Raw genomic sequence first — 56,989 nt, 5'->3', positions numbered from 1 at the left:
TGAAGATTTCTCGTCCTGCTGGCCAGCAGACCAGCTCAAGGCTAAGGGAGCGGTTTCTGAAGTACGCCGCGTTGTAAATGTTAAGGACTCTTTTACTCGCATGAAGCAGGAGCGTGATTCCGAGAAAGCTCACGTGCAGGCCGCGGTGCAAGCTGAGCGAGCAGCAGAGCATGCGAGGAAAAAGCAGATAAGTGACCTCAAAGATCAACTCTTTTCTCTATTTGCCCTTGAGGACAAACCACAGATTCGTGGGAAAAAACTGGAAGTAGTACTCAATGGTATATTCAGAGCTTACGGCATACTTGTGCATGAGGACTTCAAGCGACGAGACCCCGATTCAAACACCGTCCTCGAACAAGTTGATGGAGTGATTCTATTAGATGGAACCATTCATCTTGTCGAGATGAAATGGCTAAAGGATCCAGTAGGCATTGCTGACTTTTCACCACATTTGGTTCGGCTGTTCAGTCGCGCAAACGCGAACGGCATCTTTATTTCCAATAGCGAGTTCACTGAACCTGTTCTTAAAGAGTGTGCCAACGCACTCAATCAACGGACAATGTTTCTGTGCTCGCTCCAGGAACTGGTGATGCTCCTGCAGAACGAAACAGACCTTCTTAAGTTTCTACGAAAGAAGTCGCAGGCAGCTGTCGTAGCGAAGCAGCCGTTTCTGAAGGTTTTATAGTGAGCAGGCCTAACAAATCCTTGCAGTCGGACCAAATCATGTTGTCATGCCTTCTGCAAAAAACGCAAAAGTCACGCCATCATGCATTGGCCGCTGAAGAAAGGCGTTAGAGTGCCTTGCTCGTGGTGACGCCAGAGTTACTTACGGATCCTAAGGTCCTAACTATCATAGGCCTCATGGCAGACATTGTTGGCGTATGCCTAATCGGGTACGCAGTTTTTTTCCCGTACACCGGTGAACCAATAGAGCAGAGTAGAAAATTTGAGGATCTTGATTCGCCTAAGCCAGTCGTCACTGAGGGTTTTGCTCAATGGGGCAAACGGGAACGATGTGCCGCGAAGTGGGGCCTGCTTATTGTGGCCATCGGCTTCTCTCTTCAGGCAGTTGGGGTGTACCTCAGTTGATTTACAGGCACCCTAACAAGGCTAGGCACGCCGCTTCGCTGGACTCGCAACCTTCGGCTGCTCGCCCGTGCTGGCAGCGTTATGTGCCGCTTCATCCGACACCGTGCGCGAGGAATAGCACAATTAAACTTCTGATCATTGTTGTTTTGACGGTATCTCTTGCGGGTTTCGCGCCTTTTTCTTCAATCGCTCAAGAATCAGACTGCGACTGCGATCATGTGTTCAGCTTGATTGAGAAGATAATCGCCGAACCTTCCTTCGAAGATAAGGTTCGGAGTGGCGTTCTCCTTGAGCTACCCGACGCTGACCCGGTAGTGGTAGAAGCTTTCGTTCAGGCAGCTGCCGATCTATCGTGTACTGGTTTAGGCTTAGGTTTATCCGAGCTGTCGAAGAAATTGGAACGTAAGGTCTCGATCGACTACCCCGAGGGCGTAGTCGCCGTAACAACTAAAGCGATAGAAAAGGCATGTTCAAAAACACCAGAAATCGTCAAACAGAGCACATAACCAGTCAAGGCTGCAAGGGCGCTTCGCGCCGGGACGTCCGCTGCGCGGCCGCCCCAGCTTGAAGCGTTATGCAGCACAACACGCTCATGATTGATTCGTTGCGCTTCGAACCGCTGAAAGTTGAACATCTTGAAGAGCTATCCGCCGTTTTGCTTCACCCGGTGATCTATGAGCACATCGAGGATAAGCTTCCATCGGCACAGGATTTCAAGCTTGGCCTAGAGCGCGCCATCGCAGGGCCTGGGCCGTCCCATGCTGCGGAGCTATGGCTTAACTTCTTGGTTCGAGAGTCCTCGGGCTCAATGATCGGGCGGTTGGAAGCCACGGTCCACCACGGCCTGGCCGAGGTTGCATTCCTGTTCGGTCGGTACTGGTGGGGGCGCGGGCTCGCAAGTCGCGGGCTTCATTGGTTGCATGAGGAGCTTATCGCCTCCGTCGGCGTTACCGACTTCTGGGCTACAACTACCCCGGCCAACGTCCGGTGCCAGCGGCTGCTGCAACGCTCTGGCTACCATTTGGCTGCGCCTCCTGCTAGTCCGCTGTATAGCTACGATCCGGGCGACTTAGTGTTCCACAAGTGTTGTGCAGCATAACAAGAACCGGCAGTTCGGCCCTGCGGGCCCGGACGTTAAAACCGCTGTGCGGTTTCGCCGCCGCTGCGGCATGCGTTAATGGGCCTTGGAGAGGTTGCATGAAGTTCGGAGAGTTAGACCCATCAGAGCGCCCTAAAGTAAACGCGTTCTATCAGCTGACGACATATAAGCGACCAGTTTCCGAATCAGATAGAGTCTTTGTGGCCGAAGACGCTGGTATGATTTACGGAGCAGTTCGTATTGAAAGCATAGATGGGGTCCAAGTGCTCCGTGGAATGTACATGCATCCCGATTATTTGCGACAAGGAATTGGCAGGCGTCTACTGAAAGCAATTGAACCGCCTTTGTCCGAAACCGAGTCATTTTGTATTCCCAGGGATAATCTATTTAGTTTCTACGGTAGGGCTGGTTTCAACGTAATCGATCAGAATGAGGCACCGTCTTTCCTTTCCAAGCGCTTGGCTAGCTACGTCGAAGAGGGTTTGCCAGTCGCAATAATGCATCGGTCACAAGGAGAGGCCTATTAACAAGTACCGGCTGTGCGCCCCTTCGGGGCCGGACGCAAAAACCGCTACGCGGTTTCCGCGCCGCAGCGGTAGACGTTATGCGCCTGGCGCCGAGCACTCTTTTACGTGATGGAAGAAACCGCAACGATATTTAAATCTGTACCGGCGGAAGCATGGGTCGGGCTTGTTGGGGTTTGTATAGGTGCTTTATTGAGCGTGCTTGGGGTTTGGCTTTCAAACAGAAGCACTCTGCGACATCTCAAGTATCAACTTAGCCATGAGCGTGAGGCGAAGGAGAGAGAGCTGGCTCGCGAACGGTATGAAGAGCTGTACGTTCTAGTTGAGCATTGGCTCAACGGCTTAGCCGGCGTGTATCTAAATCTGAACTTAGTAATGCAGGAAAAGATCGATTACAACTCGCACTTGGAACACGTAATCGAAAACGCAGGCGCGAACGAGCATGATTTTCAGCGATTGGAGATGATAGTCAACATCCACGGTCTTCCTGTAAAACCCGAGTACGATTCGGTAATTGAAGCACGGACGCTGCTCAACGCGATTTCTGCGCAACACAAGCGTCAATTTAAGGCTGGAAATACAGGTGGTTCAAAATACTATGGCCCGTTTGTTGCGGCTCAGGAAACTATCGAGCAACGGGGTCAGGTCTTGCTCAAAGCTATTGCTAGTGCTGCACGTCGCGCATAACAAGGCCGTCAACTACCGCACTGCTTCGCAGTGCTCGGACCTCCAAACCGCTGCGCGGTTTTCCGGCCAGTTACGGCAGCGTTAGAAGTCTACGGTCATCAACGCTATGCGCATTTTCATATATCTTTTTCTTTTGATTATCGCTTCGAGTGGAAATACAACCGAACAAATCGACGATGTTTTCTTGGTCGGAGATGCGCATTATCTAATTGATGAGCGACCTCTCGAGCAGCGCATTTCACGAGACGATCTGATCGAGACTCTTGAGCCAGAAATGTGCACAGCTAGCTGGAGAGGTTATCGCGCTACATGGACGCTAAAAGATGAGTACCTATGGCTCTCCCACATTCAAATGAATCCATGCAGTAAACGATACGAATCAGTTGATGCTCAAGTGTTGTTTAGGCTGAAGAGCTATCCGATTAAGGCTGCATGGTTCACTGGAAGTTTAGTTCTTCCAGTAGGTGAGAAAAACTACATCTACAGAGAAGGTGTGGATCCGGAGCACTACTCAGTTGGAGATACGCTTGGGTATGATGTGGAGGCATTTGTATTTAACTTCGAGGCGGGGAAGCTCGTGTCGAAGGGATTGGAGCTCCTTGAAAAACGCTATGACTTCTAACAATGCAAGGTTGCCGCTTCGCTGGGACGTCAAAACCGCCGCTGCGCGTCGGTTCTGCCGCCCCAACTTGCAGCGTTAGGCGGCTCGGATAATCCGGAAGAGAATTCATGGCAAGATATTTACGTGATAAACAGATTCGAAACATCACGATTGACGCCAGCGCGCTTCGACAGATATTTCAAGCGTTCGCAGTTAACGGTTCTCGAATGCCAGAGTACTTAGCGTCCGATCCAGAAAATCGTGACGGGGCTTTGGCCGTCACGATCAGGTTTGACGAGAAAGGATATCGGACTTTTGATCTGGAAAGTCTGCTGCGCTATTTCAACGACGCCAAGGATGTAGAGCGAGTGATCTTCGAAGTTTTCACTGGCGATAGCCTTCGAACCAACCGTCAAACTGGCAGTTACGCTGATCTGAGGCTGGATCGTAGTGACAATGTATCTTGCTTTTTGACCGTATCTTCAGATGATGAGTCTTGGATGCAAGGCACGTTTGCAGCCATAGACGACGCCATATATCAGCATAAGAATCGCAATGTGGGGTCGGTCGGTTTTCGTAGAGTCCACCGGCTCAATATGCCACCTGACTGTGGCGGTGCTGCGTAGCGTACTGTACCGGGGATAGGTAACCGAGGCGCGCTTGTTTCCGAGTCCGGTTGTAGAAGATCTCAATATACTCCCGGATCGCTGCTCTCGCCTGCGCACGCGTCTCAAAGCGTTCATGGTGAATGAGCTCCGACTTCAGGATTCCCCAAACGCTCTCCATCGGCGCGTTGTCCCAACAGTTTCCTTTGCGGCTCATGGACGACAGCATCTGGTGCTGCCGTAGCAGCTGCTGATAGCTCCTCGCACAGTACTGACTGCCGCGATCGGAATGATGAAGAAGCCCAGGACCTGGTTGCCTGACATCGATCGCACGGCGCAGTGCCGTCTCCGTCAGGTTAACCGTCATCCGTTCCGACATCGCGTATCCGACAAGCTCCCCGTTGAACAGGTCTTTGATGCCTGCCAGGTACAGCCAGCCCTCGGCGGTGTCGACGTAGGTGAGATCCGTCAGCCACACCTTGTTCGGCACATCGACGGAGAACTGTCTGGCAAGCCGGTTCGGCGCCACAGGCAGCCTGTGCTTCGAGTCCGTGGTCACACGGAACCGCCGCTTCTGCTTGCAGCGAAGGCCCTGCTCGCGGCGAATACGCTTGATGCGGTGTACGCCGACACGAATACCGTTGTCGGCAAGATCGGACTGAAGTCGCTCGGGACCATACGTCCTGCGCGTGCGCTCGTGAGCCGCCTTGATCTCCAGCGTCAAACGCGCGTTCGCCTTCGACCGTGGTGACGGGCGGCCGCTTGCGCCAGGCGTAGTAGCCGCTCTCGGATACGTCCAGCAGACGGCACATCGCGGCGACAGAGTGCTCGTGCCGTAGCCGGTGAATCTGCGCGTACCTCACCGGGATTCCTTCGCGAAGTACGCCGCAAACTTTTTTAGCAGATCGCGCTCCTGCTTGACCTCAGCGAGCTCACGCCGGGCACGGGCCAGCTCCATCTCAAGCTCTGTGGGTGCGCGCTGATGCTCACCCACCTGCTTCAGCTTTCCTGCCCGGGCTGCACGCACCCAGTTACTGAGACTGCTCTTGGGGATCGACAGCCGCTCTGCCGCCTTCGCCACCGACATGCCGGTCGACTCAACCAGCTTCACGGCCTCAGCCCGGAACTCCGGCGTGTAAGATGCCTTGGGGATTCTTTCCATCGTTGTCCTCCAGATCGTAAAGATAAACGATCCGATGGACTCCACGAATTCCGACCGACCTCAATGCATGGCTTAAGAACCCATTCATTTACCTGCTCATTCAAATCACGGGCGTATTATCGGGCTTCGTATTGAGCCTCTGGGGTGGGTCTAAGATTGCACCTAAGCTGCAAATTGATAATGCTTTTCTTGTAAGTTTCCTACTTGTACTTCTCGTATTCTCCAATCTATGGACGCCTTTGAGTCAGGGGCTTCGCAATCTGGTCAAGTCGGCATTCCCGCAAGTACGCTTCTACCGGCCCGGTAAGGACAGAGTTGCTTGGCTTAAGCAGGCAGTTATAGGAGGTGTAGTTGTGGCGTTCGTGCTGTATTTTCTCGGGTTATTGTTCAACTATGCTGGAGATGCGTTGGGTGTATTTATCGCCGCCTAACAAGGCGAGGTTACGGACTCCAAAACCGCTGCGCGGTTGTCTCGCCCGCAACTCGCGGCGTTATGTGCACTGACTCATGAGAAGCGTCGCAGCTTTTCTATTGGTGTTGCTAGTGGCTCAGCACGGCAATGCTCATCACGGCGAGCAGTTGTATGTCGGGGTGTATCAGAGAACCGCAAAGTTAAGCGCATTTATCCCAAGCTGTGGCCATGATCGGTGGGACGTACCTAGAGGCTCTTTCTTCGTCATCGCCAATCCTGATGTGGTTGAGGTTTTGGAACACGGCTACTGGTCGGAAGAGGATACGATCCTTAAGCACGTCGCGGTGGATGGTGTGTTTCTTGATGAGGCTAAAGTGGGCTACGATGGGGTGATGTTCTTAACAAAAGCATCAGAGATTGATGTTGGGGGTAAATCCGCTCACGGAGTGAGCGTCCCGTGCACATAACAAGTCAAGGCTGCAAGGGCGCTTCGCGCCGGGACGCGCTAACGCGCGCTCCAGCTTGAAGCGTTATGTGGCCCAATTGCGATGCAACTAAATCAGAGGCTCTGCCTGTCATTCCTGATACTCGCATTTATGGGGTGCGCTAGCTCAGAATCGTTAGAAAGCGAATTTTGGTCTTTGTTACAGGAGGGGAATAGTTGCGTTGAGGATTTACAGTGCGTGCTAGTTGAGTCAGATTGCTGGCTACCTTGTGGCGATGCAGCTGTGAATCCAGAGAATATTCATCGGCTGGAGCACCTGGAGAAGCAATACATGAGATCTCGGGGTTTTTTAGATGGCAACACTTGCATCGCCGTACCAGCTTGTCGCACTGACAAGCGAGCAGAGTGTGTCTCTGGCCAATGCCAAGTCGTTTACTCAGATCAGGCCCTCTGAGTAGTGGCCGTGTCAATTTCGGGACGCCACATAACAAGTAGGGCAACCGGTCAGCAAAGCCGCCGGTTCCTTAGGCGTTACGTGTCCGGTTCTTAGCATGATAGAAATTCCCAAGAGTACGACTGATTTGCGACAAGCACTTTTGGGAGAAGATGTGCTCGGGGTAGTAGTTCGCGGTCATCTCTACTTGGAGGCAGCAATTCTCACGATTGTGGAATGCTTGCTGCCATATCCTAGCGAGATTAATTTGGATCGGGCGAGATTCGGCTTGAAGCTTGATTTGGCTCATGCGCTGGGCCTTTCGTCAGATCTTCGCGCTCCACTTCTGGCTGTGGACAAAATTCGGAATAAATTTGCTCACAACCCTTACGCGCAACTCGGCTCCGATTCAATCAACGCGTTATACGGTTCACTCTCGGCAAAGGACCGGGAGATGCTTTTACAGGCTTTCGAATCAACTGAACGGCAAGTGGAAAAGCCGCTCGAGGTGGAATTTCGGAAGCTTGGGGAGAAGGAACAATTTCTATTCATCGTGGTTACACTACACACATTGCTAGTGGTGGTAATTGATGAAGCTAAGAATCGTCAAAGAACACATAACAAGTCAGGGCTTGGGACGGCCTAACGGCCGCCCCAGCCTGAAGCGTTATGTGCTTGAGCGCGAGAGTTAACTCATGAGGAAAAAATTGACCTTTAAGGGTTCCTGTCACTGCCAAGCGATCAGATTTGAAATTGACTCAGACTTTCCGGAGCTCACCACCTGCGATTGCTCACTCTGCGTTCGTAAAAACGCGCTGATGGTAAAGGTACACGAATCATCAATGCGCATTACCTCCGGCCAAGATTGCCTGGGTACTTATCAATTTCACAGTCACACAGCGGAGCATTACTTCTGTAAAGTGTGTGGCATTTATCCGTTTCATCGAAAGCGCGTTACTCCTGATTATTTCGGGGTAAATGTGTTCTGCCTAGAGGACTTCGATTCCGCTGGTATTCCAGTACGTGCAACCGTTGGCGCAGGTATGAAGTAGTGTGTATTTGTCCGGCACATAACAAGAATGGGCAGTTCGCTTCCGTTGGTCGCCGGACGCGCTTACTGCGAGCCCGCTGCGGTCAGCGTTAATACTCTTATGAAAATACGTGCATACAACGAAAACGACAAAAATGAGGTCATTTCACTTTGGGGTGATTGTGGTCTTACAGTTGCACAAAATGATGCTGCTAAAGATATTGAGCGAAAGCTAAAAGTTGACCCAGACCTATTTCTAGTTGGTGTCAGCGAGAGCGAGATTGTCGCCTCAGTAATGGGTGGGTATGAAGGCCATCGCGGCTGGATTAACTATTTGGCTGTTAAACCCAGCGAACAACGCAAGGGTTATGGGCAAGCTATCATGCAAGCCGTTGAGATTCTCTTAAAAGGAAAAGGTTGTCCTAAAATCAACTTACAGGTTCGCAGCGCCAATGAGTCGGTCATAGCATTTTACTCTGCTATGGGTTACGAAAATGATAATGTCGTTGGCTTAGGTAAGCGGCTCGAATATGACTCGTAGCGAAGTATCAATAAGGCCAAGGAGTTCGCAGCCTCCGTCTGCCGGACTCGCTACACTACGTTTCACTCGTCGCAGTTGGCGGCGTTACGTGTCTATGAGCAAGTTTCGGAACTGCGCGGTTCTTCTTATAGCATTTTGGACTGCGGTAGCGATGGCGCAGAAACCCACTATTGTTGTAGACGAAGATGGTTTACTAAAGTTTGAAGGCCGTAACTGCGGTAACACGCCAATCCCGTACATGATCCATGAACTGAATCGTATGCAGCTAGAAGCAGAGGGGAAAAGTGAATTCGTTTCAATTCAGGAGCGCAATCTAGAACAAGGCGAGGAGGCTGCGAAGGAGCAGAATCGTGAGAACCTATCGGACCACGACACATAACAAGTACCGTCAGGTTGCCCCTTCTGGGGCCGGATACGCAAACCGCTGCGCGGTTGTTGTGCCGCTGCGTAAGGCGTTAGGCAGCTAATTCTATGCCAAAACTCGACGATGTGTGTGAGACCCTGAGGACGCATTCCAACATGCTTGCCCAGTCGCGTTCGGAAGTTTGGTCAGATACACCTTCTCCTATTGATGAGTCCGTCCGAGCTATATTGACTCGCGGAGTAGAGATTGTTTGGGGGGCTGTCGACTTAGGTATATCTGAAAATCCGACGGTTCTTGGGATAGTCTGCCGAAAGTTTCTAGAGTTATGCATTTCTCTCCATTGGGTGATCTCGAGCCCGGCTAGGGCTCAGCGGTATACCAACTTCGCGAAAGACGAGCTCGAACGGATAGCGTTGCTCCAAATGAAATCTGGGCTGCTGACTGTAAGATCAGCAAGTGACGATTCAGATCAGACAGAAGGCTTTTCCATGGCAGAGAGAAGCCTCCAAAGGGTGTCGCGATTGAGCAGCAAGCTAGAGAGTCAGGCATTTTCGACATATACACTGTTTTCTATCGAGCGGTGTCTCTAGATTTGCTTGGTAAATTGGAAACTGTAATTGAACCTGAAAAGAGGTCCCAGGTAGCGCTATTGCACTTGGAGGCAATAGGGGCGATTTCGCAGGTTTTTGCCCACACTGCGCTCTTGTGGCTAATGCACCGTAGCCGTACTTCCAATGAGTCGATTCGCGAGTTGCTGGGTCTGAATGAATCCGGCGCCTAGCAAGTCAAGGCGGCAAGGGCGCTTCACGCACGTACCGCTTTACAGCGGCCCCTGCTTGAAGCGTTAGCTGCCCTTGATCGAACTTGGAACCAAGGACGTGAACGTTGAATTTTCGGGTTCTAAGCTAGCACTGCTTTTTGGGAGTAAGGTCCTAGTCTACAAGCGCGATAATTTCGAACATATTCCGTTCCCGGGCTGCTGGGATTTCCCTGGAGGTGGTCGCGAAGGCCAAGAGTCACCAGAAGAGTGTGTTCTACGTGAATTGTATGAAGAGTTTGCGCTCTCTATCCCTGCTACTCGGCTTGCTTATAGGCGTAGGGTGACCAGCACAAGTGGCATAGGTAGCTCGTACTTCTTCGTAGCGAAAGGATTTCACTTCGAGATAGATGCCATCGTGTTTGGTGCAGAGGGGCAATACTGGGACTTGATGCAGATTGAAGACTTTCTCGCGCATCCACAAGCTGTTCCAGCGCTGGTTTCTCGGCTGAGGAGTTACCTTGAAGCAGTGTGCAGCTAACCAATGCGGGCTGGCGGGGCGTCAACCCGCTACTCGGCTCGCCGCCCCAGCCGCAAGCGTTAGGCATCTCACTGAACCTAGATGAGCTAGTAAACTCAGTGCGTGAAAGCGATTTGAGAGAGAGCCTCTCGTGCTGGGTCGAAGAATGGAAGCAAGATGATAAAGATATTGAGGCGCTTGTTAGTCTAATTGGCAAGTGGCACGGAAATGTTCGGTTCTAAGAAACGGATGCTTCAAACAAGTTCCACTCTGAATTTCAAAGTTTCAAACGTGCCGCAATAGATAATATTGGCGGCTTAACAGTAAACGAACGGTTGTACTGGTTTGGGTTTTTTAAGGCGTGGGAGAGCGGTAATGAAACTACACAAAATCGCTTGCGTAGCAAACTCCGTGCAAATGCCTAACAAGGCGCTGTTGTCGCAGCCTTCGGCTGGTGGGACGGCCTGCTGCGCAGCCCGATCTAAAGCTTGGCGTTATGTGTACTCGAAGACGGCTTTGGTGAATCGATGAGTGTTAGCGAAATGGAAAGTCTAACCAGTAGCGAATTTGTAGCGATAATTGAGTTTCTGCGGCGTTATGTTTCTGTCGACATGGATCCATTCGAGAACTGGAAGTTCGGTTCCAATAAAGGGAAAGTTTTCGTCGAATTCTCGTTGGCACCTCGCGGCCCCGAGAATGCTTACGACGATGTCGGTGGTTCACCATGAATATAGTCCGCAGTGTTTTCGCACACCTAACAAGTGGAGGCTGTAAAGGCGCCTCGCGACGGGATGTTGTAACCGCTGCGCGGTTCCGCCGCCCCAGCTTGAAGCGTTAGGTGACCCCCTCAAGCGAACAGATTAACGACGGGCATTACTTTGCTTGGGTCATTCTGTTGTGTGCCTTAGTAATTTTGGCAAAGGCATGGCTTATGTGGGACGAACGCAGGTGCCAGGAGAAATGTGAAGAATTGGGTCAGCGCTATTCGTACACGGCACCGATTTTGAAAAGAGCCTATAGAGGATTCAGTAGTTCTGGTAGATCCAGGAGCTGCGAATGTCATTAGCGATGGCAGAGGATTCGGTCACTTAACAAGTGAATCAACCACACGCCTTCGGCGCCTGACATGCTTGCAGCACGCCGGTTATTGAAGCGTATTGTGTACTCGAGGATATCGAAGGAGTATTTACCATGAAGAAAGCTTTTTGCTTATTGCTTTTAATTCTATTCCCGCTTCAGTCTTTAGCTGACGCGAAACTACATGTAGCGGCAAAGATTTACTCTGAAGGCGAGCTCATTGATGCGCCAAGCATCTCGATGAAGCGTGGTGCAGGGGCTGCCATATCGGTGGATGAGACGTACGATTTGTCGTTACAGGCGTCGCCCGAAGAGAGCGGTAAAATTTTACTTAGTGGCAGCCTAAGCCTATCAAGCGAGAATCACGCATTTTCTGTGCTAGTTGATCCTAATATTGAGTCCGAGTTAGAAATGGGTAGCACAAAAATCACGCTTCTCGTTATCGAGGCTTGAGCTTGGTCGCACACGTAACAAGTAAAGGCTGCAAGTGCGCTTCGCGCCGGGACGTCGTAACCGCTGCGCGGTCAAGCGGCCTCAGCTTGAAGCGTTAGGCGGGGGCATTGAATGTCGTGAGCAAGCTGTGGACGGCGGTCATGTTTTTCTCGCAAATTCTCGCGGCTCTCTGTGCTTTCTTGGCGTCCGCACCGTTCACTCCAGCCGTCGTGGCTGTAACCATTACACTGCCGCTTGGAGTCGTGGGGTGGGTGACAGGGAGGCGGCGCACTGGTTTTCTCGCCATATACTGGTCTCTTTGTTCCTCGGTCGCTTTCTTCACTCTGGGTCATTCATCCCGGGCGGGCGATAGCTTGTTGCTAACGTTCTTTGTGTTGGGTGTTGCTCTCAGCGTCGCACTATTAATTTCTTTTATAGCTGGACTTCGAAGCAATGTTGAGTTTTCGTAGTCATCTGTGTTCCCCGCCTCACAAGATGTGGCGTCAGCACACGGCGTTAACATTACAGGAAAGAAACGATAAGAGCTCAACGACGAAAATTTCGCTTTTGTATGCGCTACTAGGTCTAATTGTTTCTATTGCATTTGTCGCGTTTCTGGGGGCTATTCCAAGTATTAGAATATTTTCAAACGAAGCTGCTAGTTTTGGCGCTATGGCTGCTTTTGTGCATTTAGTAACAAAAAGTGTAGCGAGTTCTTCTGAGCAATTAGATACAAATGACGAGCAAAGTAATGCTAACCAGCAATCGAAGTGCACGGCTTAAAAACGCCGCCACTAGCTTGAAGCGTTAGCTAGCAAGAATGACTCCGCTGCATACTGACGACTTTTTGATCCGGCCGTTTGAGGCTAGAGACGTGAGTCGGTTTGTAGCCGCTGTTCACGAAACTGCCACTACTCTCGAACCAACCATGCCGTGGTGGAAGCCAGACTACTCAGCGAAAGATGCGAGCAAGTTTTTTGCATCCTGCGCAGAAGGCATCACGGCCCAAAAGGCTTATGATGTCGGAATTTTTCAGACCGATGGAAGCACGTTTATTGGCGGTATCTCCGTCAATCGCATCGACCCTGATTATCGAATCGGCTATGTCGGTTACTGGGTTCGGGAATCAATGCAGAATCGTGGCTTGTGCACAATGGCAACCGAGGCGATTATTGAGTTTGGCATGAATACCCTTGGCTTGGTGAGGTTGGAGATTGTCACTATGGTCGATAACTCATCAAGTCGTCGGGTTGCTGAGAAAGTCGGAGCAACTTTGGAATGCATTGCCAAGAATAGAATTATGCACAAGGGCGTGCCGCTGCCTGCTGCCGTTTATTCGATCGTTCCAGGATCAGGCTAGCTAACCAGTTCGAGCAAGCCGCGGCCTTCGGGGGCTGGACCCGCCGCTTCGCGCCCGACCCCTGTTGCAGACGTTAGAGGTCAGAGTATGGGTGATACTGAGCTAAAAGTTCCAACAACAGACTCGCGTGATCATGCTCACGCGGTAAATAGGGCAGCGCTCGCATCCGTGCCTATTGTCGGTGCAGCGGCATCGGAGCTGTTTACTTCGTTGGTGACGCCTCCAATCGAACGTCGGAAATCCGAATAGATGCAGGATGTGGCTGCAGAGCTTCAACGCCTTGCTCAGAGTGATCAAATATCCCTGCAATCCCTTCTGGAACACGAAGAATTTATCGATGTACTAATCGAAGCTACGCAGATCGTTCTTCGCACTTCAGTAACCGAGAAGAAAGCCGCGCTGAAGAATGCTGTGATTAACTCTGCTCTGCCCAATCCGCCGGAAGCCTCCTTACAGAATATCTATCTACGCTTTGTAGACGATCTAACGTCTTGGCATCTTCGAGTTCTTTCTCTCTTTCATGATCCGCGGCAATGGTTCATGGATCACGGCCGAAAGTCTCCCGAGTTTACGATGACCAGCAGCTTGGGCGCATTGCTTGAAAAAGCCTTCCCCGAGCTAGCTGGGCGAAGAGAATTCTATGACTTTATCTCAAAGGACCTATACCTGAAGGGATTACTATCCACTGATGGTCTACACACTATGATGACTGCGTCTGGTACTTATGAGTCTAGGTCTACAGATCTCGGAAAAGGGTTGATTCGTTTTATTTCAATTTCTGATTTATGACATCTACTAAGGCTAGGCAAGCCGCTTCGTTGGAAGTCAAACCTGCGGTTTGCCGCCGCACCTCGCGACGATAGGACGCTTCTATATGTCATTTCAGGTCGATAATTTTGCAGCTTTTTTTCTACATCTGGATGAACTCAAAACCGTGGAACGCCGAACTTACGTTAGAGGTGGTGAGCGCCGTGAAAATTCCGCGGAGCATTCATGGCATCTAGCGATGGCGTGCTGGTGTTATGCAGAATCTCTCCATGACGATTTCGACGTGGACCGTTTGATCAAACTCGCGCTTGTCCATGATCTTGGGGAGATTGGGGCTGGAGACACGTTTCTCTATGCGGACACCAGGGAAGTTGCACATGTTGCCAAGCGCGAGAGTGTCGGCAACACAGCGGCATTCGCTGGAAACGCGATTAGCGATTTGGTTCAGCTATGGGAAGAGCAAGAGACCGGCACTACTAAAGAAGCAGTCTTGCTGAAAGTAATGGATCGTTTGCTACCCTTTTTGCACAACATCACAAGCAACGGTCGTGCGTGGCAGGAGAACGGCATTTGCAAAAGCCAGGTGTTAAAAATGCATGGATTTATAGCTGATGAAAGTCCTGAAATTTGGTCCTGGCTAACATCGAAGGTTGAGGCTGCGGTGGAGCAGGGATGGTTGGATGCATCCTAAAAAATTAAGTTAATTGGACGCGCCCTCCGCGCGCCGCTGCTTAAAGTGTTAGGTGTCATTGAATCGCCACCAGTTCTCTAGACACTTTCCAGCTGTTTTTCGTGATGCTGTTCGTAGTCTACAGGTGACAGCAGGCTGTTCGAGCCATGCCGGCGTCTGACGTTGTAGAACATCTCGATATAGTCAAAGATATCGGCCCGGGCATCCTGCCGGGTCGGATATATCTTGCGCTTCACGCGCTCGCGTTTCAGTAGCTGGAAGAAGCTTTCAGCGACTGCGTTGTCATGGCAGTTGCCGCGTCTGCTCATACTGCCCTCAAGGCCGTTTGCGCGTAGAAACGCGCTCCAGTCATAGCTTGTGTATTGACTGCCCTGGTCCGAATGAACAAGTACCTTGCTCACCGGCTTGCGACGCCACACCGACATCAACAAGGCATCTAGAACCAGATCGCTCGTGATCCGTGATTGCATCGACCAGCCAATCACCCGGCGCGAGAATAAGTCGATGACCACGGCCAGGTACAACCAGCCTTCGTGGGTCCGAATATGGGTGATGTCGGTCGCCCATCGCTCGTTCGGCGCAGCCGGATTAAACTGTCTCTGCAGTACGTTAGGCGTCACATCATGCGCTTTGCCAACCTTATGCCGTGGCTTGCGATATCCAACCTGCGCCCTGATTCCAGCGTCTTTCATGAGACGGTGGACACGGTTGGGGCCGCAACACTCGCCTATTTCATGCAAATCACGATGGATCTTCCGATAGCCATACACAGCACCGGACTCGAGCCAGAACTGCTTGATCAGGCCAGAGAGCCGCTTGTCCTCACAACCGCGAGCCGATAGCGGCTGTCGACGCCACGCATAGAAACCGCTGGGGTGAACGTTAAGCAAAGAACACAGATGCCGCACCGGCAACTGGTGGCGATGGGATTGAATAAAAGCGTACCTCACTCGGATTGGCTCGCGAAGTACGCCGCGGCTTTTTTTAGAATGTCACGCTCCTCCGTGACACGCTTAAGCTCTTTTTGTAGCCGACGAATCTCGGCCTGATCATCAGCCTCCACTCGATGTTGCTCAGCAGCCGGCCCGTACTTCTTCACCCAGGCATACAGACTGTGCGTCGTCACGCCCAGCCGACTGGCCACGTCCGCCACGCTGTAGCCGCGATCCGTGATCTGGCGAACGGCTTCTCTCTTGAATTCTTCGGGGTAACGCTTGTTGCTCATAAACACCTCTCTGATAGCCATTTTGTATGGCTGAAAGGTGTCTAGCAAACTGGTGGCGATTCACATGGTAGACGCAAGATGATAGCTAAAGAACAATCGACTCGAATGGCAGATGCGATTGTTGACGCTGCAGCCGCGCCAATGAAGCATAAACGCCGAGAAAGACTGGAGCGGCGATATCGATGGGCCTTTGGCGATGCATATATAGATATATGCTTATATGGCTCCCATACGTCTGCTTTCGGCGTTAGGCCCGAAAAATGAAGGCTCGAGATTTTTTGGAAACGGTCTGTGAGCGTCTGAAAGCGCAATACGACGCCTACACGATCCTGCTTTACGGTTCATTGGCGGATGGATCGGCGAACGCCGATAGTGATCTCGATATCGCCGCTTTTAGCCCCGTAGATAGGGTGACCCGAGTAGCGGAGATTCAAGATGGCATCTTTATTGATGCATTCATCTACCCGGAGTCCGTACTTGATGCCCCTGAAGAAGAGCATCTAAGGTTTCGGGGTGCTGAGATTCTCTTTCAAAAGACCGAATCTGCGGCGGTGTTGTTCGAGCGTCTGGATGAACTCTACGTGTCAGGCCCAGCACCTTTGCCGGCGGACGAGATCACGGTTCGCAGAATCTGGGCAACGAAGATGGTGGCTCGCATGCAGCGCGCAGACGCCGAAGGCAACTATCGCCGTCACTGGTTACTTACAGCGTTGTTAGAAGATTACTTCCATCTTCGCGGCTTGTGGTTTGAAGGGCCGAAAAAGGCCCTGTCTTGGCTCCGCACCCACGATTCAGCGACGTTGAAGGCATTGGAGGCCGCGCTTGAGCCTGGCGCGCCGATCACCTCAATCGAGATTGCTGTAGACCGTGTCTTGAATGCGTCTGTTCCAGATCCAGAGGGTGCCAGCGGTTTCGATACCCCGCGTGGCACGGGTACCTAACAGGGTGCTGCGCTCCACCTTTGCCCTGGGGGACCCTTGTGCCGTTCCAAAGGTACGCATCGCCTCAAAAATGCCTGAGTACCGCCGTTAGATGCTTTCTTTTATTGAAGCCTACAACCACGTTAATCGGGCAATAGCGCTTGCTAGGTTGCAAAGAGACGATGCCTACACGCTGGGCACCGCAGAGTTTCGAGAGTTCTTTTCAGTGACCACATTACGCCTCGAAAGAGTGCGCTTACACAAAGATGCTCCGGAGCACGCGGTTGCCGTGTGGTCCGCAGAGTCTTGATCGAGTCCTAGGATGCTTCGAATCCTGAAAAACCTTGCACTGTACCTAACGATAGCGCTACTCCTTGCAATATTGACCGTTGGACTAATGAATACGTACTTGGGGGTAGACAGCCCGATACGGCCGACTGTGGAGCGGATAGTGTCCGCAATACCACCCCTTCTACGGTTGGCTAAAAAAATAGCCGGCCTGTCCTCGAAGCCGTCTGCGGAAGCTTCAGCCTCAACAATCAGCGGATCAACCGTGATACAGGCGGGCGGCGGCGCTTGGCACCAGTCCGTTGGAGAAAGCGCCAGTCTCTGCGGTGTGCCGGGCGTAGAAGAGGTGCCCCTCTGGTCCGAGCGAACAGCGTACACCTGGGTGAATGAGGACGGTGTACGTAGCTTTGGCGACAACGCGCCATCGTCGGCATCCGCCCAAACCTTCGGTATGGATGAAGGGGATCGGGACTTCACCCTCAGCTTGCGTTGGGAGGGTGTGTCGCCCAACCGAACGTTTGAAGGTCGGATCCGCGCCGGGGCCATGCGCATCTATGATCAATGGGGAGAGTGGATCGGCTATGACGCCTTGGTGCGAAGTCGGATTACTCTGCGTATCACGAGTAATCGTGACGCCTTTTTGCGTGATTGGGGAGGCGACCCCGGGGGCCCAATACCCAACGGATTTTACAGTCTGATACGCAATGAAGCCGTCATTTTTTACGATTCGGCCAGAACGAGTGAGGCAAAACTGCTTCAGGTCGCGTTTCATGAGCTCGCTCACTTGATCTCTACCTGGCAGGTGGGCTCGCTGCCGACATGGTACGGCGAGGGGATAGCCGAGTATTTCGAGACAATGGATGTGGAATGGCAGTCTGCCCAGTTTCGCTCAGCGGACGCCTGGCGCCAGCGGGTCGCTCGGGACGGCGCTATGGGGCTTAGCGAACTGCTCGCTTTAAACGCAGCTGAGTGGTTTTCTGGGAATATCGGTCAGCGCTACGCCACCGCCGGCGCCTTGGTGACGTTTATGACCACAACCGACGCAGGACGAGCCGCGTTGACCGATCTTGCACAGCAAGCTCATGCCGTACGCTGCAAAAAACGCTCTGCGAAGCAGGGCTTAACACCCTCCGAGTATCCCGGTGGCGTTGTCCGTCTCGAGCGCGATTTTCGGCGCTGGCTCGAGCAATCACCTAACCACTGAAGAGTTCTGATAGGTTAACCGCTTTAGGTTGTTAGGATCTGCGGACGAGCACTTACAAGCGTCACCCACTAACGCTATCTACGACAGGATTAAAGAGATGCAGTCTATTCACCGCACCTTGCTCTTGATTTGTCTGATAGCTGCGTCTCCCGTAAACGCCAAAAATGCACTCGACGAGTACAACGGTCTTCGAAAAGAAGCTGAGCACTCTTCGCTAGCGCAGCTGAAGTTAAAGCTCATTCTTGATGACTGTAAATCTTTGCTAGGTATCGCCGATTCGCAGGAATTTGAGGCGATGGTTGAAAGCGTAAAGGCAAACAACGATGACTTCTTTGATGAATGGGAAGTAGATGTTCGTCGGCAGTACGACAAGTGTGGCACGCTGATCACATCCTTCAAAAGCGAGGAGGGATACAGCGCGCAGAGGCGCAGGTGGCTTCAAAAATCCGTAAAAGGTGGGTCAGTGTTAGCCAAGCTCATCGCTTTGGATGAAGAGTCGAAACGATACACCTTCAACCGACAGCTCAGAAGCAAAGGGCTGACCGAAGAGGTTGTCGAAAAGCCATGTATGGACAATTTTGAAGAGCTGTTATGTGGGGCGCTTTCGGAAGCCTATGAACATGGGGATCAGCGGCTGAAGCAAGCGGCCATTTTTCAGGTACACAGGAAGTTTCGATATGACGAGTCTGCAGCTATCGGAGCGTCTGATTATGAAGTGATTTCTGCGGAACATGAACATGCTCTCAGGGCGCTTCGCAGCGAGACGGATGAACTCCCATGGGAGTACCTATCATGCAAATACAGCCAAGCTTGCACGATAAAGATGTTCGCTGACCACTTACTTGAGGGCTATGGCATTACCGAGATTGACGATGTTGTCGCTATTGCAGACTATTACGAGCGGTGTATCACGGCTAAGGACTGGGTTGCTCTAGGTCTGCATGAGTAAGGGGCAGGTTAGTTTCAGGTTGGTTTTGGCGTTTTTTGGGAAAAAGGCCAAGCCCGCTGCCTTACCCCTCGCTCGCTCTTACAGAACGAGCCCTAGAGCCGCCGGTTGCGGGCGTCATTGCAAGCGCAACTGATAATCACAAGAAGTATCTAGGGCCGTTGCCTAGGCAGCTGATACCACTTGAAAAATTCCCAATAACTGTTGTCTGCGATAAGCTCAATCCATTGTTAAGTCATGCAAGTCGGCAGACTGTCCCTGTCTATTTGCCTGCTGTGAGAACCGAGCATATGTATCCACTCCTTCGAGTAGCCGCGGCGTGTACGTTTTTGGCGCTTGTTGCCTGCGGTGGCGGCGGAGGTGGCGGAGCTAGCAACCCTGCCACTCCTCCCGCTTTTGCTCCTGCACCTTCGCCTAGCACTACCACCGATATTGATGACCTCTTGGCAGTCGTCAGTTTCTTCAGGACTAGTTCTATCGGGCAAAATTACGCGCTGCGTATCGAGCTAAAAAACCAAGGCCAGTCACAGTTTATTGGCAATCAAGATGCTGAGTGGGCGGTTTTTCTTGGTCCTCATATCAATGCGGTGCCTCGTCAAGACCTTTCGCCAATGCGAGTCGATACACGATCACCCGTGTTAATAGACACTCTCAGCAGTATCACGGTGGAAAGCAATGCCAGTACTCGCATCGATACCGACCTTCGATCTAGGGATCTGGACAATGGGACGTACATTCGAGTGTGCCTTACAATTGAGGGTGAGCCCATACTTGATACCTGTAGTGAAGTTTTCCAATATCGAGAAAATATCTCGGTGCCCTACGTCACGGGCTCAGAAGTAGCCTCGCGAGAAATTGGAGTGGACGGACGCTATGGCTCGGCGACGCTCGATGTTCTTGCTAGACGACTGGACCCGTTTCTCGTCGCCAATTTCTATCTGTCCGAAAATGCTCCTGACATTCAATTTGCGATTGCCGACGGCGTGTACCGTGCGTTCGTCTATGACGCAACGACGTCGGATTTCGCTCCCGGACTGCCGGGGGACATCATCAGCGATGTCGCGCTCACGGATCTTGATTCAGCTGACTTTTTTGGAGAGCCAGAGGGCGGCGTATGGCGTGCACTTCAAGCCGCGAAACCCGAAACCTACGACCCCAACAACACATCCCTAGCTCGATTTTTTGGTGAGAACGTCAGTGCCCCTTCAAGAATTGGAATTTGTCTGATAACTAATCCATCGAATGTCATTGTGGCGTGTTCGGAGGAACTGGAAGAGGGCTTTGTAGGGCCTCCGATTTGCAGTGAGGGCTTTATCCAGGTCGGTACGGAGACGGAGAATATGATGGCTTGCCAGAATGTCTCGCCTCCACAGGGGGGGTTGTGCTTAGCGCAGTTTCAGGGAGCGACATTATTCAGTGAGAGCGACACCGTACTCGAAATTGGTGCGACACTCTCGACGGTGGGCTGTTCGGGAGACACGACGATCAACGTCGCGGTGCCTTTTGCGCTGGCTGATGGCACGGTCACTATTACGGGAGTCGTTTGCGCAGAAGAGGACGCACCGTGGGCGTGTACCATCGTCTCACCCTCGGATGGAATGTATGACCTACGCATTGCCGCACCGCAGTGCGCGATAGGTTCGAGCGCCAGTACCCTCTTTGCAGAGACAGAGGGCAGAACATTAGATGCACTGGCGCTGTCAGGCTTTTGCTCTGGAACCACAACCCCTCCGTCTACCAGTCTTGAGATCGTTCCGCCTTGCGAACTCCCCTGCGCGTATACCGAGTTCGCTATCGATAATGAGCCCTCCTTCACGCGGCCGGATGGTGCGGTTTTTGATACGGACTCGCTGGATTTTTCTTTGGACGAGGCTTCTGGTTTAGTCCGTGCAAGCGTTGGCGTCTACTGGACCGGGCCGCGCTGTGGCGAGGGTTCACCTCCGCAGCCTACCGATACTTGCACTTTGAACATTACCCTGCTCGATGTAAGCAATGGCACCTCCGAGACACGGTTCGGCGTCGATAACACCGCTGACAAATGCGGTGATGCCCGATGCGTCCCTGTTGTTTTAACTGGGGCGCAAACAGTCTTCACGACTCGAGAGCTTAATTGTAGCTCGACATACGTGTTAGAGATGCAGCAAGCCCGCGCGGACGCACCGATGGCGGATGCGGAGCTGTTAGCGGCACTTCTCTTTGAAACACCTGCATGCGATAAGTTATGAGCGGCGTCTACCGCGGTAACGGTGCCTTCTGCAACACCCGCATGGCTATCTTAGTGTGTGGCGAGTTAGTGAGACAGTTATGAAAACACGGCTGGTTTATTTGGCATTATCGATGAGCATCACTGCATTGAGCGCGTGCAAACTTGAAGTTCAGGTGCCTTCGGGCGCCACCGTGACCGCCGCATCGGGGTTGGTGTGCAGATCGGGTGAAAATTGCGAAATCGACGTTGTAGATTTTCAGTTTGATGAGACCTTCGATGTGCAAGTAGCACAGGGGTACCGATTTCTACAATGGAGCCGACAGACTCATGGCCTTTGTTCAGCGCTGAGGGGTGCTTGCCGATTGTCCAATGCGGGCCTTGCTCAAAGTGAATCCGCTATTGCTTTTGTTGCCAGTAATAGAGTGTTGACGATCGCTCCTGTCGTTTGGGAAGTGCCTGACGGTGCCTTTGAGCTGGAGTTCAGGCCCATAGCAGGAGAGCCTGTTTTGAGGGATGCAAGCGGCGTGGCCATCGGCTCTATACAACCTGTTTTTAATGGTCGTCTGGGCTACTTCGTATCCGTGCATTTTAGGAATCGTCCCGAAACGTATACCCTGTATTTTGAAAACATAACGTTGATCGTAACGCCAGCACAACCTCGGGAAACACGTTTTGATATCTTCTACGGTTCAAGTGCCTGCGATGCGGATGATCCAGTGTTCGCGGCGCCTGTCGATGGGGGAGATCGCCCATCATTTGCGTACTTGGATTCGACCGGCAGGGTAATGATTCCCGATCCAGAAGGTACCCTGACAACATTAGCGCAGCCATTTTCGGCCCCCAACCAAAGAGGCGCAGAGTGTGGAATGTTGGAGGGGCCGCTAGACGTCTATCCGCTTGTGCCGACGGATTTAGTGCTTGCGTTTCCGCTTCGGATAGAGGGTGAGCGGCGACCAATCTTGAGTTCCGACGTCAGCTTTTAGTCGTTGCAGACAATTAATGCTGCCAGGCATTTTTACGATTGCTTTTCTATTGCCTAGTGGGTTGGCGGATGACTTGATGGCACTAGCACCCAGTACCGCGGCGAAGATTAAGTCAAACAGCTTGCTTCAAATCTAAAGCGCAGGTTCGAGCGGCGTTTGCGATGCCCCAGATGCAAGCACTGCATCTCATCGTGTTCATGTTGTTAATTATGAAGCGAATTTCGGTCCCAGCATGAGGCTTACTTGTCGGAGGCGGCAGTGTGTAACGTTATAGTAATAGTCAGCCTCCAGCGTCACGGTTTCGCCTTGACCCTCCGAGAATTTGGTCTTAATCACGATGTTTTGATAGTTTGGTTTATCAAGCGGGCTACGTATGAGTGCCAGAGTATGCGGCGAGAATGGCGGAATACCAAGGTCACTCCAGTAGTCATTCGAGGCACGCTGTGCTGCATCGCCTGGTTTGTTTTTTTAGCGGATGGATCAATGGCAGACTCGAAGCTTTCTGATGAGCTGATGTTTCATCCTATGGCCTCTGGGGGCGGCCGCAGTGCCGAGCCCCAATTGGAGCGAGCGATTGAGGCCGCTGCCTACCAAGCGTCGGTTGCGGGGGACATCACGTTAAGTGTCGAGCGGATAACTCAAAACCTACTATCTGATGATGATGTACGCGCCGAACTTGAACGTGCGAGCGTCGACGTGCCAGCAGTGTTACATCAACTCGAAATGTACTTGGATGCCCAGCCAAAGAGTGAGCAAGGTCGGCGTGCTGATCCAGATCCCAAGGTTCGCGAGCTGCTCCGAAACAAGACCATGAACCTTCGATCAGAAGAACAACGGCGTGTTATGTCTTGCCTCGATGTACTCGCTGCCATCATGGAGCAAAACGACAGCTTCGCCAGTGAAACTTTGCTTGACGCCGGCTACTCGCAGGAGCGCGCGCGGGAGGCCGCGATCGGGCACTTTGCTGCGCAACAAAAGAAGGCTGACACTGAGCTTCGTGACATACAAGCGAAGATCTCTGCCGTAGAGAGCGAAAAAAAGCCCCAGTGGGTGGCCGGATCACCAGGTAGTGAGTCACTGCAGGAGGACCCACGCTTGATGCAGCAGTATCGATTGGTCGTTACGAGTCGTAATGCCGAAAGTGAGGTGGCGTTCAAAGGAGCCGTAAGCCAGGATGGTCAGCTTACGTTACTTGTCGAGAACACCCCTTTCGAGTTGGAGCTGCTTGCCACGCGGTTCATTGCCTTACTCGAAGTGGCATCGGGCAAAGAAGGTATCTCGGCGGAGCTGTTTCTTCGCCAGGACGACGGCAACGAAAGGAAGGTCGGCGGTTTTGGCGGCATGTCTGGCGCGATTTTGGAAGATCGACGGGACAATGCAGCTTACTGGAAATCAGGGAATTTTTAGTGGAGGCAACCGGTCTAAGGTTGCGTGTCTCTAAGCCTAGGTAACAGCGCAGCTTCAGCTGATAAAGACCCAAGCTGTCGCGCATGGCTACGGCGATTGTGGTTGGCTTGCAGTGTTGGTTAGGTGTGACGTTTTGTATTTTACTGATTGTGACCCTTGTAGTAACGCTGTGAGTAACAGTGAAGGGCGTCGGTAGCGGAGGCTTCATGAACGGTGATGATAAGAAACTCATAAAGCATACGGATCACCTCGTAGCGTTCATGGTGAGCATTATTCGTAAGTGGCGAGTTACACAAGCGCTGAGGTTGGGGCAGTATCCTGCGATTCGGGAAAATGGTCTCGCAGCAACGGGTTTTGATGTCTGCACCGATACGCTTTTTTACAGTGTGATACACGACCTCGATGCGCTTATGTTCGATGAAGGTCGCAGGACACCTAGTTTGCGAACATCGCTACAAATTCTCGACCGGCCTGGTGTAGAAGCTCGTTTCAGAGCCCGTTTTTTATCCAGCGCGGCGTGTGACGGAGGCTCTCAGACTCAGGATGGCAGCGAATTTGATAATACAATGCAAAGGCTGCGAGCCGAGATTCCTGCCGTAATTGACGGCGGTGACGCAACTGCGTGCCGCCGAGCAAGAGATCGGTACACAGCTCACTTTTGGCTCCAAGATGATGGCTGCGACTATAAGCGTCTAGATCTTCAACACTTTGGCTTAAGCTTGGATACGCCAAACCGATTGATAAAACGGCTTCGCCCCCGAATCGATGACTTGTGCCTTGTTACACAGCGTGACGCTCACGCGTGGGATACGTATGCCCAGCAGAGTGAACAGATATCGGATGAGCTTGCCACGGAGCTTGGGGGGCAGGCAGGCTTTATGCCGGATATCGAAGAGATGAAGCCCCAAATTGAAGCGATTGTCCGGGAACTAGCAAATAGGGGAAGGGAGCCGGGCGTCTCACAGCAAGGCAACAAGGCTGGAATAAATATTGTGAGGGCGGATGACTAAGTTGAGCCTGCTCACCTTTGAATCTTTGGGGCATCGCGAGCATTGCACCGGTTGTTCTGGTTGCCATGTCGATAACAGTGGAGTTGGTCTGTGTTGAGTTGTTGGTCTTTCAATGCTTAGGCAAAGCAATGCGCGGCACACTGACCACGGAAGAAAGTGAACGATGTAGACACGACTGAGGGGCGGCTTTATGGTTTCTGTCATGATGTTCGAGTGAGTTTCCATGGATTGCGGAGCGTATTGGTATGCGACGACCTATTTTTTTGGCTTCTCTACCATTACTTGTTGGGGGCCTTAGCTGCTTTGGTGAGGAGTACATTAGTCCAAGTCCTGTTAGTGAGGCGGACTATCTGGCGATAAAGACCATCGTCGTCGGCCGACACCCGGAACTTGCCGCTAGTCCCGGTATAAAGTATTCGCATTTCATGCCTAGCGTGGGCACGCCCGGTTGTGAAGAGACGGATGAAGACAAGTCGGGCGGGAAAACAGTATGGGCCGCCGTGACGGGAAGCTCCATGGAAGAAATCCAAAAACAGCTTGAGTCCCTTAGTCCGCAGGTAAGCTGTCAACGCCCTCAAGCCGATATCTATTTTGAACCCTTTAGAGAACACGCCGGTCGTGGTGATGGCGCTTTTGTTAGATGCAAAGCTCCCGTTCAAGGTCCAGCAGCGGCTGAGCCAACGTTGGGTTGGTCCTGCGATCCCGTAGTGTTTAGGCAGTATGTGGAGCTAGACGATCAGGAATGCAAGGTCACTGTGGTTGGAGAGATCTCGGACGCAGGATTACACGTTATCAAGAATATAGGCCTTGCTGTAGAAAGCGAGGTGCCGCTAGAGGAAAGGAATGTCTTGATTAAGTTTCAGCGGATGAGGAACGATCAGGCCTTTGCAATATTCGGCTCCGAATCTTGTCTGGCCGGCGAGGGGTCCTTTTTTTTCAGACACGAGCCTGATGCGAATCTCGACCTTGCCGAAAGCTGGGAGCTCACGAACGACCTGCGCTGACAATACCGTGGCCCTCCAGTACTAGGGTAGGGTATTGGCGCTTTATCCCTCGGCCAGCATTGAGCTTGAGTTGGCTGTCGGCCAGGGCGATTTGTTGCCCTTTTCGGCCACTCCCCTAGTGATAATACTTTGACCCAGGTGTAGCTACGCCTTATGACTAGAAGGTGTTGGGCGCAAGCGACGGTCTCGTCTTTTTATCGATGGATCGATGGCGGCAAACTGGTAGATGTAGACTTTTTTCGAAAGCGGTTCACTCAGACTGATCTTCCTGGAGTTGGTTGTGGCACTCATAGTTTGCGTCGTGAATATCCGGCATGCTGTACCCGTTAGACAACGAGGCGAGGAGCGGTCATACGTATGCTAGTTCGACAAGCTTTAGTGTCTGTGGCTTGTTATCGTCGTCATTGTGAGTTGATCCTAGTTGTATTCTTGGCAATGACACTATCGCAGGCGAGTGCCGGGTCGACTCTTGCTGAGGGCTATTCCGCTTCAGTAGTGGATGGTTCTATCGAGACGGGTTTTCGGATGTTTACCATCTACTCGCTTGAAAAGGCATGCTCTCAGCCTCATATGCCGGTGTCACTCGTTGCCAAAGATCTGGAACTCGATGTCGGTGATACGTTCACCCTAAGTAAACTGTTGGTGAATGCGCTGGATGATAACGGTGAGTTTATCCCGTCGGTGCCGATTGTTATCACCGGAGAAGTCGATTCAAACGTGATCTATCATGACCCAGCGTTCGATCAAGAGAGCTACGTCGCACGCCATGCGGGCAGCGTATCGTTTGCTGTTGTCTACCTTTGCCCGAGTGCGCAGCCGGTGAAGACGGAGTTTCGTATTCACGTGCGATCGAAGTCCGGTTTGCTTCCGCCGAGGTCTTCATTCCAAGAAGGTCAATCATGAGCGCTTCACGTGCTCCGTTAAGTGTGTTCTGTGTAAGACAAGGCGGGCTTGCGGAGTGCGTCTAACGTTGCTTGCCGGTGCGCTCTTGGTTTTTGCAGCTTTCATTCAGTTTCATTTGTTTTACGGCATGTCCGCTTATGACCTGCCTCCCAAAATGCAGGAGCAGCTTTTGGTCTGTCTAGATGCGCCTCTCGCTGGCCTCGTTCCAAAACGGTATGTTGTGCATAACCGTCGAAATACGTCAGTTATCGACGCCAAGGTGTTTTACGGCGTTGTGCTTTTTCGCATCACTGGACGCACACCAGGAGGAGTCCTCCAGGAATGCTCTGTTGATTACCTGCCTGGTGGACCCATCTCGCACGCTGACGACTTGTGATGCGCTCAGATGAGTGCTCATGCGACCTTACGAAGGCTTTGGTGAAAATTAGCGCTTGGGAAGTTGCCGCGTGAGCTCTGCTCAAAGGGCAGCGGTGTCATCCGTTATCGCAGTTGTGCTATGCATCGGATGGATGGCGTGGTCGACCGAGCCATTTGGCGTTAGCTCCGTAGAAGTCTCCCAAGACTCAACAAATACAGGGTCGCCAGAACAACGCTTCTTACCTTATCTAGCTCCGGACGTCGCGCGTCTTCTGTTACCGTCGATTAGCTCTGATGACGAATTGAGTAAGGACAGTATGGACTGCAACGAAGCTATCAATGCCCTGCTTGATGTCCAAACTGAGGAGGAATTTGCAGGATGGCAGGCTGATATGACGAGTGTGCTCTCTCAGTCTGCGTCTGCAGAACACTTGCATGTGGCAGCGCTCCTCGAGGACGATCCAGTAAAAAGCGTGGCGTTGATCAATCGCGCTCTAGCCATTACGCCGACCGATCCTATGATGCTGTGGAGTGCGGTACAGATATGCTCCAAGGTAGACGGTGATATCGGCTGCAATACTGATGCATGGGAGTCTCAGTTATTGGCCGCCGATAGCCAGAACAGCGAGGTGTGGGCTCGTGCGGCCGTCAGTCGCCATGCGTCTGGCGACACTGTCGGTGCCTTACAGGCATTGGAGCAGGCGGCGTCAGTGTCCCAGTCCACCGTTTATTGGCCTGAATACATCGCTGCAATCGAGCGTGGTTTGGCGGCAGGTACCAACCAATCGTTTCTGCAACGAGCATCCTATGCGTTTGGAATAGCACCGTTACCGGCTTATGGGCCAGTTGTGTCGCTGTGCAGAGAACAGTCGGCTGCCGACAAATCTTGGGGGTACGCCTGCCTCGCGTATGGCGAGCTTCTGGAGCGCCAAGGGAAAAACGATTTGTCACTTGCGATAGCGAGACGTCTACAACAGATCATGCTGGCTGCCTTGGGTGAAGTCGAGCGAGCAGCAGCCATGGAAGCGGGGATTCAGCGCGAACGGGAGTTAATGAAGAGTCGCCCCTACAGCCCAGTGCATGAACTCGTGATGCTCAGCACGCCGGAACTGTTTGCCGAGTATTTGGCCGCGCTGAGAAGTGTTGGCGAGGCGGGGGCGAGAGCACAGATGGGGGTCGCGGCCGACAAAATTCTTGAGCGTCGACCGGAGTTACGATGTGTCGTCGACAATGAGTGACGCAGGGCGACCTATCGAAACAACGGCAAGCATAGTCGTTTGCCAGTCCTTCACTCGAGGTTTTGTCACATGAGCTGCCTGACGCGTCGTAAATAGTTGTCGCATCGCTCCATAGACTTATGATGCCACTACGATCTGTATTCACGCCCTCTCTTTTATACTGCGACTCATCAGGCGGTGAAAGGCATCAATTCTCGTGTGCGTCCGACGATGCAGCTCGAGGGTGAAGTATTGATTGCCTAGGATGAGCATGAACATGGCCATGAACACGATGTTGTTATCCGAGGAACTTCCTACTCCCTGTGAGTTGATGAACCACATAAACAGCGCGATGCACATCACTTGGGCAACGGCCGATACGATAGGATTGTAGGTGGGGCGGAGAGATTCGAACTCTTGTAAAGCTGATTCCTTCCGCCTCGCATCTTCGTAAACCAGTTGCGCTTGTACGTTATCCACTTTTCGTTCTCCTCGAGATCTAAGCTGAGTAAGCTCGTCACAGTATTCGCGGCTTTTAAAAGTCCACGGTATCGCTCATGTATTGCGCTAAAACCTCTTCGCCCGCATTTCCAGTCTAGAGGAAAATACAAGAAAATCACGCTTGTGGTGGGGGTTATCACTAAATGGGTCAATAATTGCCGTATCAAGGCTGTCACATAGATAGAGTAAAACGATGAAGAAGTTTCAATGGTACCGACTTCTATCTGCTGCCATGAGCAGGACGGTCCCGCTCTACTTTGAGGTTGCCATTATGAAGCGGAATACGGAAGGTCTGTCTGTTGTTTCCAGACCCCGCTACTTTCGAATCCTTTTGACAGTCACTGCCGCTGGACTCTTAAGCGCAGGCGCAGTGGGCGCTGATCAGTGTTCGTCTAATCATGGCAATCCGGACGGAGGTTTTCGTGAGGCGCGGTACGACGCCATGTGGAGCCTTGATTATCGCGCTCACGGCGGGGTGGTCCGAGCCGAACTCTCGCCTGATTCGACGCCCACACCACCGGCAGTCCTAATGCCAGCCTTCTCGATCGATCCCACGCTGCTCGTAAAAGATCCAGATGCGGCTGGGAGAGAGCTTCTTTCCGACTTGAGGTTGCACGGAGAGTGTGTAACCGCTCCGATAGCTGGCGACTTAAGTTGTAGGGTCCAGCGCTTCCCAATGGAAAACGACATTGAGCATTTCGGACTGAGCTGCGAGCAGACAATTGCAGGGGTCACGACCCGTAACACGCATGTCAGCATACGACTAAGTATCTCAGGCGTTCTTGAAGAAGCTGGCGTGAGTCTGCTGGAAAGCCAATCCCCTGGGTTGGAGGCGTCGCACTGGCCGACCGACGAGGAGGCACTGCGCGTAGCAGACGCCGCCTTTCTAAAGTCGGGGGGTGATCGCAGTAGTCCAAGACGTGAGGTGTTTCGAATTGATCGCTACTATGATGCAAGCGGACCAACAGTGTTGCTGTCGCATAGAGAATGCGGTGTTACAACGGTTAATGCACGTACACGCGAAGCAGCCTACGCATGCGTTTCTCCTCCGCATATTCCCTTCTTTGAGCCGCATGGCGCAAGAGAGCGAAAAACCATCATCAGCGGACTGCCCGCGGGAACCAGGCCGGTAGCAGCGAGCCTCGCTGATAGAACAACTTTGCTTTGGAGTCCGGATAGCGACTACGATCCGGGAGAGTCGTATCCCGGTATGCTCCATGCCATCTCACTAGCCGGGGAGACGCTTTGGCAGGTTCGCGCCGATGGGATTGGCAGAACGCACATACTCTCCACTGGAACTGACGTTGCACTGGTGCGGGTTGATCGACCGGACGCGCAGCAGCAAACGGTGAGCACGATCATCCTGAGTGGGAAAACAGGCGAGCAGATCAAGACGTATCCAGAGTGGTCGATTCCGGCGGGCGCCGCGATTGCCGTGTCGGCGGATGTGAGTCGCATCGTCCACTATTACAGCGATTTTGATCAAAGCTTTATTGTTGCCTCGGCGCTGGATGGATCGCCCGCGTGGCGTCTCGCTCTAGAGCCTGGAGTAGCCGTGGAAGACCTCACGCTCTCGGTAGAAGGTGAGCTTGCAGTCCTGCTTCGTCGTGGTTTCTATCAGGACCCTGTTAATCGCCCCCAGTATTCACTGCTTCGCGTGGGTTCAGAGGGGCAGGCACAGGAGCATGTACTGGTTGATGAAGAGAGTTTCTTCCGACCTGAGTTGCTCGGCCTGATTGGCAGTAAGGCTTTTGCGCTTGGGGGAAGTGCGTGGTCAGCCGATAGGCGTGGGACCTATCTGCGTAGTTGGCATTTTCTTTCGCAGAAGCGTGTTGATGAGATGGTTGTGCCTAGAGGCTACGCGGTAGCACTCACGCAGAAGGCAACCTTGTTGTACAGAGCTACTGAAGGTTCTGATTCGATTGTGGGTGAGCTCTCCATGGAGGGCAAAACACTGTGGAGTCAGCTGGTGGACGCCGGGTCTGATAGACAGGAGTTCATAATTCCAATGCCGCTGGGAGATAACTTGTACCTCACGACGCCCCAGTGGTTTGCGCAGCATTACCGGTCTCAGCAGGCGGTCGGAGCACTACTGGTGATCGACGCCGCTGAAGCCGTGTCCCGCGCCGATGCATGCAAACCGCTTGAGGGGCCAGCCGTTCAGCGAAGAAGGCCTGTCGGGAATGTGTCAATCGTTGTTCGAAAGTCGCCAACGTTTTCACTGTCGCGCCCCGGCTGCGCCGCGGATGCGGATCGTGTGTTTAGTCTATCGACTGATAGGCTGTTCGAAGCGATTCAAGCAACCAATGCTATTGGCTGGGAGCAACAGCAAATCGATATTTTGCTGGAAGAAGGAGATCCGGGTATCGAATTTCCACGCGAACCCAGGCAAGACTACGAGCGACCCCAATACACGCTCGTTAATGCGCCCGGGCAGCTGTGGTTTCGTGCACATCCGGATGACGTCGAAGAGCTGGCGGACATTATTATTGAGCAGGTCGCGCCGCACCTTCGCATCATGGAAGAGCTGCGGCATCGTGTTTATGCCGTCACGGGAGCGCTAGTGATGGTCGAATACTCGGATACTTCTGACACTATTGCGGACCGTTTGCGGGCGGCTGAACATACGCTGCGCTTGCTGCTTGATATCGTCGAGGCAGGTTATGCGAACGAGTCGCCGAGAGTCAGGCTGTCACCAAATGAGTTTGAAATGGCGTATGGCCGTGTGCCGTCCATGACCATTAGTGGCGGGGCCTTGCAAGGTTTTCGGCCTACCGATTACGCCGAGGCCATGGAGCCGCTTGCCCTGGAGGGCCTCAGTCGAACAGCGTTCGTGAAGTTAGTTGATCGCCTCGCTGCGCTGCGTGCCGAGCAGGAGGCAACTTAGGGTGGCGAAGTGTTTATCACAGGCGACGCAGTGGTCTCTGTTAATGCTATTGCGGTCCGCGAGTCAAAGCTCGGCCATTTTCTTTGCGAGGCTCCTTCTCTTCGTGACAGTCCTGCCAACCGTGTCCGCGTCGGCGAGCTCCGAGCAGTCGGGGCGCAACGATGGCTGGCGTATCCACCTTCAGCTCCAAAGACCATACATAGATCCGTGGATGGGTGGTGATCTAGGGAGTGTTGTTGTCGTATCGACCGGCGGGATAGCCTTTGTAGAACCGGTCAATAGCTTTCGTTTTTCCTGTGAAACGCGTCTGAGCGATCAGGAGCAAGGGGAGGTTGCTGGGCTAGTCGCAGCATTTCGCCATGAAACTGCTGCTCTTGATGACCGCCTCGGTGTATACCCGGGGCAGGGTTCAGCTGTTTATGATCGATTGAACAGCGTCGATTCCCCTTACACCCACCTAAACATTGTAACTCAGTCATGGGTTGATGATGACCCGGCCTCATCGCGGCGTGTGTATCTGACTTATCTCGATCTAGGGATGATTCAAGCGGTTTATCCAGACCTCTTTGCGTTGACGAGCATGTTGATTGATTTGCGAGATAGTCGTGCGGATCGCTGCAGCAAAAATTTATCAGAAGGGCGCAAATGAATCTTTCAAGGTCTGTCGTCTTAGGACTCGGTTTGATCTGCGCGGCGGTACAGGCGGTTCAAGCGCAGCAGGTCACACAGTGGTCTATTTTCTTTGACCGACCGGACTATGGCGGTTGGGGACAGATGATGAACGATCCGGATATGTTGATCGCATCCAGTGGACGCTATGAATTCCTCGATTACAAAGACCGTTTGGGGACCTGCAAGCGGGACATTAAGTATCTGGATAAGGAGGTGCTCGATGATCTACATGACACTCTCGTGCCTGTGCTCAGACGCTATGAGCTGACGCCTGCGGTGGAACTCAGCTGTACGGTGAGTGATACGGGTGATGGTCCGACGTTTTGGTTTGATTACACGTTGGATACCGGGCGAGCGAACCAATTCTCAATCTCGCTACAGCCCTACTGGTGTGGCTCGAAAAGATACAAAGACCTGCAAGCACTTCAGACGCTGCTCGAACGGATCGCGAAATCGGTTCCAAAGGACTGTCAGTGAGAGCTTGGTGGGCCACTTACTACCGATTCATTAGATACGCGTGATCCGAATAGCGAGACGGTTTTGCAATGGCCATGGTCATCGCCTCAGTCGCCGCAGCTAATTCGTAGCCCCTGCTCCTTCAGCCGAATAGGTTTTCTCCAGTAATCGCTGTTCTTCGCTAATCAAATATACGAGGGTAGCGTTTATTCCAGCCTGCCTCAGTGCGTCAAAATGAGGGCAGTAGTTGTGTCTCTTACGATGGTTCCAATACTCATCCCAACTCAGTAGGTCGTCTTTGTCACAGTCGGCAAGATAAAAGTCTCTGCGTGATGATGAGATTAGATCTTTTTGGCCACTACCATAGTAGTGCCACCACTCAGCAAAGGAAATTTTGTTATCAAAGTTGGCGTCGAGGCCCGAGAAAAAGCTTGATTGACGATCTAGGCAAGAAATGAGCGACATACAGGTCAAAACAACTCCAAGCAAATAACCTAACTTAGCGGCACTCAGCGTCTTTACTCTATGCGCTTGATTCACCAAATGACTACCCAGCTTGGAGATCCAACCGGCCCGAAACACGATACCGTGAAATTGCCCCAACAACGGGGCAGTGCTCGGAGCTCGTGTAGTACGGCGTTTCGTTATCGGTCTCACGTAAAAATTTGACCGCTAGAATAAAGGATGTCAGACCATCCATCCTTTATCGGTTTCTAGGGATAGTCAATTGAATCAGAGCGATCGAATTTTGAGGAAGGACTGGTTGAAATCTGCCAGGCAGTTCTAGCGTTATTCAGCTACTGATGCCGGGATATCTAGCTTAGATGGCCGCAAGGTCAGCACTAAGCAATTCCGCGATATTGGGGTAGCTGCTTTCGATGGCGGGTTTGAGCGATTGCGTGCGACCAAGAGCTATCTTTTCATGATCTCAAAGAGTTAAGTTGTCGATACTCAATGATGTTTTGAGCAGCTGCTACTCAAAGGTGGTTGGTATTAATGCAAAAGTTGCTGGGCCCGTCCCTACAATATCTAGGTTTAGCCATCACGCGTGTTCGCTCAGACTGGCAGCGAATGTCTCACTCTCCCGGTAAAAGCTTTTGCGCCGCCCCTTGGACCCATGGTGTGCTGCGACAGAATGGTCGAACACAACCCTGTTGCCGCAGCGACTTTGATTACGGAAACTGGAAGACTCAGGGTCTGAGCACGGTCTGGCGAAGTGATTCCGCTGCCAGCTTCAGAGCGAACGTTCGAGAGGGCAAGTTTCCAAACGCGCATTGCGACGCGTGCGTCAAGAATGGCTATAACCTCTCGCTTTCACAATCATTGGCTAAGCCATTTTGGCGTCACGTCGCCACGTTAAGGCGTGAGTGGGCATGCTCGCGGCTCACATTCTATGGTCGGAATTGGCCGCTGCTGGGTCTTCTCTTATGCATGAAAAGCATTCGTCTTTCTCTAATCGAGAAGGCGCTCCTAAAGAGATATCAACGAAAACTGCAATCGCTTTCTCGTAGCGTGCGTTCAACAGATGGAAAAGCTGCCGTCGAAAAGCTACAAATCATTGGACAAACCGTCGAGTCATTTCTTGGTGGTGAACTTCGGCCACGAGCAGTAGCTCCCGTCAGAGAAATCAACTTGATCAGCGTGTGCAACGCGCGATGTATTCATTGTCCAGGATTGTTCTCACAAGAAATTGTGCGCGGTTTTCGTATGCCTGATGGAAAGTTCCGGTCCAGAATGCCTCAAGATGAACTGGAGTTAGCGCTGACGGAGAGCGACTCGGTTTTAGACTTTTTTATGAATGGTAGTGAGTTTCTGCTGTATCCACAGTGGAAGCAGGTGGCCTCTTATCTGCGTAGCATCGGATCGGAGCTTCGTATTTCTACGAATGGAATTTTACTTACGCCCTCAAATTCCCACCATCTCATCGAAAACAGACTTTTGAGTAAGCTCAACATCAGTTTAGACGGCGGCACACCCGCCACCGTAGAGCGCGTTCGACAGGGTGTTTGTTTCGAGCGTCTCGCTAGCAATGTACGCGGTTATTTTGAACGGGCAAGCAGCGAGAGATTCAATATACCGGTGGGATTCTCTTTTGTTCTGATGGAAAGTAACGTCGACGATCTTCCGGATGTCGTTGACTTGGTGGCTTCTTTTAGGAAACAAGGTCCAGATATACCTGTCCAAATATCTGTGTTTCCACTGTCCAGCAATGGCGTGGCCGCTTATCGTCCATTCCTTGAAAGAGAGCATCACTCGCGTATCCCTCACCATACGCTCGTTAGTTCGTTTCGGCGGATGTTGGACCGCGCCGTTTTGCACAACATACCCCTGATTGCATTTAGGGCGCCGCTCGAGCGCTTCGTTAAAGCTGGCTGTAAGGCTCCACCGTTGAATGTAGCCTGTTTGCCAAGAGTGCTCTCTGCAAAGACAGTGGCGCCTATTTTGGCGCCCTAAAATGCGAATACTTACAGTAACCAACAAGACTTAGTGGCTGTTGAACACGTGGTTGCCTCAGATGGAACCAAACTAACTGGTCGGTGTTGAGAGAGCGTAATACGAGTCCAGCGTACGGAATCGAGCGCTTATCTTGAGCTTAGATAGACTCAAGGTGCATTCGCAGCCGAACATTGTTGTCTGAGCCCGATGTCGCCGTGACAATGCAGGTGAGTTGAAGACCCCCAACATCGCGGAGCCAAGTGCGTCCTACCACCGTATTGCCTTGGAAGTTCGCGTCCATTCGCCATCCCTGTTCTGCCATTTGTCTATCGAACCCAGTCATAAGATTGTCACTAGAGACCGTGGTCTGTAAGGATATGGATGCATGTGCTTCGTTACCGCCACCGCCGCTACCGCTGCCCAGAAACGGCGACGTTTCTATTGATTTCGGAAGTGTCAGTGCTGGGAGATACTTTATTACCCCGCTGTCGTATCTCCGGGCACCGGTGTGGGCAGCAATCATCTCCTTGCAGTCTTGCTTGCCGCGATTGTCGTAATGAGCCAGCGTGACGACAGTTCCGATATCGGTGGATCGAGATAAGACAGTCAGCTGACCGTCTCTGTTACGGCAAAACTGTTGATTGTCCATCACCGCGTTAGGTTGGCGCGGTACGAAGCCTCGCTGATACATCCTGCGTCGATCCTCACCTTGGGGTATGGCTATCCAGTTATCTCGCCTCAAGGCGTTTGATAAAAGCTGTCTTGCGTCGTCGGGGTTCAATCCACTTTTCCAGCCCACGGTCGTGTTCAAACCGTCGCGACGCTTGCTGCTCGCAATGAACTCCAGATTTGGGGTGTCGATGTCGAAGGGGAAGGAATCCGGCCAACTGCGGCTGTAGCTGGTGTACGTGAAAAAGGCTATCGCGATGTCTTCGTCAACACAGCATGTCTCTTCTGCGTTGACAGCGCTAGCGAATAAGAAAATGAAAAATAATCGAAGCATCATATTGCCAAGCTCTATTGCTCTAAAGACTCGCCTTGAAAAGCATAGACCACGCATGTGTAGTCCGCTAGTCATTTACTGAGTTCAGCTTACACTCAAAACCTAGGCCTCTTCGAATGCGCGATCCCTGTTACATTAGGGTAAAACTCAGAGGTGCGTGAAGCATAGAAAATTGATGAAAGCGCTTGTTCTTTTTTTGCTAGCCGCCATCGGACTGGCATTCCTTGCATCAACTCGCGTCGGTAATGATGACCTGCATGCAATACGAGAATTAGCAGATGCTGGGCAGTATCAGAAGGCATTAGATAAACACCTCTGGTTTCATGAAGAGTCAAAAAAAGCCATAGGTATGGGAGCGGTCCGGTTGTCTTACGCCATCAGTGCATGGGTAAAGCTGGGCACAAAGTACCCGCCAGCGCTTGATGCACTTAAAGAAATAAGAGATACAAACACCGAAGTGTTGCTCGCGGGCACGGGTACATTTGGCAATTTCCATGAATTAGCCGCAATAAACCGAGGTCTAGGTGAAGGGTGGGCGACCGTAGATCTGTTCATAGCTCTCGATACGACGTATCCGGCGCAGGCGCGCTCATATTACAGCGTCGCTGAGGATCTTCTGATGCAGTTCGGCAAGTATGAAAGCATAGCTAAATATTTGGATGATCCCGTCGCAAAATTTGAACGTTTGCGTGACAGTAGAGAAACTCATCTAGCCTTAGCAAAGGTAAATGCCAAACTGAATTCGCCGAAGCATTTGGAGTTGATCGACAAACGCTATCTTGAACGTGTGACCAACCTTATTAGTGCTTTATCGGCGATCAATCGAGACGAGGAAGCGGAAGTGATTAGAACAATGGCTTTAGCTTACTATCCGAACCAAGAAGTCCAGCTCATCGGCCTGTGACGCCTGAGCCTGTGGTTGAACTAGAGAACCTAAAAGAGCTCCGGCGATTAATGGGTGCTAGCTTGCTCGAGTGCAGACCAGCCGTACAGTACAGCGACGGGAGCTTAATCAAGAAAGCTAAGGCCAACTGCTTCGAGCCGCACGCGTAAACAAAGAAAGTTGTTTACTGAGCTGCTAGCAGTCGGTGCGGTTGATGGTGTCAAAGCGTTGCTGCAGATCGCACCAATCAGTGCCGAGCACGCTGCGGCTAGCAGTCGCTCACAAATGCAAGAATGTCGGAAACCGAGTGCATACGTTGCCTTACTGCAAAATTCAGTGGTAGCTTCGGTTCTTAGTCTATTCATTCAGAGCAGATAACCATGAATGTAAAACCTATTGCTCGAATATTCGTCCAAACCAGTGTTTTTCTAGCAGTTTTCAAAGGCCAGTTGGTACACGCAGATGTCCACATGGCGGAGGCCGCCTACCAAGTAGGCTACGGATCGTCTCGTGTGGCTTATGGAATGCAATTCTCAGGAGCGTGTGCTGAGCGAGTAAACATACGTATTTCGATAACGAGCTCGAGGTCTGTAGAAGAGTCGCTCGATGAGATTGCTCAGTACGCGCGTGATTCTGCTCCGTTGCTAATAGTCCGGTGTCCGCGCGTACAGACCATTCAAGCCTATGTCCAAGACAGTCCGTCAACGCTTGAGAATAACTATCAATTTACGCTTGAGCGAAAAAGCAATTGGCAAGTATCGGATGTCTCAACTCGACACACATTGTTTAAACATCTGTTGGATGCCGGCTATCTTCCAGCGATAGGTAGAGCACCGTTTCATGAGCGCGTGTTTGTTCGGTTCGAAAATGGTCGTTTTGACGGGATCTATGGTAATCAGCTGGGCGGCCATTTGGTGGCCAATCATGTAGAAAAACATTTCCACGAAAGTTCTCCCGATCGGCTGTCACATTATTTGGTTCGTGGATACTTTTATGAAGTTGGCAACGAGCAAGCCGATGGTACTTGCGATAACGCACTTGAGGGTTACGCTCTTTGGGGCGCATTTGATCTAAAAATCCCTGTCATTGGTGACTATGTGACGATCACCCGAAGACCCTGTGCTTTACAAGGCGAGGACGCCAGGTCCGAGGTGATTGCGTTTAGCGATGTGACACCCCGTTTTTTACGCACAAATTTTCCAGGTTTTGACCTCGACCCTTTTATTTTGGCTGATGACTTAGCCGGCAAGATAGCTGCAAGTGCACGTATCAGCCAAGGTCAGTCGCAAGATGCATTCTTGGCTACGCGTGTACCCTTGTTGAAGACCGACTTAATCCAAGTATTCGCTGCGCGTAATAGCAACTGTAGCTCGCCGAGATACGACGCTATTTACCGTATTAACCATGAACGCCGCGACGATCAGTTGAGTCGCAATGGCGAGGGATATCAGAACTTCATCGGACAACTTGTTCAAAGAATCGCGTTTGAGCAATGCGATACACCCAGAAGCGCAACGGTCGACAATTATCGACTCGGTGACGATGAATACTGGGATAGTATGATCTTTAGTTTCCAGCCGGCGTCACAATCTGTTTTTGCCGATGCCAAAGACTATCAGTTACAGAGCTTGTATGAGAGCGATGCCGCCAAGAGTTACCGTAAGTGGAAGGCAGACAATATGTTTGGTCCGAGCTGCACTGAGGGGGTCTTTTGCGAGCTTCGCGCAGGGAGATACTTAAACGCTATTTATCGCGGTGATGACAGTCAAATTCGCCAAATGGATAAACTTGCTCAAGACAAATTCCGCGATACAGCCGATGATCTTTTTCCGGATAGTAAAGGCAATGAGGCATTCAATGCGTTATTTGGCATAAAACAAATGGTGGAAACGGCGCATCTAATGCGCGGCGCCGCGAATAAGTATATGTACAGCTACAAGAAGTGGGGGAAGACCTGTTTTGTTGAAGGTGCTGAAGATAAGGAATATTCAATAACCTATCCGACCTACATCGTTACTGATGAATATGGTTATACCGAAGAGTATGGCGGAGGTACGTCGTCGGCAGTCTATAGCTTGAACCCGGAGTTTTTCCCGCTACGTGATCGGATTGCCGGCGCATCGGGAAGTGCAGATGCAAGCAGTGCAACCCATACGTTGATGACAAGAGAGCTGTTTTTTGGTTTGGAGGATATGAAGCAGCGATACGCCTGCGATAGTCCCGAGGTCAAGGAATTTGAACAGCAACTTAGACGTATTACTTTCCAGATTTTAGAGAGCCCGGGAACGCTGTCGGTAGCAGCGGAAAATCGGCCACCCGAAGTTTCCGCGACGATGGCCGAGCCTTTTTCAGAACCAGAACGGGTAGCGAGCTCGGTAAGCGTCTCTTCTATAGCACGATTGATGCCGACGTCTATGCCAGTGGCTTCTTCGGGTTTGGTAAGTATCAGTACCAACCCGCCAAGAAGTCGATCAGCAGAAGAGCGTCGTCAAGATGATTTTTCTCGCGACTCAGTTGCTGCGGGAAAATCCGTGTTGCAAGACATGTTTAATAAAGTGCAAGCTGAGCAGGGTCTACCAACGGCTTCAAAGAATGGTGTTCAACAAGCGACGGGTTCCGGCGCGCAAACCTCGAGTAGCGATAAATCAAATGCGATTGCAACCATGTCCCCGGCGGTTAAACAGCAGAGAATGCGTCAGGAGCTTGCTGACCTTCAGCAGCAATATCAGAAAGAGGCTCTTGCAATGAATCATAGGCTTTTGCAGGTGCAACAAAGTGGATCGCGCGCAGAATTGATGCAAGTACGCGCAGAGATGCAGCAGGAGTTGGTCGCGCTACGGGGCGAGCACAAGAAGCGAGTGCAAGCGATCATGCAAAAGTACAAGTAATTTCATCAGTCGTTTACGCGGTATCGCCAAGTTAAGTGCCCCAAATTTATAGACTCGCCCCATGAATATTTACAAGCGCCACCGATTCCCGCCTGAAATCATCTCCTACTTAGTACCCATAAAGCGGGGCAGGTTCTTTGGCTCTACTACAGATTCAATCTCAGTCACCGAGACATCGAGGATCTCCTCGCAGAACGAAGCATCACCGTCAGCCGTGAAGCTCGGGAGCATAAAGTTTGGAGCTATTTACGCCGGCCGGCTGAGGCAAAAGCATCGAGGCTACGGCGACCGTCTTTATCGACGAAGTTTTTGTAAAGCGCAATGGCAATCAGCATTACATTTGGCGAGCAGTTGTCCCTGCGAATTACAAATTCAAGCGGCAATGGGTAGCTCAAACAATCCGCGGCAATGCCTCTTCCATCGGCGGTGATTGATATCAACGATCTTTCCGGCGCCTAAATCTACTGAAGTAACGCCACCGAGCCCAGAATGAGTCCGGGACTCGTTGAAACAGCACTGATATTCACGCAGGTTGTTCTTCAGGTCAGTCGCTGTCCAGAACAAAGTTTGATCTAGTAGTTCTCGCCGAACACTACCAATCGGTCGTTCTACAAATGGATGAGACATAGGTGCGTATGGCAATGATTTGATTTCTTCAATATCAAGTATGCGCATATTCGCTTTCCACCGGTGGTATTGAAACAGTGGGTCGTTATCGGAGCTAAGGTATGTCGGCTAGCTTTTTCCAGATGTTGCTTCGTTGAACATCCTGCACAGTATCGGCCCATCAACGTGAGCAGCATGCACGCCGAAACCGATAATCCTGCGCGTGTATTGATCCATGACCACCATTACCCAGTGGCTTTTCAGCACGATGGATTCACACCTGAAGAGATCAACGCTCCATGGGCTATTTATGGCGTGACCCATCGTAGTGAGCCATGATGGCCCACGATTGCTCGGTTCTCGCTTGTAATGTGCCGCAATTACGCGCCGTACCGTGTCTTTATTTAGATCCAAACCAAATGTCAGCTTAGTCTGCTGGGCAATCCGAGGGCAGCCAAAACGAGGGTTCCGCCTTTTCATCTCACCGATGGCATGAATTATTTCGGCTGACGGTCCCTTGGGACCAGGTTTGCGCCCACGGCGTGGTGAAAACCGCATCGTGGTGCTCCACTGCAGTTTGTTGCTCGCAATTTCCTATCAATTCTAAACGCGCAGGCTGGCCTGAGTGTTCAGCTCAATTCATCAAGAATTGCCTTGAGATCACGAGAACCATGGACAAAGTCGAGCACCAGAATTTCATCGAAGGTATTGCGGTAAATGATGTAGTGCCGGCCTTCTCGATAGTACTCAAGATCAACCACGTCGCGTTGCCCTGCAAGGAGACCACTGCACGTCAGCCCATGTGGCATTTCGTTGGCGGCAAGTTCCGCTAACCGACTGATCAGTTGATCTTTATAACGCTCCGCCTGTCCGACACCGAAGTGTTCGATCGTCCAGCTGATAACATCCTCAAGGGTCTGTTCGGCCTGCGGGGATAACCGATAACCCCTCATTGACCCTGCTTAAGGACAGCTCGGCTAAATGCTCTTTCAATGGCCTCTTCACCTGACCCCTTGGCGAATTCTCCTCGCTCCACTTGATCAAGCCCGGCGATAACGCCGGCCTGGATATTTGCCAGCTCCGTTTCCCGTTGCTGCGCCCGATCCTCTAACAACCGCAGTCCGTCGCGCAGGACCTCGCTCGCATTTTGATACCGGCCGTTTTCGACCAGTTTTCCTACGAAGATCTCCTGCTGTTCTGTTAAGACCACGTTTCTGGTTGGCATATGTCACCTCACTGAATTGATTCAGATACTAGCAGTGCTGGCAATATATGCCAATAAGGTCTAGCGGAGTGGAGGTTGGCGGGGAAGCCCGCCCGCTGCTTGCGGGGGATTTGCGGGACTTGCTGTGCTTCGTTGTGCTCAACGGTGCAAAGTACGCTGTGGGTGCTCGAATTTAAGTTAATAAAATCAATAAGTTAAACAAATCCAGCACAATTCATAATGCTGGGGTCGGTGGTTCAAGTCCACCCGTAGCTACCAACTTTCTTCTTTATTTTCAGTATCTTAGCAGGGGCTCTAGGCTCTACCCACTGGCTCTCGGCTCTACGGCTCTCCCCACTTAACGGGGGATAAACCGTGACTCACTAAACTCGATTGATGATAACGCTTCAGGAGTCGCCGAGCTTGCGTAGGGCCTCTGCTCGGTACGTCTCCCCGAGAGGGATTTCGATATCACCAACTTCTACATCCATGCTGGCGAGGGCCGTGACGCGAAGCCGATTCACGAGGTAGGATCGGTGCACACGGACAAGTTCGGAGCCTGCTCGCTCGCTGAAGGACTGCATGGTTTCCTTCACCGTGTATATCTTTCTCTGTGTATGGATACGAATGTAGTCTTTAAGCCCTTGGACATACTCGATGTCCGCGATACATAAACGTACATCTTTACGGTCGCAGCGTACAAAAACAAAGTCCCTCGCCAAGCCCCGGGGAAGCTCATCAGTAGTAGCCCTTGCCCGTCGCGCATTCAGGAACCGATTGACGGCTTTGAAAAACCGCGGGAAGGTGACAGGTTTTAGCAAATAGTCGATGGCCTCAAGCTCGAAGCCCTCCAGGGCATACTCACGGTATGCTGTCGTGAAGATCACCGCCGGCGGATGGCGGAGTCCCTGATAAAAATCGGTGCCCTTGAGCATCGGCATTTCAATATCAAGAAAAAGCAGGTCAACGGACTCGCTGGCCAGTGTTTCGCCTGCTTCCAGTGCATTGGCACAAGACGCGACCAGCTGCAGCTGTTGCAGCTGGGCCACATGACCCTCAATAAGTTCGCGGCCAAGATGTTCGTCATCGACGATCAGGCAGCGAACGCGTGCATCCGTCATGCCACTTGCCGCTGTAGGTAAATGCGCGAGGAATAGTGCTCAGGTGTTTCTTCTAGATCAAGCTTGTGCGTCCGGGGGTAGAGCAGGGCTAGCTGCCGCCGCAGATTGGCCAGTCCGATTTTTTCTTCGCAACTTTCCTTCGGCTTTATCTTTGCCGACTTAGAGTTACTTACGGTAAACACGATGGTCTCGGCCGTGGCTTTCAAAGAGATATCAATAAATGCTTGGTCAAGCTGTTGACTGGCGCCGTGCTTAAAAGCGTTTTCGATCAGGGTGAGAAACATCAGGGGGGCAACCATCACCCCGGCACAAAGCTCCTTGCTGAAACTAACATTCAGACGTTCTCCAAAGCGCAAACGCTCAAGGGCGATATAGTCATCAATCATTTCCACTTCATCTTCAAGAGAGACGTACTCGTTATTACAGCGATAAAGCACATAGTCGAGGATACCTGACAGCTTGGCTATTGCTTCAGGTGTCTGCTCAGATTGCTTGATGGCGAGAGCATAAATGTTGTTCAAGGTATTGAAAATAAAATGGGGGTTTAGCTGACGCTTCAGCGCCTCCAACTCGGCGACTCGTTTCTGCTCGCGTAATGCCAGCACGGCTTGCTGCCTCTGGTAATAGCTGACCGCAACGAGAACGGCAGCTGGAAACGCGAGGAGCGGTAGCTTGGAGAACACAATCCATCGGATCGTCGACGAAAATCCGAGGCGCTCCAAAAGGCTGAGTTCACTCAATATTTGATAATACTTGCCATAGGATTCGGGATAAGCGGGCTCCAGATAAAAGTAGCTGAACAGAATGTTGCTTTCCGCAGCCAGGAATAGGGCCGCGAGCAGCAACAGACCGAATAAGCGGATGTGGCCTCGGTCCAGCCACCGCGGCACGAGAAAATTAAGGGCAATGAAAGCGACCATTGCTTGTAAGGCTGTGGTGGTCCCGGCGACTTCCAATACCTCTCGTGTCGAAGAGTAGCGGTGCCAATCAGGTCCAACGTTAAGGAGGAAGACAACCGACCAGAAGGCCGAATGAAACCCTGCAAGCGCTCGATTCACGCGTACTGTCACGACTATCCATCTGCTGGTCAATAATCTGCGCAATCTAAACTACTTCCCCGTTTTAACAAGACCTACCACGATGTTGTCGCCCATTATGTGGACCAACCCCAAGGATTCGTCGACGAACCGCTGTTCTAGGTGCAGGGCAGTGTTCGTCGATAAATCTCTGCTTTTGGTCTTCGCGGGAATTCCGGAGTGAGGCCAAGCGGATAGGGTCAGCGCCTCTTTCTCTTCTCTGGAGTGCGCATGAAGCGACTAATTCTGATCATCATTACCTGCACGTTGAGTTTTTCGGCATCTGCGCTTGAATCCGGCACGTCTGGTGCCACCCCTCAGCGAGCCATTTTGGTCACGGGTGCCACGTCGGGAATCGGTAAAGAGATAGCGCTTACGCTATCGCGCCGCGGATTTTTTGTATACGCAGGAGCCCGTAAGTCCGCTGATATCGAGGCTCTCAGCAAGATCGACAACATGCGCGGAATACGTCTGGACGTGACGATACAGGCGGACATCGATGCAGCCGTTGAGACCATTGAGCAGAGCGGGCGTGGTTTGCACGGCCTCGTCAATAACGCGGGGGTTTTCGTCTTCGACCCACTTATCGAAGTTAGCGAACGCGATATGCGGTTTGTCATGGATGTAAACGTGTTTGGTCCCTACAGGGTCACCAAGGCGTTTGCGCCGCTATTGATTGAGCATCAAGGCCGGATCACCACGATAGGCTCCCTTTCAGGTATTTTCTCGGGCGCGCTTATGGGGCCTTACGGCATGAGTAAGCATGCCGTGGAAAGCTATGCCGATTCCCTCGCTGCTGAGATGAGCAAGTTTGGAGTGCAGGTTAGCGTCGTAGAGCCCGGAAACTTTCGCTCTAACATCATGGAAAACATGCGACAGCGCATGGCGGAAATCGACTCGGGCGAAAGGAGTTCGCTGTTCGAGGATGAGATCACCCGATTTGCCGGTTTCACGCAGAGCGACCGCTCTAGACATCTCCCACCAACCCCTGTGGCCGATGCAGTCTACAAATTCATGACAGCGCCTGAGCCAAAAAGGCGTTACTTGGTGGCACCTGACGCCAACGAGGCTCACTACGCAATTAGACGAGCGCTACAGAGGGTGGAGGAACTCAATCGGGATCATCCATTCACGCTTTCCCGCGATGCGTTGGTGAATCTGCTGGATAAAGTCCTTGAAACGGCGGCAATCGAATGATTTTTCAGCGAGCCATTGAGCAGATGACGCTGATAAGGCCCCAGGAGCTGCGTGCCACTGTTGCATCCTTCGCCATGGTATTTCTCCTGATGGCTTCGTATTTTGTTTTGCGACCGGTGCGAGATGCAATGGCAAGCGACTGGAGTGACGCGGAGGTAAGTCTCCTCTGGAACATCCAGTTTTTTATCAGCGCAGGTCTCGTGTCAATTTACAGTCTGGCGGTTTCGCGAATGCCCTTTCGTTGGGTGGTTCCTGTCGTTTACAGCGGCTTCGCCGCGAGCTTTTTGCTATTCGTTCTGGCGATACCCAGGCTGGCTGATCCGGTTATGGCCGAAAAGGCCTTCTACCTTTGGGTCGCGGCCTTCAGCCTTTTCAATCTGTCGGTCTTTTGGGGATTTATGGCGGACACCTTTCGTCGCGAGCAGGGTGAAAGACTCTTCGCAATTATTGGTTCCGGGGCAAGCGCTGGCGCAATCGTAGGACCGAGTCTACCGACACTTTTTGCAAGCTCTTTGGGGCTTGATGTTCTGATGCTCATTGCATCCCTTGGCCTGCTGCTTGTTGTTCCCCTGATTTTTTATTTGCAGCGACTCAAGGAAACGGCGCTGGACAACCAGACCGTACACGTCGACTTGGCGGATCAGCGCATCAGTGGGCAATGGTGGACTGGATTTCGTGATGTCGTGCGAAATCGTTATCTACTGGCAATCGCGCTTTTCATCACCCTTTACGTTTTCATCGGATCGTTTGTTTACTTTGAGCAGAAAAATCTTCTGGCGGCGTACTCGCGCCCGGAGCGAGCAGAGATTCTTGGCGCTATTGATTGGGTGGTTAACGTACTCACCTTTTTCTGTGCCTTTTTCGTCACCGGCCGTGTTGTCCAGCGCCTCGGTATGGCGGCCACGCTCACGGTTGTTCCATTGCTGGTGATGACTGGGTTGTTTGTTCTTGCTTTTGCGCCGATCGTCGTGGTGCTCCTCAGCCTGCAGATCGCACGCCGTGTCGGTAACTACGCGGTGACGAGGCCAGCCCGTGAATTGCTGTTCACGGAGGTGAGCACCGACGAGCGCTTCAAAGCCAAAGCGGTGATCGACGTAGTCGTGTATCGCGGCGGCGACGCCGTTAGTGGGTCGCTGTTTGCACTGCTCACAGAGGGCCTGGGTTTCGGCTTGGCGGCGGTCGCTCTAATTGGTGCGGGCATCGCTGCTATGTGGTCCGCGCTGGCGCTCTTCCTCGGCAGACGATTCGATCGCTCCGGCTCCGCTATCGACCTACTGCAAGTAACCCCACTCAAAGAAAAGGCCGCTCTCAGGGGCCCCATTCGCAATCCTTGAAGATACTTAGGAGTAACACCCTCATGAATGCACTTAGACTACTTTTTGCCAGCCTGATGTTTGTCAGCTGTTGTACCACGGGCGCCGACGAACCAAGTGACCGAGAAATCCTCGAGCTAGAGGCGAGGGGTTTTATGGATCGGTATTTGGCGGTCTACAACAGGAGGTTTGGACACCCAGAACGCGGCGCAAAGTTTCGAGAAGAGCTCGGCGAGCTGGTCACGATGCCTTTAATGATAGCGCCGCCAATGACCAAGCCGAGGGTGCCGGCGTCTGTGAGCGCGTTCACAAAGAACTTCGAAGCCTTCGTAAACATGTTGGATAGCAAGAAGGTAATGCGCCTTGAGTGGCAGCGAGTACAGCTGCAGATTCTTACGCCTAACAAGATACTCGCTAACAATGTGGGTCACGGACTGAATGCCGCGGGAGAGGTCGTCTACGAAACCGTATCGCTGTATTTGCTTGTTCGTGATGAGGGTGACTGGAAGATCGCGCTCTTTAGTCCCTATGATGTAAAAAACAGTTGACGCGAAAACCGGTGATGCGGCTCCCCTGATGCTGACAGCATAGCGGAGTCAGATTGGCAGAGTCGAGCCATCAAGGCCCACAAGCCCCACGGAGGGTGCCGACAAATTAACCGGCCGAATTGATAGAATCGGCCCGTACATACCTATATACGCCACTGATTTTCACCAGATATCATCAGCTACGCCGTTTGGCTTTACTACAGTTTCAATCTTAGCCACCGGGATATTGAAGACTTGCTGGCTGAGCGTGGGATTACAGTCAGTAGAGAAGCGAATGCTTTGGGCATGGCGAGGTTGTTGACGTTTTCCTACAGGCTAGGCGAGATGGGGTGGCGGCTAAGCGATTCTTCAAGCGTCTACTGCGCACCAATGACCGTGAAGCCGGGAAGATCGTGACCGATAAGTTGCGTAGTTATGGGCTTGCTCATCCTGAGTTGATGCCAGAGACAGTGCACAGTGCGGAGCAGTATGAGAATAATCGGGCTGGGTAATCTCAGGGTCTGCCCCGCTTCATGGGCATGAGGCGACTAGAGTGAGAGAGCGGGGTATGCGGCGGTTCAAGTCGGTGAAACAGGCCCAGAGATTTTTGACTACCCACGCTGCTGTATCCAACTTGTTCAATCTAGGGAGGCACTTGATCAAAGCTCAGCATTGTCGAGCTCTGAGGGTGAGTGCGTTCAATCAATGGATTAAGGTAGTAGCTTGAGGACGAGAACTGAACGCTATCAACCTGGCGCAGTTAATTTGTCAGCACCGCCCGTCGTGATCTGGTAGTGATTAAAGATACACTTAGTGTATTTTATATAACACTTTGTGTATCGTTAGCGTTATTGGTTTTACGGAGTTCAAGTATATGTTGGAGTCCCTTGTTGGATCGCCCAATGCTGAGCGCGTTCTTCTGTTTCTGGCAGAGCGGGAGCGCGGCTATCCCAGGGAAATAGCCAAAACCTTCGATGTGGCCCCCAGCCAGGTTCAGCGCGTCATGGAGCGCATGGAGCGCGATGGGCTACTGGTGGCAGTGAATGTGGGAAAAACGCGGGTGTACGAATTCAATCCTCGCTTCGCTTTCAAGTCAGCAGTAGTTGATCTGTTTAAAGACGCGCTGTCGCGGTATCCCAAAGATATGCAGGACCGTATCAAAATGACCCGCCGAAGGCCCCGCAGGAAGGACAAGACCCTTTGAGCCTTGCTGATCTTGATGTAGAGCAGCTTGCTGCGCGGGTTTGTGAGTCATTGGAATCGAAGGGTATACACGCGGTTCTGACGGGAGGCTCCTGCGTGTCCGTGTGGTCTGAGAACGAATACGCGTCCAATGACCTTGATTTCATTACGTTGGGATTGGACAGCAATCGCGCGATCGGATTGGCGCTGAAAGAGATCGGCTTCATTCAAGATCAAAAAGGGCGCTACTTCACCCATCCAGAAACAGACATGTTCATTGAGTTCCCGACTGGCCCGCTCATGGTTGGCAATGAGCATGTCGAGGAGCAGCGGGTGGCCAAGAGGGAAACTGACGCGGGCGTCGTTCGTCTACTGAATCCAACCGACTGCATTAAGGATAGGTTGGCTGCCTACTATCATTGGGGTGATGTGCAGTGCTTCGAGCAGGCCCTGATGGTGGCGCGCCGACAAGCTGTGGACTGGCAGAGCCTAAAAGTGTGGCATCGTCGGGAGGGTCAAGCCAAGCATTTCGATGCTTTCAAAGAGGCCGCGCTGGAGTGAGCGCAAACGGATAGAGTTCTGACGTTCCCGCCACGGCGCCTGTGGCGGCTAGATGATCCTACGGTGCCGGGTATGCTCGGCCTCAGAGCGGTCAGCCGGTATCGCCAAGTTAAGGCGCCCTCTGTCATAGAATCGGCCCATGAGTATCTACAAGCGTCATGCAATTTGCCGATCACAATTTTTCCAGGCTCACCGCCATGGCTTCTTAGCACGCGCCTAAAAACGCTGCGATGAGGAAGTGCTTACCGCCAATTTAGGCTATGCTGCCCGGGCTGGAAAAAAGCGCCTCGTTCAAAGCAGGACCAACACATGCCCAAAGTTTTCGCCTCTGCGTCTTTACGGCCAGCATGGTCTGTATGGCTTGTGACTGTGATCGGCTTGCTTTGCATGGCCTCGGGTGCGTTGGCAGCCAAGTCCAAGGACTTTCCTCTCTTCATGGGCTTCACTCACGCCGGGGTGAACCACAATTTACATTACACGGGTAGTTCCGAGCGCGTAATACTGATCTTTCGGGTCTATGAGATTGCCCATTATGCCGAGGCTTCTCCCACGCCCTTCTCGCCCGAGTCCCTCATCGATGACGGTCCTGCCAAAGCCATCGCCATCACGTTTTCCCGTAAGCTTGGCCGGGACCAGATTCGTGATGAACTCGATAGAAGCCTGCGTAAGAATGCCCAGCCGGGTTGGCTGGAAGACGCCCAAGGGACCATCAGCGCGTTTATGGCGTCCATCGATCGTGATGCACAGAAGGGCGATCAGTTGATTTTCTACTGGCTTTCCGGCGGCCGAATCTTTGCCGAGTTCAATGGTGAACCTGCCTTCACTGCAAACGATACCGCCTTTGCCAAGCTCATCTGGTCTATCTGGTTCGGTAAAGAGCCGGCCTGTGATATCGATGCGCTATTGGCTCAATCAATTGCACAGGTCGATTAGCACCGACAATGGGCCAGGCAGAGCACCCAAACGACAAGGCACCCCTGTGGATGTCCCTCGATCTCAAAAGCACTCCCTACCTTGACGGTAGTCCCCTAAAGCAAGCCATAGCCCGTCGCGAGCCCCTGGTACTCACGGATCTGGCAGCGAGTTGGCCGGCCCTGAAAAAATGGACCCCCGATCAATTGACTGCGCTGTACGGCAACAGGCCTGTGCGAGTGTATGACGCCAGTTTCGGAACGCCCGGCCGCAACTACATGGGCAGTATCGATACCATGTCCTTCGCCGAGTTTCTTGAGGAAACCCTGCATGGGGGACGAGATCTGCGGATGTTTCTCTACAATCTCTCGCAGCAGATTCCGCAGCTTCTCGACGATATTGTATTGCCCGAGGTTGGCCTCAAGTTTTCGCGTCAGTTTGTGTTCAGTTTCTTCGGCTGCAAAGGCAGTACAACCCCGCTGCACTACGACATTGATATGGGAGATGTGCTCCATGCGGTCGTGCGCGGGCGCCGGCGCATTCGCCTCTTTGCGCCCGAGGATTCTGTATGGCTCCATCGCCATCCCTTCACCGTGCGAAGCTATCTGGATCTGGATGGGCCCACATCTGCCTTGCCCCCATCGCTTTCCCGGGCACGTTGCTTCGAGGTGATCCTAGAGCCGGGACAGACCTTGTACATGCCCGCGGGATGGTGGCATGAGTTTCATTATCTGGAGGCCGGCATTGGGGTCTCTCTACGTGCTGCATCGCCGCACTGGCGAGAGCGAATCAAAGGTTGGGGCAATCTCCTGGTGGTCTCTCCCATCGATCGACTGGCAAATAAAGTTGCCCCACAGAGGTGGTACAGTTGGAAACGTACGCACGCCGAAGCTCTGGCTCAAGCTGCATCGCAGGTAAAAAGCGCATGAAGACTACCAAAGGAATCCTCGATCATGGGAGGTTCCGCATTCCTTACCGGGTCTATGGCGACAAGCCTGGGGTGTTGTTGTGTGTCAGTGGGGTGCTCCAGACCATGGCTGTCTGGCGTGCGGTAACGCAAAAGTTCGCCCCCCATTTTCGTGTGATTATTTTCGATATGCCCGGCGTCGGGCGTTCGGAGATCCTCTCGGGCAGTCCTCATGTGACCATTGAAGAACAGCTTGAGGTGATTGATGCCCTCGTCGAGAATGCCCAACCCCTGGACGAGCTATTACTGGCAGGCAGTAGCTGGGGGACGGCCATAGCCGCTGCCTACGCAGCCTAAAAACCCCAGGCTGTGCGGCAACTCATACTCAGCAGCTTTGGTATGAAACCCAATGCCGTGATGCAGAGCATTATTGTGCGCGCCGAAGCGCTTTACGATACGGGTAATTATGCGGCGGGAGCTGGCCTCATTGTAGAAATGTTCGGTCAGCAAATAGGGCCGACTTACAAGCGCCAGATCGAGCTTCAGTTTGCCAGTCTAAGTCAAAGCTCAGCGGAGTCCTTCTATCTTCACTGTCGCAATATCTTGAAAATGGGTCATCTGACCGACACCATTGATCTGAGCCGTATCCAGGCGCGAACGCTCATCGTCAACGGCTCAAAAGATCGTATTATCGACCTCGACGACATGCAGCTCGCTGAAGGGCTCATTCCAGACTGCACCTGTATCTTGGTAGACGGCGTCGGACATTTCCTGCACTTTGAGCGACCGGAGATTCTTGGCGATTACGAGAAGTTTCTGGTCCACGGCGATAGATTGCAGTCCCTTCCCGCGTCTTCTTTAGCGGCAGCTTCGCCCTGTTAAGTTGTCAGCGGTCATTTGGCAATTGTGACGTATTCGTGAAATTTTGATGACAGCGCCCTTGGTGGCCTGACCGCCATTCATACTCGGTGAGGCGTGCTCTTACCGGAAATCACTCTTGTATGCCCAATTTAGCGCTCCTTAGAACATTCCGTTCAAAGCTGATGATCGCCTTCATGCTGTAGATGTTGATTCCATCGTTGGCCGGTGTTTTGGTTTATCGGGATGTGGAGAGACGTTCCCTCCTCACAGAGCAATTTTATACCGTGCGCGATTTGGGTCTTTTGTTGGGACAGGCGGCCCAATCGGTAGACCAGTTCGGTAACCTCGCTCAGCGCAGCCTCGATTTCTACCGCACCGGCAATCACTTCACGATCAATGGTTGGCGTCAGTCTCTGGCCGCAGCGAACGATGATCTGGAGCAGTTACTGAGTGACGACTCCGTCAGCAATCGGGACCTGCTCGACAGCATGCAGCGCGACCTCCGTGCCTACTCGCAATTGCTCGATCAGCTGCCACCGATGTTGCGGGAACGGGGCATTCAGGATTTCGGTATTGCCGGTGACATGCGCGAGGCGGTACACCTTCTCGAAGAACGCCTCGACGAGCCGGAATTGTTGGTACACCTCCTGATGCTGCGACGTCATGAGAAGGATTACATCATCCGTGACCTCGATCGCTATACATCCGCGCATCGTGAGCGAGCCGCCATTCTCCGCCTCGACCTTGGTGCCTGCGAGGACTGTTCCGGGGAAGAGCTTCAGCAGGGTTTTCAACTGCTGGACGCCTATACCGGCGCGTTCAGCCGTGTGGTGGAGCTGGACCGGGAGATCGGCATACGCAGCGACACGGGGCTCTACCGTCAGATACAGATGCTTGAGTCCGAGCTGTTTCAGAGTCACCAGGAACTGATGCGTAACGTGGCCGCCGAGTCGGCAAAGCTGATTAGCCGGGCCGGCGAGCGGCTGGCGATCATTGTGGGTTCCGTGACGATATTTGCCTTGTTGTTCAGCGGCTTTCTTTCGGGCTTTCTCACCCGCCCCCTTGCCGCGCTGTCCTTAAAAATGAATCGCTATGTCGAAAGTCGTTTCACGGAAGAGGCTGACACCAGCGAGATCGACAACAGTGCCGGCGAGGTGGCACGTATCGCGCATGACTTCAGCGAGATACAGCGGGCTACCCGTCACCATCTTGAGGATCTGCACCAGCAGCGACAGGCTCTAGAGTCACTCAACGTTGAGCTGGAGGAGGAGCGGAGTAACCTGTCCGTGGCGCAGCGGATGGCGGGGCTGGGCTACTGGCGCTGTAACCCCGAAAACGGGGAGTTCGAAGCCTCAAGCGAGCTCTTGCACCTGCTCGGTCTCCCGCCCGACCACGAGTTCGACTGCAGCGGCTTTGCCGACACGGTGATCCACCCGGATAGCCGCGATCAATTCGCACGCGATCTGGCCAGCTGTCAACGCAAGGATGATTCCGTCGAGAATGTCTATCGCGCGGCGTCGCCTCACCACGACGAAGTCTGGATACGGCAATTTATCCGCGTCGAGTCGGATCCTTCCATCAAAGGCTTTCATTTGGTCGCCGCTGTGCAAGACGTCAGTCGCCAGCGCCTTGCGGAGCAGGAAATTCGCCGCCTCGCCTATTTTGACTCCCTGACCGGTCTCTCCCAACGCGGGTATCTGTTCGAGCGCCTTCACGAAATGGTGCGAACCGCGCGGCGGCGTCAGGAGGGTTTTGCCGTCTTGTTCATTGATCTCGATAAATTCAAGGAGATCAACGACTCCTTAGGACACGATGCGGGCGATGAGCTTCTCGTCACGGTCGCTTCCCGGTTGCGAGCGGCAGCTCGAGAAAGTGACTTTGTTGCGCGTCTCGGCGGCGACGAGTTCTGCATGGTGCTGGATAATGTGTCGTCCGAGGTCGACGTGGCCGAAGTCGCCCAGCGCTTGCTGGATCAGCTGTCCGCAGCCGTTGAGATACACGGCACAACGGTTACACCGATGGCAAGTGTTGGTATTGCGATCTACCCGGTTGATGGCGAAGCAGCAGAAAGCATTATGAACGCGGCGGACAACGCCATGTATGCGGCCAAGCGACGCGGCGATCACAGCTATTTGTTTCATGAGCATGAGATATCGGCCGAAGCACGGGAGCGCCTGCGTATGTCGCGGGATATTCGCAGGGCCGTAAAAGAAGACGAGTTTGTTGTTCACTACCAGCCCCAGATCAGTCTCGAGTCCGGTGCCATCGAGGGATGGGAGGCCTTGCTGCGTTGGCAACATCCCGAGCGCGGGCTGCTGTCGGCTTACGCCTTTATCGACGACATTGAGCGCATCGGGCTGGTCTCCGATATAGGTCGCTGGGTTATCGATTCGGTGAGCAGTCAACTTGCACAGTGGCAGCGCGAGGAGCGACCCCACACTCGCGTGTCGATCAATATCGCCCCCCGCCATATGAGTGAAGGTACTGTGGCGCGCGACCTCCGGGAGGCAATGGGCCGTCACGGTATCTCGGCATCGCAGCTTGAGATAGAGATTACCGAGGCCGGGATCCAATCTGGCGAGGAGATTCGCGAAGCGACCCTGGCGGTGCGTGCCCTGGGAGTTGAAATAGCCATCGATGACTTCGGCACGGGTTACGCCTCGCTGGCCTCCCTCCGCTCGTTGACCATCGACAGCCTTAAGGTCGACCGTAGTTTTATTCAGTTCGCCACCACTAATGCGGTGGACCGTCGACTTCTGAGTTCGATCATTGATCTCGGAAAGTCCTTTGGCTACCGACTGGTAGCGGAGGGCGTAGAAACACAGGAACAGCTGGAGCTTTTACGGACCATGGGCTGCGAGCTCGTTCAGGGGTATCTGTTCAGTCAGGCGGTGCCTGCGGCAGAGGCGGTGGAGATGATGGACGATCGAGCAACAGGCTCTCAATCCAGCGGTGCGGGGCAACAGCGCTACGGATAGGTCGCTGGAGCGAGGTAGCGCCAGACTAACCGGCTGGGATTGCTGGTTTCTGTCAATGAACACCATCGATTTCCGCTGCGGCGGATTCGAAGGAATGAACTAGCCAGAACCCTGCAAAGTGGTCTCTAGGTACGTAGTCAAGCCCTCGTCTGAACGGAGATTAGGAATCCTGCCAGTCGATGAGGAAGCCAGCTACGCGCTCTCCAAGGATCTCGGCACCCTTATTGCCCTGGGGTGCGCTCGAGCCCCAACCCAGGCCGCTACGGCAGTCAGCAAAATCAGCGAGCTTGTTACCGTCGGAGTCGGTGATCTCCCCTTCGATACACACCTTGCTCTTGCCAGCCCCAAAGCCAATCCAGACTCGAAGGTTCTGGCTGCCGGGGTCAAGTTTGGTGAACCTTCCCGTCACGTTGATGGCATCGCTAGGAATAGGCTCTTCCGACTCGTCCAGCGTTACGGAGCTAAACCCTGACCTGCGAAGACTCTCCACGATATCCGTTGCCAGCAGATGGGGTGCTGACTTGGCCATGGTGGCCGCCGTGTCTCGAAACTTTGGCTTGCCCAGGTCTGCTTCTGCGGTGCCAAAGGGGTGTACGTGGATCGCCGCGGTTTTCGAAATACTGTCGGAATAAGTTTTCTGGCGGTCCATTTTTCCCGCCGCACCGGCACCCATCGAAACGAGGAGAAAAGTCGCTGCGAAAGCGGCCGTTAGGTACTTTGAAAATCGAATGCTGTGTTTCATTTATCTGTCATCCTTTACTGGTTCTATCGAGGGCTGCGTTCCGCGGCGGGCTACTGTAATGCGCATAATGCTACCCCATGGGGACGACAGCACGCAGATGGCGCAGTACCCACCGTTTGATTCTCATCGACAAAACCACATCACCAAAGGATTTTTTCCATGCGCGCCACTACGCTCATCGGTATTACGGCTTGTTCCATTTTTCTCGCCGCATGCGTCAACACGGATTATGTCGGCGAGAGTTATGCGCCGACGACCTCCGTCGACGTTTTCTACAGCATGGACGATGTAAACAGACCCCACACCGTGATGGGCAAGATCAAGGCTTCGGCTATGGACGGCTGGGATTCCGAGGGCATGGTCCTGGAGCTTAAGAATCAGGCTACGGCCAAAGGTGCCGACGCCCTGGTGATCGAGGACGTGCACACCGAATCCACGGGGAGTTACACCTCCACCTACGGCAAAGACAAAGGTCCTGAGTGGGTTATCACTGAAGATGGAGAGGTCAAGCATCACTCCAGCTACAAGACAAGTTCCACGAGTATCACCACGGATACCAAAGAGAAGATTATGGACGCGGCGCTGATCAAATATCAGTGATAGTCGGTCGCGAGTTCATTTGGCGCACAAAGCACCCACAGCGCTCTGGCGCGGACAGTGGACGGACATAAAAAGCGGACTGACGTGATAAGAGAGTATCTGTGAATCTGACCGCAGCTATTAAGACAGTGCTTCGTAAGTACGTCGACTTTAACGGGCGGGCGCGGCGTCCCGAGTTTTGGTACTGGATGCTCAGCGTCGTTCTGCTGTCCGTTGTGCTGGCGATCATCGAAGGCGCATTGCTGGCGCCCGCTTTGGGATTTGAGCCGTTTGCACCTGAGTCGGGCCAACCCCTCCGCCTGGTGATGAGCCTGCTGATCTTTCTGCCTACTCTGGCCGTGGCCGTGCGCCGCCTTCATGACATTGGCCGATCTGGCTGGTGGATCTTGATCCAGATCGTGCCCATCATTGGCAGCCTTTTACTGCTGTGGTGGTACGCCCAGCCGAGCGACCCAGAGCCTAACAACTACGGCTGAAACCGGTTTGCTCGCCAGTCCCGCAGTAGGGCGGGGCGCTCTACCTCGGTGAGTACAGCACGTCAAACCCCTGCAACCTGTAGCGTCTCACCTTGAATAGCTGCGTGCGCATGCGAGACGCAGTTCAAAGGTCCGCACTTCAACAAAAACCTGACTTAAGTTTGATCTACTCGACCTTGAGTGGCGCGACATGACTGGTGCTGCGCGTCCGGTAGCGCCATCCTCCTAGGCATCTCCTGCCGAGTGGCCTTCGGTTTATCCAATGCACCCTATTGAGACGCGGATTGCGAAACAGCTATTGGCGACCCCACTTCACTCTTGATTGACACCGGCCAGCTCACATTGCCAATCAATGTCGTTGAAAAACCCGCCTCTCATTGAGTTTCGCTCTATGCGAAATTTTGTCTTGGGGTACTTACCGGTGGATGTTGCCCAGGGGTAGATGAAGCTGAAAGTTAAAACGCTGGTGGAAGCGTCGAGTTCGGCGGTCACTTTTCTTGAAGTGGTTTCGTTGCACCATTTGGCGTCTACTTCTGCGTCAGATTGTCTTTTTGCGAGCAGGGCGCTGGCATCGAATTCAAACTCGTATCGGCGGTGGTAGCCCTGGTCCGGGCACACCGCGAGAAGCTGTTGGCTTCTTTCTACCTCGTAGTCGTTGGTAATGTTTACTCGTGCTTGATCAAGATAGCTGTTTAATGGTTCCGTGCACACGTACTTCACCGCGTTGCCGCTG

The 56,989-nt window shown here is 52.6% G+C and carries 56 protein-coding genes and 4 pseudogenes (2 of these 60 running past the window's edge); 49 read left to right on the top strand and 11 right to left on the bottom strand.

Annotation, left to right across the window (positions count from 1 at the left end; genetic code table 11):
* The 7 genes from KT71_RS16405 to KT71_RS16370 form a co-directional block, all read left to right on the top strand.
* Positions 1 to 685: the 3' portion of a PDDEXK family nuclease gene (locus KT71_RS16405; protein WP_008294226.1), read on the top strand. Its footprint begins 272 nt before the window's first position; the window shows 685 of its 957 coding nt (coding positions 273–957); its start codon lies beyond the left edge, outside the window; the stop codon is at positions 683 to 685.
* A 400-nt stretch (positions 686 to 1,085) separates the two neighbouring features.
* Positions 1,086 to 1,595 carry a hypothetical protein gene (locus KT71_RS20595; protein WP_152025264.1) on the top strand — a complete coding sequence of 170 codons (510 nt, stop codon included), beginning with the start codon at positions 1,086 to 1,088 and terminating at the stop codon, positions 1,593 to 1,595.
* Between the two features lie 86 nt (positions 1,596 to 1,681).
* On the top strand, positions 1,682 to 2,188 hold the full coding sequence (locus KT71_RS16390; protein WP_040363367.1) for a GNAT family N-acetyltransferase: 507 nt from the start codon (positions 1,682 to 1,684) through the stop codon (positions 2,186 to 2,188).
* Between the two features lie 98 nt (positions 2,189 to 2,286).
* Positions 2,287 to 2,715: a GNAT family N-acetyltransferase gene (locus KT71_RS16385; RefSeq protein WP_008294230.1), complete on the top strand. Its 429-nt coding sequence runs from the start codon at positions 2,287 to 2,289 to the stop codon at positions 2,713 to 2,715.
* Positions 2,716 to 2,820: 105 nt separating this feature from the next.
* The gene (locus KT71_RS16380; RefSeq protein WP_152025263.1) at positions 2,821 to 3,399 is read left to right on the top strand and encodes a hypothetical protein; all 579 of its coding nucleotides are present in this window, start codon (positions 2,821 to 2,823) and stop codon (positions 3,397 to 3,399) included.
* Between the two features lie 106 nt (positions 3,400 to 3,505).
* A complete protein-coding gene (locus tag KT71_RS16375; protein WP_008294232.1) occupies positions 3,506 to 4,021 on the top strand; it encodes a hypothetical protein in 516 nt (171 codons plus the stop codon).
* A gap of 107 nt (positions 4,022 to 4,128) precedes the next feature.
* Positions 4,129 to 4,626, top strand: coding sequence for a hypothetical protein (locus KT71_RS16370; protein ID WP_023660224.1), 498 nt, complete (start codon positions 4,129 to 4,131; stop codon positions 4,624 to 4,626).
* Here the strand turns inward: KT71_RS16370 and KT71_RS16365 are convergent.
* Positions 4,592 to 5,767 (bottom strand): annotated as a pseudogene (locus KT71_RS16365) (IS3 family transposase). The gene KT71_RS16370 and the pseudogene KT71_RS16365 overlap by 35 nt on opposite strands.
* Positions 5,768 to 6,274: 507 nt before the next feature.
* Here KT71_RS16365 and KT71_RS16350 point away from each other — a divergent pair.
* The 11 genes from KT71_RS16350 (at position 6,275) to KT71_RS16295 (ending at position 14,597) form a co-directional block, all read left to right on the top strand.
* Complete coding sequence (locus KT71_RS16350) at positions 6,275 to 6,646, top strand: hypothetical protein (protein ID WP_008294237.1); 372 nt, start codon at positions 6,275 to 6,277, stop codon at positions 6,644 to 6,646.
* Positions 6,647 to 7,175: 529 nt separating this feature from the next.
* Entirely contained in the window at positions 7,176 to 7,703 is a 528-nt protein-coding gene (locus KT71_RS16345; protein ID WP_008294238.1) for a hypothetical protein, read from the top strand.
* A gap of 49 nt (positions 7,704 to 7,752) precedes the next feature.
* Positions 7,753 to 8,109, top strand: a complete 357-nt coding sequence (locus KT71_RS21440; RefSeq protein WP_023660222.1) for a GFA family protein — start codon at positions 7,753 to 7,755, stop codon at positions 8,107 to 8,109.
* Between the two features lie 27 nt (positions 8,110 to 8,136).
* Positions 8,137 to 8,628, top strand: a complete 492-nt coding sequence (locus tag KT71_RS16340) for a GNAT family acetyltransferase (protein WP_008294240.1) — start codon at positions 8,137 to 8,139, stop codon at positions 8,626 to 8,628.
* A gap of 94 nt (positions 8,629 to 8,722) precedes the next feature.
* Positions 8,723 to 9,007: a hypothetical protein gene (locus KT71_RS16335; protein ID WP_040362444.1), complete on the top strand. Its 285-nt coding sequence runs from the start codon at positions 8,723 to 8,725 to the stop codon at positions 9,005 to 9,007.
* Positions 9,008 to 9,870: 863 nt separating this feature from the next.
* Positions 9,871 to 10,290 carry an NUDIX hydrolase gene (locus tag KT71_RS16325; RefSeq protein ID WP_040363364.1) on the top strand — a complete coding sequence of 140 codons (420 nt, stop codon included), beginning with the start codon at positions 9,871 to 9,873 and terminating at the stop codon, positions 10,288 to 10,290.
* A 1,170-nt stretch (positions 10,291 to 11,460) separates the two neighbouring features.
* The gene (locus tag KT71_RS16315; RefSeq protein WP_008294246.1) at positions 11,461 to 11,799 is read left to right on the top strand and encodes a hypothetical protein; all 339 of its coding nucleotides are present in this window, start codon (positions 11,461 to 11,463) and stop codon (positions 11,797 to 11,799) included.
* Positions 11,800 to 12,231: 432 nt separating this feature from the next.
* Positions 12,232 to 12,561 carry a hypothetical protein gene (locus KT71_RS20590; protein ID WP_023660220.1) on the top strand — a complete coding sequence of 110 codons (330 nt, stop codon included), beginning with the start codon at positions 12,232 to 12,234 and terminating at the stop codon, positions 12,559 to 12,561.
* Between the two features lie 37 nt (positions 12,562 to 12,598).
* Entirely contained in the window at positions 12,599 to 13,138 is a 540-nt protein-coding gene (locus KT71_RS16305) for a GNAT family N-acetyltransferase (RefSeq protein WP_008294247.1), read from the top strand.
* A 249-nt stretch (positions 13,139 to 13,387) separates the two neighbouring features.
* Positions 13,388 to 13,927 (top strand): hypothetical protein, encoded by a 540-nt coding sequence (locus KT71_RS16300; protein WP_008294248.1) that lies wholly within the window; start codon positions 13,388 to 13,390, stop codon positions 13,925 to 13,927.
* Between the two features lie 85 nt (positions 13,928 to 14,012).
* Positions 14,013 to 14,597 (top strand): HD domain-containing protein, encoded by a 585-nt coding sequence (locus KT71_RS16295; protein WP_008294249.1) that lies wholly within the window; start codon positions 14,013 to 14,015, stop codon positions 14,595 to 14,597.
* 77 nt (positions 14,598 to 14,674) lie between these two features.
* Here KT71_RS16295 and KT71_RS16290 read toward each other — a convergent pair.
* A protein-coding gene (locus tag KT71_RS16290; RefSeq protein WP_169729177.1) for an IS3-like element ISGpr2 family transposase occupies positions 14,675 to 15,822 on the bottom strand; the annotation gives its coding sequence in 2 pieces (ribosomal slippage) (positions 14,675 to 15,585 and positions 15,585 to 15,822; 1,149 coding nt in all).
* Between the two features lie 260 nt (positions 15,823 to 16,082).
* On the opposite strand from KT71_RS16290, the gene KT71_RS16280 reads away from it, so the two are divergent.
* From KT71_RS16280 to KT71_RS16230, 10 genes are all read left to right on the top strand, one after another.
* A complete protein-coding gene (locus KT71_RS16280) occupies positions 16,083 to 16,763 on the top strand; it encodes a nucleotidyltransferase domain-containing protein (protein WP_008294250.1) in 681 nt (226 codons plus the stop codon).
* 532 nt (positions 16,764 to 17,295) lie between these two features.
* Complete coding sequence (locus KT71_RS16275; RefSeq protein WP_008294252.1) at positions 17,296 to 18,234, top strand: hypothetical protein; 939 nt, start codon at positions 17,296 to 17,298, stop codon at positions 18,232 to 18,234.
* Positions 18,235 to 18,331: 97 nt separating this feature from the next.
* Positions 18,332 to 19,183, top strand: a complete 852-nt coding sequence (locus KT71_RS16270) for a hypothetical protein (RefSeq protein WP_023660217.1) — start codon at positions 18,332 to 18,334, stop codon at positions 19,181 to 19,183.
* A 326-nt stretch (positions 19,184 to 19,509) separates the two neighbouring features.
* Entirely contained in the window at positions 19,510 to 21,405 is a 1,896-nt protein-coding gene (locus KT71_RS16265; protein ID WP_169729132.1) for a hypothetical protein, read from the top strand.
* Between the two features lie 79 nt (positions 21,406 to 21,484).
* Positions 21,485 to 22,369: a hypothetical protein gene (locus KT71_RS16260; RefSeq protein ID WP_023660215.1), complete on the top strand. Its 885-nt coding sequence runs from the start codon at positions 21,485 to 21,487 to the stop codon at positions 22,367 to 22,369.
* A 483-nt stretch (positions 22,370 to 22,852) separates the two neighbouring features.
* The gene (locus KT71_RS16255; RefSeq protein WP_008294256.1) at positions 22,853 to 23,776 is read left to right on the top strand and encodes a Clp protease N-terminal domain-containing protein; all 924 of its coding nucleotides are present in this window, start codon (positions 22,853 to 22,855) and stop codon (positions 23,774 to 23,776) included.
* A gap of 206 nt (positions 23,777 to 23,982) precedes the next feature.
* Complete coding sequence (locus tag KT71_RS16250; protein WP_023660213.1) at positions 23,983 to 24,786, top strand: AbiU2 domain-containing protein; 804 nt, start codon at positions 23,983 to 23,985, stop codon at positions 24,784 to 24,786.
* Positions 24,787 to 25,031: 245 nt separating this feature from the next.
* On the top strand, positions 25,032 to 25,790 hold the full coding sequence (locus KT71_RS16245; protein WP_023660212.1) for a hypothetical protein: 759 nt from the start codon (positions 25,032 to 25,034) through the stop codon (positions 25,788 to 25,790).
* A gap of 435 nt (positions 25,791 to 26,225) precedes the next feature.
* On the top strand, positions 26,226 to 26,693 hold the full coding sequence (locus tag KT71_RS16240) for a hypothetical protein (protein WP_152025262.1): 468 nt from the start codon (positions 26,226 to 26,228) through the stop codon (positions 26,691 to 26,693).
* 674 nt (positions 26,694 to 27,367) lie between these two features.
* Positions 27,368 to 28,288 (top strand): hypothetical protein, encoded by a 921-nt coding sequence (locus KT71_RS16230; RefSeq protein WP_008294261.1) that lies wholly within the window; start codon positions 27,368 to 27,370, stop codon positions 28,286 to 28,288.
* A 141-nt stretch (positions 28,289 to 28,429) separates the two neighbouring features.
* Here the strand turns inward: KT71_RS16230 and KT71_RS16225 are convergent, their stop codons facing one another.
* Positions 28,430 to 28,747 carry a hypothetical protein gene (locus KT71_RS16225; RefSeq protein WP_008294262.1) on the bottom strand — a complete coding sequence of 106 codons (318 nt, stop codon included), beginning with the start codon at positions 28,745 to 28,747 and terminating at the stop codon, positions 28,430 to 28,432.
* 697 nt (positions 28,748 to 29,444) lie between these two features.
* Between KT71_RS16225 and KT71_RS16220 the strand changes: the two genes are divergently transcribed.
* The 5 genes and pseudogenes from KT71_RS16220 to KT71_RS20265 all read left to right on the top strand — a co-directional run bounded on the left by KT71_RS16220 (position 29,445) and on the right by KT71_RS20265 (position 35,237).
* Complete coding sequence (locus KT71_RS16220; protein ID WP_152025261.1) at positions 29,445 to 31,655, top strand: hypothetical protein; 2,211 nt, start codon at positions 29,445 to 29,447, stop codon at positions 31,653 to 31,655.
* Positions 31,656 to 31,866: 211 nt separating this feature from the next.
* Entirely contained in the window at positions 31,867 to 32,304 is a 438-nt protein-coding gene (locus tag KT71_RS16215; protein ID WP_152025260.1) for a hypothetical protein, read from the top strand.
* Positions 32,301 to 32,804, top strand: a complete 504-nt coding sequence (locus KT71_RS16210) for a hypothetical protein (RefSeq protein WP_023660209.1) — start codon at positions 32,301 to 32,303, stop codon at positions 32,802 to 32,804. Before KT71_RS16215 ends, KT71_RS16210 begins: the two co-directional genes overlap by 4 nt.
* Positions 32,805 to 33,779: 975 nt before the next feature.
* A pseudogene (locus KT71_RS21435) lies at positions 33,780 to 34,058 on the top strand (SPASM domain-containing protein); the annotation flags it as partial.
* A 156-nt stretch (positions 34,059 to 34,214) separates the two neighbouring features.
* A complete protein-coding gene (locus KT71_RS20265; RefSeq protein WP_238549434.1) occupies positions 34,215 to 35,237 on the top strand; it encodes a radical SAM protein in 1,023 nt (340 codons plus the stop codon).
* A gap of 139 nt (positions 35,238 to 35,376) precedes the next feature.
* Here KT71_RS20265 and KT71_RS16200 read toward each other — a convergent pair whose 3' ends face one another.
* The gene (locus tag KT71_RS16200) at positions 35,377 to 36,225 is read right to left on the bottom strand and encodes a hypothetical protein (protein ID WP_008294267.1); all 849 of its coding nucleotides are present in this window, start codon (positions 36,223 to 36,225) and stop codon (positions 35,377 to 35,379) included.
* Between the two features lie 172 nt (positions 36,226 to 36,397).
* Between KT71_RS16200 and KT71_RS16195 the strand changes: the two genes are divergently transcribed.
* The 3 genes and pseudogenes from KT71_RS16195 to KT71_RS21490 form a co-directional block, all read left to right on the top strand.
* Positions 36,398 to 37,126 carry a hypothetical protein gene (locus KT71_RS16195; protein WP_008294268.1) on the top strand — a complete coding sequence of 243 codons (729 nt, stop codon included), beginning with the start codon at positions 36,398 to 36,400 and terminating at the stop codon, positions 37,124 to 37,126.
* A 359-nt stretch (positions 37,127 to 37,485) separates the two neighbouring features.
* Positions 37,486 to 39,993, top strand: a complete 2,508-nt coding sequence (locus tag KT71_RS16190) for a hypothetical protein (protein WP_023660206.1) — start codon at positions 37,486 to 37,488, stop codon at positions 39,991 to 39,993.
* A 61-nt stretch (positions 39,994 to 40,054) separates the two neighbouring features.
* A pseudogene (locus KT71_RS21490) lies at positions 40,055 to 40,346 on the top strand (transposase family protein); the annotation flags it as partial.
* Positions 40,347 to 40,365: 19 nt separating this feature from the next.
* On the opposite strand, the gene KT71_RS21430 reads toward KT71_RS21490, so the two are convergent.
* The 5 genes from KT71_RS21430 to KT71_RS16170 form a co-directional block, all read right to left on the bottom strand.
* Positions 40,366 to 40,668 carry an integrase core domain-containing protein gene (locus KT71_RS21430; RefSeq protein WP_084567005.1) on the bottom strand — a complete coding sequence of 101 codons (303 nt, stop codon included), beginning with the start codon at positions 40,666 to 40,668 and terminating at the stop codon, positions 40,366 to 40,368.
* 560 nt (positions 40,669 to 41,228) lie between these two features.
* Positions 41,229 to 41,552 (bottom strand): type II toxin-antitoxin system RelE/ParE family toxin, encoded by a 324-nt coding sequence (locus tag KT71_RS16185; RefSeq protein WP_008294273.1) that lies wholly within the window; start codon positions 41,550 to 41,552, stop codon positions 41,229 to 41,231.
* Complete coding sequence (locus KT71_RS16180; RefSeq protein WP_008294274.1) at positions 41,549 to 41,824, bottom strand: type II toxin-antitoxin system ParD family antitoxin; 276 nt, start codon at positions 41,822 to 41,824, stop codon at positions 41,549 to 41,551. The genes KT71_RS16185 and KT71_RS16180 overlap by 4 nt, the downstream gene beginning before the upstream one ends.
* 386 nt (positions 41,825 to 42,210) lie before the next feature.
* Positions 42,211 to 42,924 carry a LytR/AlgR family response regulator transcription factor gene (locus KT71_RS16175; protein ID WP_008294275.1) on the bottom strand — a complete coding sequence of 238 codons (714 nt, stop codon included), beginning with the start codon at positions 42,922 to 42,924 and terminating at the stop codon, positions 42,211 to 42,213.
* Complete coding sequence (locus tag KT71_RS16170) at positions 42,921 to 43,994, bottom strand: sensor histidine kinase (protein ID WP_023660205.1); 1,074 nt, start codon at positions 43,992 to 43,994, stop codon at positions 42,921 to 42,923. Before KT71_RS16170 ends, KT71_RS16175 begins: the two co-directional genes overlap by 4 nt.
* Before the next feature lie 237 nt (positions 43,995 to 44,231).
* Here KT71_RS16170 and KT71_RS16165 point away from each other — a divergent pair, with 237 nt between their 5' ends.
* The 11 genes and pseudogenes from KT71_RS16165 to KT71_RS19850 all read left to right on the top strand — a co-directional run bounded on the left by KT71_RS16165 (position 44,232) and on the right by KT71_RS19850 (position 54,438).
* Positions 44,232 to 45,197, top strand: coding sequence for an SDR family oxidoreductase (locus tag KT71_RS16165; protein WP_008294277.1), 966 nt, complete (start codon positions 44,232 to 44,234; stop codon positions 45,195 to 45,197).
* On the top strand, positions 45,194 to 46,531 hold the full coding sequence (locus tag KT71_RS16160) for an NTP/NDP exchange transporter (RefSeq protein ID WP_008294278.1): 1,338 nt from the start codon (positions 45,194 to 45,196) through the stop codon (positions 46,529 to 46,531). Before KT71_RS16165 ends, KT71_RS16160 begins: the two co-directional genes overlap by 4 nt.
* 23 nt (positions 46,532 to 46,554) lie before the next feature.
* The gene (locus KT71_RS21510; RefSeq protein WP_023660204.1) at positions 46,555 to 47,058 is read left to right on the top strand and encodes a DUF6841 family protein; all 504 of its coding nucleotides are present in this window, start codon (positions 46,555 to 46,557) and stop codon (positions 47,056 to 47,058) included.
* A 171-nt stretch (positions 47,059 to 47,229) separates the two neighbouring features.
* Positions 47,230 to 47,764: pseudogene (locus tag KT71_RS20245) on the top strand (IS6 family transposase).
* A gap of 147 nt (positions 47,765 to 47,911) precedes the next feature.
* Positions 47,912 to 48,241 (top strand): winged helix-turn-helix domain-containing protein, encoded by a 330-nt coding sequence (locus KT71_RS16145; RefSeq protein ID WP_008294281.1) that lies wholly within the window; start codon positions 47,912 to 47,914, stop codon positions 48,239 to 48,241.
* Positions 48,238 to 48,780: a hypothetical protein gene (locus KT71_RS16140; RefSeq protein ID WP_008294282.1), complete on the top strand. Its 543-nt coding sequence runs from the start codon at positions 48,238 to 48,240 to the stop codon at positions 48,778 to 48,780. Before KT71_RS16145 ends, KT71_RS16140 begins: the two co-directional genes overlap by 4 nt.
* A 309-nt stretch (positions 48,781 to 49,089) precedes the next feature.
* The gene (locus tag KT71_RS16135; protein ID WP_023660203.1) at positions 49,090 to 49,713 is read left to right on the top strand and encodes a chalcone isomerase family protein; all 624 of its coding nucleotides are present in this window, start codon (positions 49,090 to 49,092) and stop codon (positions 49,711 to 49,713) included.
* Between the two features lie 50 nt (positions 49,714 to 49,763).
* Complete coding sequence (locus KT71_RS16130; protein WP_040362429.1) at positions 49,764 to 50,621, top strand: cupin-like domain-containing protein; 858 nt, start codon at positions 49,764 to 49,766, stop codon at positions 50,619 to 50,621.
* The gene (locus KT71_RS16125; protein WP_023660202.1) at positions 50,618 to 50,956 is read left to right on the top strand and encodes an alpha/beta fold hydrolase; all 339 of its coding nucleotides are present in this window, start codon (positions 50,618 to 50,620) and stop codon (positions 50,954 to 50,956) included. The genes KT71_RS16130 and KT71_RS16125 overlap by 4 nt, the downstream gene beginning before the upstream one ends.
* 42 nt (positions 50,957 to 50,998) lie before the next feature.
* Entirely contained in the window at positions 50,999 to 51,481 is a 483-nt protein-coding gene (locus tag KT71_RS16120; protein ID WP_008294286.1) for an alpha/beta fold hydrolase, read from the top strand.
* 182 nt (positions 51,482 to 51,663) lie between these two features.
* Positions 51,664 to 54,438, top strand: a complete 2,775-nt coding sequence (locus tag KT71_RS19850; protein WP_023660201.1) for a putative bifunctional diguanylate cyclase/phosphodiesterase — start codon at positions 51,664 to 51,666, stop codon at positions 54,436 to 54,438.
* A 160-nt stretch (positions 54,439 to 54,598) separates the two neighbouring features.
* On the opposite strand, the gene KT71_RS16110 is transcribed toward KT71_RS19850, so the two are convergent.
* Entirely contained in the window at positions 54,599 to 55,180 is a 582-nt protein-coding gene (locus KT71_RS16110) for a DUF4410 domain-containing protein (protein WP_023660200.1), read from the bottom strand.
* Positions 55,181 to 55,339: 159 nt separating this feature from the next.
* On the opposite strand from KT71_RS16110, the gene KT71_RS16105 reads away from it, so the two are divergent.
* Both KT71_RS16105 and KT71_RS16100 read left to right on the top strand, forming a co-directional pair.
* Positions 55,340 to 55,780: a hypothetical protein gene (locus tag KT71_RS16105; RefSeq protein WP_008294289.1), complete on the top strand. Its 441-nt coding sequence runs from the start codon at positions 55,340 to 55,342 to the stop codon at positions 55,778 to 55,780.
* A 101-nt stretch (positions 55,781 to 55,881) separates the two neighbouring features.
* A complete protein-coding gene (locus KT71_RS16100; RefSeq protein WP_023660199.1) occupies positions 55,882 to 56,256 on the top strand; it encodes a DUF805 domain-containing protein in 375 nt (124 codons plus the stop codon).
* Positions 56,257 to 56,568: 312 nt separating this feature from the next.
* Here the strand turns inward: KT71_RS16100 and KT71_RS16095 are convergent, their stop codons facing one another.
* Positions 56,569 to 56,989, bottom strand: partial view of a hypothetical protein gene (locus tag KT71_RS16095; RefSeq protein ID WP_023660198.1) — the 3' portion only. It continues 104 nt past the right edge of the window; 421 of the gene's 525 nt are visible here — the last part of the coding sequence; its start codon lies beyond the right edge, outside the window; its stop codon occupies positions 56,569 to 56,571.

Source organism: Congregibacter litoralis KT71, assembly GCF_000153125.2.
Taxonomy (GTDB): domain Bacteria; phylum Pseudomonadota; class Gammaproteobacteria; order Pseudomonadales; family Halieaceae; genus Congregibacter; species Congregibacter litoralis.
The sequence above is the reverse complement of the archived record's forward strand: the minus strand, read 5'-3'. Positions and strand labels throughout refer to the sequence as shown.

Bases quoted from the DNA above. Each gene is read 5' to 3' on its own strand.
- KT71_RS16390 (WP_040363367.1), top strand. From the start codon at position 1,682: ATGATTGATTCGTTGCGCTTCGAACCGCTGAAAGTTGAACATCTTGAA.
- KT71_RS16385 (WP_008294230.1), top strand. From the start codon at position 2,287: ATGAAGTTCGGAGAGTTAGACCCATCAGAGCGCCCTAAAGTAAACGCG.
- KT71_RS16375 (WP_008294232.1), top strand. From the start codon at position 3,506: ATGCGCATTTTCATATATCTTTTTCTTTTGATTATCGCTTCGAGTGGA.
- KT71_RS16370 (WP_023660224.1), top strand. From the start codon at position 4,129: ATGGCAAGATATTTACGTGATAAACAGATTCGAAACATCACGATTGAC.
- KT71_RS16350 (WP_008294237.1), top strand. From the start codon at position 6,275: ATGAGAAGCGTCGCAGCTTTTCTATTGGTGTTGCTAGTGGCTCAGCAC.
- KT71_RS16345 (WP_008294238.1), top strand. From the start codon at position 7,176: ATGATAGAAATTCCCAAGAGTACGACTGATTTGCGACAAGCACTTTTG.
- KT71_RS21440 (WP_023660222.1), top strand. From the start codon at position 7,753: ATGAGGAAAAAATTGACCTTTAAGGGTTCCTGTCACTGCCAAGCGATC.
- KT71_RS16340 (WP_008294240.1), top strand. From the start codon at position 8,137: ATGGGCAGTTCGCTTCCGTTGGTCGCCGGACGCGCTTACTGCGAGCCC.
- KT71_RS16335 (WP_040362444.1), top strand. From the start codon at position 8,723: ATGAGCAAGTTTCGGAACTGCGCGGTTCTTCTTATAGCATTTTGGACT.
- KT71_RS16315 (WP_008294246.1), top strand. From the start codon at position 11,461: ATGAAGAAAGCTTTTTGCTTATTGCTTTTAATTCTATTCCCGCTTCAG.
- KT71_RS20590 (WP_023660220.1), top strand. From the start codon at position 12,232: ATGTTGAGTTTTCGTAGTCATCTGTGTTCCCCGCCTCACAAGATGTGG.
- KT71_RS16305 (WP_008294247.1), top strand. From the start codon at position 12,599: ATGACTCCGCTGCATACTGACGACTTTTTGATCCGGCCGTTTGAGGCT.
- KT71_RS16300 (WP_008294248.1), top strand. From the start codon at position 13,388: ATGCAGGATGTGGCTGCAGAGCTTCAACGCCTTGCTCAGAGTGATCAA.
- KT71_RS16295 (WP_008294249.1), top strand. From the start codon at position 14,013: ATGTCATTTCAGGTCGATAATTTTGCAGCTTTTTTTCTACATCTGGAT.
- KT71_RS16280 (WP_008294250.1), top strand. From the start codon at position 16,083: ATGAAGGCTCGAGATTTTTTGGAAACGGTCTGTGAGCGTCTGAAAGCG.
- KT71_RS16270 (WP_023660217.1), top strand. From the start codon at position 18,332: ATGCAGTCTATTCACCGCACCTTGCTCTTGATTTGTCTGATAGCTGCG.
- KT71_RS16260 (WP_023660215.1), top strand. From the start codon at position 21,485: ATGAAAACACGGCTGGTTTATTTGGCATTATCGATGAGCATCACTGCA.
- KT71_RS16255 (WP_008294256.1), top strand. From the start codon at position 22,853: ATGGCAGACTCGAAGCTTTCTGATGAGCTGATGTTTCATCCTATGGCC.
- KT71_RS16250 (WP_023660213.1), top strand. From the start codon at position 23,983: ATGAACGGTGATGATAAGAAACTCATAAAGCATACGGATCACCTCGTA.
- KT71_RS16245 (WP_023660212.1), top strand. From the start codon at position 25,032: ATGCGACGACCTATTTTTTTGGCTTCTCTACCATTACTTGTTGGGGGC.
- KT71_RS16240 (WP_152025262.1), top strand. From the start codon at position 26,226: ATGACACTATCGCAGGCGAGTGCCGGGTCGACTCTTGCTGAGGGCTAT.
- KT71_RS16230 (WP_008294261.1), top strand. From the start codon at position 27,368: ATGGACTGCAACGAAGCTATCAATGCCCTGCTTGATGTCCAAACTGAG.
- KT71_RS16220 (WP_152025261.1), top strand. From the start codon at position 29,445: ATGGAAAACGACATTGAGCATTTCGGACTGAGCTGCGAGCAGACAATT.
- KT71_RS16215 (WP_152025260.1), top strand. From the start codon at position 31,867: ATGGGTGGTGATCTAGGGAGTGTTGTTGTCGTATCGACCGGCGGGATA.
- KT71_RS16210 (WP_023660209.1), top strand. From the start codon at position 32,301: ATGAATCTTTCAAGGTCTGTCGTCTTAGGACTCGGTTTGATCTGCGCG.
- KT71_RS20265 (WP_238549434.1), top strand. From the start codon at position 34,215: ATGAAAAGCATTCGTCTTTCTCTAATCGAGAAGGCGCTCCTAAAGAGA.
- KT71_RS16200 (WP_008294267.1), bottom strand. From the start codon at position 36,225: ATGATGCTTCGATTATTTTTCATTTTCTTATTCGCTAGCGCTGTCAAC.
- KT71_RS16195 (WP_008294268.1), top strand. From the start codon at position 36,398: ATGAAAGCGCTTGTTCTTTTTTTGCTAGCCGCCATCGGACTGGCATTC.
- KT71_RS16190 (WP_023660206.1), top strand. From the start codon at position 37,486: ATGAATGTAAAACCTATTGCTCGAATATTCGTCCAAACCAGTGTTTTT.
- KT71_RS21430 (WP_084567005.1), bottom strand. From the start codon at position 40,668: ATGCGCATACTTGATATTGAAGAAATCAAATCATTGCCATACGCACCT.
- KT71_RS16185 (WP_008294273.1), bottom strand. From the start codon at position 41,552: ATGAGGGGTTATCGGTTATCCCCGCAGGCCGAACAGACCCTTGAGGAT.
- KT71_RS16180 (WP_008294274.1), bottom strand. From the start codon at position 41,824: ATGCCAACCAGAAACGTGGTCTTAACAGAACAGCAGGAGATCTTCGTA.
- KT71_RS16175 (WP_008294275.1), bottom strand. From the start codon at position 42,924: ATGACGGATGCACGCGTTCGCTGCCTGATCGTCGATGACGAACATCTT.
- KT71_RS16165 (WP_008294277.1), top strand. From the start codon at position 44,232: ATGAAGCGACTAATTCTGATCATCATTACCTGCACGTTGAGTTTTTCG.
- KT71_RS16160 (WP_008294278.1), top strand. From the start codon at position 45,194: ATGATTTTTCAGCGAGCCATTGAGCAGATGACGCTGATAAGGCCCCAG.
- KT71_RS21510 (WP_023660204.1), top strand. From the start codon at position 46,555: ATGAATGCACTTAGACTACTTTTTGCCAGCCTGATGTTTGTCAGCTGT.
- KT71_RS16145 (WP_008294281.1), top strand. From the start codon at position 47,912: ATGTTGGAGTCCCTTGTTGGATCGCCCAATGCTGAGCGCGTTCTTCTG.
- KT71_RS16135 (WP_023660203.1), top strand. From the start codon at position 49,090: ATGCCCAAAGTTTTCGCCTCTGCGTCTTTACGGCCAGCATGGTCTGTA.
- KT71_RS16130 (WP_040362429.1), top strand. From the start codon at position 49,764: ATGTCCCTCGATCTCAAAAGCACTCCCTACCTTGACGGTAGTCCCCTA.
- KT71_RS16125 (WP_023660202.1), top strand. From the start codon at position 50,618: ATGAAGACTACCAAAGGAATCCTCGATCATGGGAGGTTCCGCATTCCT.
- KT71_RS16120 (WP_008294286.1), top strand. From the start codon at position 50,999: ATGAAACCCAATGCCGTGATGCAGAGCATTATTGTGCGCGCCGAAGCG.
- KT71_RS19850 (WP_023660201.1), top strand. From the start codon at position 51,664: ATGTTGATTCCATCGTTGGCCGGTGTTTTGGTTTATCGGGATGTGGAG.
- KT71_RS16110 (WP_023660200.1), bottom strand. From the start codon at position 55,180: ATGAAACACAGCATTCGATTTTCAAAGTACCTAACGGCCGCTTTCGCA.
- KT71_RS16105 (WP_008294289.1), top strand. From the start codon at position 55,340: ATGCGCGCCACTACGCTCATCGGTATTACGGCTTGTTCCATTTTTCTC.